Source organism: Vibrio bivalvicida (assembly GCF_001399455.2).
Classification (GTDB): Bacteria; Pseudomonadota; Gammaproteobacteria; order Enterobacterales; family Vibrionaceae; genus Vibrio; species Vibrio bivalvicida.
The window spans coordinates 57,672-101,812 of sequence record NZ_LLEI02000018.1 but is presented as its reverse complement, the minus strand read 5'-3'; the positions used below and the strand labels follow the sequence as shown (position 1 = coordinate 101,812).

The 44,141-nt window shown below is 44.7% G+C and carries 42 protein-coding genes, 1 tRNA gene and 1 riboswitch; of the genes, 34 read left to right on the top strand and 9 right to left on the bottom strand.

Annotated features, from left to right (window positions below; all coding sequences use genetic code 11):
• Positions 1-101: 101 nt before the first annotated feature.
• From APB76_RS04380 to thiH, 9 genes are all read left to right on the top strand, one after another.
• A tRNA-Trp gene (locus APB76_RS04380) sits at positions 102-178 on the top strand.
• Positions 179-328: 150 nt separating this feature from the next.
• Positions 329-1,711 (top strand): multicopper oxidase family protein, encoded by a 1,383-nt coding sequence (locus tag APB76_RS04375; protein WP_054963183.1) that lies wholly within the window; start codon positions 329-331, stop codon positions 1,709-1,711.
• Between the two features lie 108 nt (positions 1,712-1,819).
• Positions 1,820-2,203: a fluoride efflux transporter CrcB gene (gene crcB / locus APB76_RS04370; protein WP_049846331.1), complete on the top strand. Its 384-nt coding sequence runs from the start codon at positions 1,820-1,822 to the stop codon at positions 2,201-2,203.
• Positions 2,204-2,272: 69 nt separating this feature from the next.
• Positions 2,273-2,371, top strand: a riboswitch (TPP riboswitch).
• A gap of 163 nt (positions 2,372-2,534) precedes the next feature.
• Positions 2,535-4,475: a phosphomethylpyrimidine synthase ThiC gene (gene thiC / locus APB76_RS04365; protein ID WP_054963182.1), complete on the top strand. Its 1,941-nt coding sequence runs from the start codon at positions 2,535-2,537 to the stop codon at positions 4,473-4,475.
• On the top strand, positions 4,475-5,851 hold the full coding sequence (locus APB76_RS04360) for a thiamine phosphate synthase (RefSeq protein ID WP_054963181.1): 1,377 nt from the start codon (positions 4,475-4,477) through the stop codon (positions 5,849-5,851). The genes thiC and APB76_RS04360 overlap by 1 nt, the downstream gene beginning before the upstream one ends.
• Positions 5,841-6,617: a HesA/MoeB/ThiF family protein gene (locus tag APB76_RS04355; protein WP_054963180.1), complete on the top strand. Its 777-nt coding sequence runs from the start codon at positions 5,841-5,843 to the stop codon at positions 6,615-6,617. The genes APB76_RS04360 and APB76_RS04355 overlap by 11 nt, the downstream gene beginning before the upstream one ends.
• Before the next feature lie 74 nt (positions 6,618-6,691).
• Entirely contained in the window at positions 6,692-6,946 is a 255-nt protein-coding gene (gene thiS, locus APB76_RS04350; RefSeq protein ID WP_049846415.1) for a sulfur carrier protein ThiS, read from the top strand.
• Between the two features lie 5 nt (positions 6,947-6,951).
• Positions 6,952-7,719, top strand: coding sequence for a thiazole synthase (locus APB76_RS04345; protein WP_054963179.1), 768 nt, complete (start codon positions 6,952-6,954; stop codon positions 7,717-7,719).
• Positions 7,720-7,737: 18 nt separating this feature from the next.
• Complete coding sequence (gene thiH / locus APB76_RS04340) at positions 7,738-8,856, top strand: 2-iminoacetate synthase ThiH (RefSeq protein WP_054963178.1); 1,119 nt, start codon at positions 7,738-7,740, stop codon at positions 8,854-8,856.
• 122 nt (positions 8,857-8,978) lie between these two features.
• On the opposite strand, the gene APB76_RS04335 is transcribed toward thiH, so the two are convergent.
• Together APB76_RS04335 and APB76_RS04330 are read right to left on the bottom strand one after the other, a co-directional pair.
• Complete coding sequence (locus tag APB76_RS04335; protein WP_054963177.1) at positions 8,979-10,769, bottom strand: aminopeptidase P family protein; 1,791 nt, start codon at positions 10,767-10,769, stop codon at positions 8,979-8,981.
• Between the two features lie 87 nt (positions 10,770-10,856).
• Positions 10,857-11,810, bottom strand: a complete 954-nt coding sequence (locus tag APB76_RS04330; protein ID WP_049846338.1) for a LysR family transcriptional regulator — start codon at positions 11,808-11,810, stop codon at positions 10,857-10,859.
• 104 nt (positions 11,811-11,914) lie between these two features.
• Between APB76_RS04330 and APB76_RS04325 the strand changes: the two genes are divergently transcribed.
• Together APB76_RS04325 and tsrA are read left to right on the top strand one after the other, a co-directional pair.
• Positions 11,915-13,108: a multidrug effflux MFS transporter gene (locus APB76_RS04325; protein WP_049846339.1), complete on the top strand. Its 1,194-nt coding sequence runs from the start codon at positions 11,915-11,917 to the stop codon at positions 13,106-13,108.
• An 82-nt stretch (positions 13,109-13,190) separates the two neighbouring features.
• The gene (tsrA, locus tag APB76_RS04320) at positions 13,191-13,475 is read left to right on the top strand and encodes an H-NS-like global regulator TsrA (RefSeq protein WP_049846340.1); all 285 of its coding nucleotides are present in this window, start codon (positions 13,191-13,193) and stop codon (positions 13,473-13,475) included.
• A gap of 43 nt (positions 13,476-13,518) precedes the next feature.
• On the opposite strand, the gene asnC is transcribed toward tsrA, so the two are convergent.
• Entirely contained in the window at positions 13,519-13,983 is a 465-nt protein-coding gene (gene asnC, locus APB76_RS04315) for a transcriptional regulator AsnC (protein WP_045954511.1), read from the bottom strand.
• Positions 13,984-14,084: 101 nt separating this feature from the next.
• Between asnC and APB76_RS04310 the strand changes: the two genes are divergently transcribed.
• The 3 genes from APB76_RS04310 (at position 14,085) to APB76_RS04300 (ending at position 18,723) form a co-directional block, all read left to right on the top strand.
• Positions 14,085-17,222: an ABC transporter substrate binding protein gene (locus tag APB76_RS04310; protein WP_054963176.1), complete on the top strand. Its 3,138-nt coding sequence runs from the start codon at positions 14,085-14,087 to the stop codon at positions 17,220-17,222.
• A gap of 63 nt (positions 17,223-17,285) precedes the next feature.
• The gene (locus tag APB76_RS04305) at positions 17,286-18,065 is read left to right on the top strand and encodes a class I SAM-dependent methyltransferase (RefSeq protein WP_054963175.1); all 780 of its coding nucleotides are present in this window, start codon (positions 17,286-17,288) and stop codon (positions 18,063-18,065) included.
• Positions 18,066-18,165: 100 nt separating this feature from the next.
• Positions 18,166-18,723 (top strand): hypothetical protein, encoded by a 558-nt coding sequence (locus APB76_RS04300; protein ID WP_049846343.1) that lies wholly within the window; start codon positions 18,166-18,168, stop codon positions 18,721-18,723.
• A gap of 61 nt (positions 18,724-18,784) precedes the next feature.
• Here APB76_RS04300 and APB76_RS04295 read toward each other — a convergent pair whose 3' ends face one another.
• Together APB76_RS04295 and uspA are read right to left on the bottom strand one after the other, a co-directional pair.
• Positions 18,785-19,669 carry a carboxylate/amino acid/amine transporter gene (locus tag APB76_RS04295; protein ID WP_054963174.1) on the bottom strand — a complete coding sequence of 295 codons (885 nt, stop codon included), beginning with the start codon at positions 19,667-19,669 and terminating at the stop codon, positions 18,785-18,787.
• 44 nt (positions 19,670-19,713) lie between these two features.
• A complete protein-coding gene (gene uspA, locus APB76_RS04290) occupies positions 19,714-20,139 on the bottom strand; it encodes a universal stress protein UspA (protein WP_049846345.1) in 426 nt (141 codons plus the stop codon).
• 156 nt (positions 20,140-20,295) lie between these two features.
• On the opposite strand from uspA, the gene ftnA reads away from it, so the two are divergent.
• The 4 genes from ftnA to APB76_RS04270 all read left to right on the top strand — a co-directional run bounded on the left by ftnA (position 20,296) and on the right by APB76_RS04270 (position 23,430).
• Positions 20,296-20,823, top strand: coding sequence for a non-heme ferritin (gene ftnA / locus APB76_RS04285; RefSeq protein ID WP_049846346.1), 528 nt, complete (start codon positions 20,296-20,298; stop codon positions 20,821-20,823).
• Between the two features lie 71 nt (positions 20,824-20,894).
• On the top strand, positions 20,895-21,218 hold the full coding sequence (gene uspB, locus APB76_RS04280) for a universal stress protein UspB (protein ID WP_045954504.1): 324 nt from the start codon (positions 20,895-20,897) through the stop codon (positions 21,216-21,218).
• Between the two features lie 107 nt (positions 21,219-21,325).
• Positions 21,326-22,519 (top strand): BaiN/RdsA family NAD(P)/FAD-dependent oxidoreductase, encoded by a 1,194-nt coding sequence (locus APB76_RS04275; RefSeq protein ID WP_049846347.1) that lies wholly within the window; start codon positions 21,326-21,328, stop codon positions 22,517-22,519.
• A gap of 86 nt (positions 22,520-22,605) precedes the next feature.
• On the top strand, positions 22,606-23,430 hold the full coding sequence (locus tag APB76_RS04270; RefSeq protein ID WP_049846348.1) for an HDOD domain-containing protein: 825 nt from the start codon (positions 22,606-22,608) through the stop codon (positions 23,428-23,430).
• A gap of 27 nt (positions 23,431-23,457) precedes the next feature.
• Here APB76_RS04270 and APB76_RS04265 read toward each other — a convergent pair whose 3' ends face one another.
• Positions 23,458-24,363: a DMT family transporter gene (locus APB76_RS04265; protein ID WP_049846349.1), complete on the bottom strand. Its 906-nt coding sequence runs from the start codon at positions 24,361-24,363 to the stop codon at positions 23,458-23,460.
• A 167-nt stretch (positions 24,364-24,530) separates the two neighbouring features.
• Between APB76_RS04265 and rmuC the strand changes: the two genes are divergently transcribed.
• From rmuC to tatC, 7 genes are all read left to right on the top strand, one after another.
• Entirely contained in the window at positions 24,531-26,081 is a 1,551-nt protein-coding gene (gene rmuC / locus APB76_RS04260) for a DNA recombination protein RmuC (protein ID WP_054963173.1), read from the top strand.
• 56 nt (positions 26,082-26,137) lie between these two features.
• A complete protein-coding gene (ubiE, locus tag APB76_RS04255; protein WP_049846351.1) occupies positions 26,138-26,920 on the top strand; it encodes a bifunctional demethylmenaquinone methyltransferase/2-methoxy-6-polyprenyl-1,4-benzoquinol methylase UbiE in 783 nt (260 codons plus the stop codon).
• A gap of 11 nt (positions 26,921-26,931) precedes the next feature.
• Positions 26,932-27,537: a ubiquinone biosynthesis accessory factor UbiJ gene (locus APB76_RS04250; protein WP_054963172.1), complete on the top strand. Its 606-nt coding sequence runs from the start codon at positions 26,932-26,934 to the stop codon at positions 27,535-27,537.
• Positions 27,534-29,168 carry a ubiquinone biosynthesis regulatory protein kinase UbiB gene (gene ubiB / locus APB76_RS04245; RefSeq protein ID WP_054963171.1) on the top strand — a complete coding sequence of 545 codons (1,635 nt, stop codon included), beginning with the start codon at positions 27,534-27,536 and terminating at the stop codon, positions 29,166-29,168. Before APB76_RS04250 ends, ubiB begins: the two co-directional genes overlap by 4 nt.
• Before the next feature lie 51 nt (positions 29,169-29,219).
• Positions 29,220-29,480 (top strand): Sec-independent protein translocase subunit TatA, encoded by a 261-nt coding sequence (tatA, locus tag APB76_RS04240; protein WP_054963170.1) that lies wholly within the window; start codon positions 29,220-29,222, stop codon positions 29,478-29,480.
• Between the two features lie 3 nt (positions 29,481-29,483).
• Entirely contained in the window at positions 29,484-29,915 is a 432-nt protein-coding gene (tatB, locus tag APB76_RS04235) for a Sec-independent protein translocase protein TatB (protein WP_049846355.1), read from the top strand.
• A gap of 64 nt (positions 29,916-29,979) precedes the next feature.
• Positions 29,980-30,729, top strand: coding sequence for a twin-arginine translocase subunit TatC (gene tatC / locus APB76_RS04230; protein WP_049846356.1), 750 nt, complete (start codon positions 29,980-29,982; stop codon positions 30,727-30,729).
• A gap of 116 nt (positions 30,730-30,845) precedes the next feature.
• On the opposite strand, the gene APB76_RS04225 is transcribed toward tatC, so the two are convergent.
• Positions 30,846-31,607 carry a TatD family hydrolase gene (locus tag APB76_RS04225; protein ID WP_054963169.1) on the bottom strand — a complete coding sequence of 254 codons (762 nt, stop codon included), beginning with the start codon at positions 31,605-31,607 and terminating at the stop codon, positions 30,846-30,848.
• Between the two features lie 147 nt (positions 31,608-31,754).
• On the opposite strand from APB76_RS04225, the gene hemB reads away from it, so the two are divergent.
• The 4 genes from hemB to APB76_RS23550 all read left to right on the top strand — a co-directional run bounded on the left by hemB (position 31,755) and on the right by APB76_RS23550 (position 36,966).
• Positions 31,755-32,804, top strand: a complete 1,050-nt coding sequence (gene hemB / locus APB76_RS04220; RefSeq protein WP_054963168.1) for a porphobilinogen synthase — start codon at positions 31,755-31,757, stop codon at positions 32,802-32,804.
• Between the two features lie 65 nt (positions 32,805-32,869).
• Positions 32,870-33,325 carry a GNAT family N-acetyltransferase gene (locus tag APB76_RS04215; RefSeq protein WP_054963167.1) on the top strand — a complete coding sequence of 152 codons (456 nt, stop codon included), beginning with the start codon at positions 32,870-32,872 and terminating at the stop codon, positions 33,323-33,325.
• A 607-nt stretch (positions 33,326-33,932) separates the two neighbouring features.
• Positions 33,933-36,725, top strand: a complete 2,793-nt coding sequence (gene polA / locus APB76_RS04210) for a DNA polymerase I (protein WP_054963166.1) — start codon at positions 33,933-33,935, stop codon at positions 36,723-36,725.
• A gap of 193 nt (positions 36,726-36,918) precedes the next feature.
• Positions 36,919-36,966 (top strand): hypothetical protein, encoded by a 48-nt coding sequence (locus APB76_RS23550; protein WP_438356636.1) that lies wholly within the window; start codon positions 36,919-36,921, stop codon positions 36,964-36,966.
• A gap of 499 nt (positions 36,967-37,465) precedes the next feature.
• On the opposite strand, the gene yihA is transcribed toward APB76_RS23550, so the two are convergent.
• A complete protein-coding gene (gene yihA / locus APB76_RS04205; protein ID WP_049846361.1) occupies positions 37,466-38,131 on the bottom strand; it encodes a ribosome biogenesis GTP-binding protein YihA/YsxC in 666 nt (221 codons plus the stop codon).
• Positions 38,132-38,287: 156 nt separating this feature from the next.
• Here yihA and APB76_RS04200 point away from each other — a divergent pair, with 156 nt between their 5' ends.
• The 5 genes from APB76_RS04200 to hemN all read left to right on the top strand — a co-directional run bounded on the left by APB76_RS04200 (position 38,288) and on the right by hemN (position 42,904).
• Complete coding sequence (locus APB76_RS04200; protein WP_049846362.1) at positions 38,288-38,905, top strand: c-type cytochrome; 618 nt, start codon at positions 38,288-38,290, stop codon at positions 38,903-38,905.
• Positions 38,906-39,631: 726 nt separating this feature from the next.
• Positions 39,632-40,270 carry a class I SAM-dependent methyltransferase gene (locus APB76_RS04195; RefSeq protein WP_049846416.1) on the top strand — a complete coding sequence of 213 codons (639 nt, stop codon included), beginning with the start codon at positions 39,632-39,634 and terminating at the stop codon, positions 40,268-40,270.
• Entirely contained in the window at positions 40,270-40,833 is a 564-nt protein-coding gene (yihI, locus tag APB76_RS04190; protein WP_054963165.1) for a Der GTPase-activating protein YihI, read from the top strand. Before APB76_RS04195 ends, yihI begins: the two co-directional genes overlap by 1 nt.
• 9 nt (positions 40,834-40,842) lie before the next feature.
• Positions 40,843-41,331 carry a DUF2489 domain-containing protein gene (locus APB76_RS04185; RefSeq protein ID WP_054963164.1) on the top strand — a complete coding sequence of 163 codons (489 nt, stop codon included), beginning with the start codon at positions 40,843-40,845 and terminating at the stop codon, positions 41,329-41,331.
• A gap of 184 nt (positions 41,332-41,515) precedes the next feature.
• Positions 41,516-42,904, top strand: coding sequence for an oxygen-independent coproporphyrinogen III oxidase (hemN, locus tag APB76_RS04180; protein ID WP_049846365.1), 1,389 nt, complete (start codon positions 41,516-41,518; stop codon positions 42,902-42,904).
• A 214-nt stretch (positions 42,905-43,118) separates the two neighbouring features.
• Here the strand turns inward: hemN and ilvY are convergent, their stop codons facing one another.
• On the bottom strand, positions 43,119-44,009 hold the full coding sequence (gene ilvY / locus APB76_RS04175; RefSeq protein ID WP_054963163.1) for an HTH-type transcriptional activator IlvY: 891 nt from the start codon (positions 44,007-44,009) through the stop codon (positions 43,119-43,121).
• Positions 44,010-44,141: the final 132 nt, after the last annotated feature.

The following is a 44,141-nucleotide window of genomic DNA, read 5'->3' as shown; positions in this document are numbered from 1 at the left end:
CACGCCGGGGGTCGCGGGTTCGAGTCCCGTCCGCTCCGCCATTTATTTAGAAACCTCGCTAAGGCGAGGTTTTTTCGAATCTATAATTTGAAAGATTCTACAGGGGTGTAGCTCCAATTGGCAGAGCAGCGGATTCCAAATCCGCGTGTTGGGAGTTCGAATCTCTCCACCCCTGCCATATTTAAGGCTCTAGCAGCAATGCTGGAGCCTTTTTGTTTTCGAAGAGGCAATTACTCAACTCCCAGTTCTCAAACTACCTACGTTATTGAGAATTATTCCCACCAATTTGTTACTTTAGTTACTTATTCATTCAAAAGTCTAATAGATTATGGAATTCTCTCGTCGTCATTTTATCAAAACTGGATTAGCGTTTTCTGCGCTTAGTGTACTGCCTGCATGTACTTTAACCCGAGCTAACAATGATAAAGGTGAGTTTGTTTATGATCTCACTGCAGAGCCCGCAACGGCTGAACTTGTACCTGGTTATACAACGAATGTACTTGGATTTAATGGTGAGATTCCAGCCCCGACGATTCGTTGCCGTCAAGGGCAGGAAGTCACGATCAGATTTACCAACAAGCTTTCAGAGCCAACTACGATTCACTGGCACGGGCTAAGAATTCCAATTGAAATGGATGGCGTGCCATTCTTAAGCCAAGCGCCAATCATGCCAGGTGAAACTTTCGAGTATCGCTTTACCCCGCCTGATGCTGGTACATTCTGGTATCACCCGCATATGAATAGCGTCAAACAACTTGGTATGGGGTTAGTGGGGCTGATCATCGTCGAAGAAGCGGTTCCAGTAGAGTTTGATGAAGAACACGAGTTAATGCTTAAGCACTGGCACCTTGATAAGCAGGGGCAGTGGAAACAGTTAATGATCCCTCGTCTTAGCGCCAGAATGGGAACCCCCGGAGAGTGGAGTAGCGTTAACGGTGTACATGAGCCTAAGTATCAATTAAAGGAAAATGCCACTACTCGGCTGCGTATCGCAAACGTCGATAATACCATTACCTATCCGATTGCTATTGAAGGAGCCGAAGCATGGGTGGTAGCCATTGATGGTAACCCGATTAAAACACCCTATAAGCTCTCTCAACATAAAATTGGCCCAGGGATGAGGGTTGACCTTGCCTTAAGAGCTCCGAAGCAAGGAGAGTCCGTTTATGTCCGATATATGAAGGGTAGATTTCCCTTTCCTTTGTGTGAGTTTGAAGCGATCAGGTCTGATCTTTCCGATCACAAGCCGATCCCTCATCTTCCTCTTAATCCAGTGCCTGATCTTGATTTAGCCAATGCGGAGAAAATTGATTTCGTATTTGAATGGGAAGGGGCAATTTCACCGGTTGGGAAAGATGGTAAGTCTGTTCCTAAGTTTTGGTTAACCAATAAACGGGCTTGGGAAGGGATGTCGAAAGATAATATCCCCGCGCCACTAGCTTCATTACAACTGGGTAAAACTTATATTTTCTATCTCAAGAATGTCACTCAGTATCACCATCCAATTCATATCCATGGCCATACATTCACAGTATTAGATCTCAATGGTAAAAAGGTCGAGCAGCCTTTCCACACTGACACTGTTTTACTAGGCAAAAACGGTACGGCTATCGCAGCGTTTGTGGCGGATAATCCAGGGCGTTGGATGTATCACTGTCATGTGATAGAGCACATGAAAACCGGACTAATGGGGTATATTGAAGTAAAGTGACTCCTGTAACTTTTAAAAAGTTTGCAGTTAGCAATGGCTAAATCTTAATTTATGATCTTCCGCAAGCGTGTATTTTGGCTACAATACACCCAGTCAATCGGAGGAATTATGGGTCAGTTTTCAATTTTGGGTTTTATCGCACTCGGTGGTGCATTTGGAGCATGCTCTCGTTATCTTGTTTCGGAGTTTTGTGTTGCGCTTCTTGGGCGTGGCTTTCCATACGGTACGCTAACTGTTAACGTGGTCGGTTCTTTCATTATGGGTTTGCTTATTGCGGCTTTTGAAAATGAGATGCTAGCTACCGAACCATGGCGCCAAATTATCGGATTGGGCTTTCTTGGCGCGCTAACCACCTTCTCTACATTCTCTATGGATAATGTGCTTCTAATGCAGCAAGGAGCATTTTTTAAGATGGGTTTGAACGTGTTGCTGAATGTCTTTTTAAGCATTTCTGCTGCATGGATTGGTTTTCAAATACTCATTAAGAACTAATGTTGGTTAAAATTTAGCTAATTATTGTTCATCACGGCTTGGTTTACCTAAGCCGTTTTTATATACTGCAATTACTTGTCGGAGTGCCATAAGGCTGAGACCGTTTATTCGGGATCCGTTGAACCTGATCAGATTAGAATCTGCGAAGGGAACAAGAGAAGATATCTACACCAGAGTTTTGTCTGGTTACCTATCAAATAGTCGAATGTTGTTATATACCATTAGTGCACACTAATAAGGTCATAATTCGATTCCTCTTGTCGCATCTTTCCGCCAAGCATTTTTATCCCATTACTTTTTATCTAAGAATAACAAAGCAAGGAAAAATGCTATGTCGAGTCGCAAACAAGCGAGACTGGAAGCAAAACAGTTCATTGATACACTTTCGGTACAGCCGTACCCAAATTCAAGCAAAGTCTATGTAGAGGGTTCACGCCCAGATATTCGTGTACCTATGCGGGAAATCTCGCTCGCGGATAGTCTTATCGGAGGTACAAAAGAAGCGCCTATTTTCGAACCTAATGAGCCTGTACGTGTTTATGATACCTCTGGCGTCTACACTGACCCAGAACACGCTATTGACCTTTACAGCGGCCTACCAAAGCTAAGAGAAGGTTGGATAGAGGAACGCGCCGATACTGAATTACTCGAAGATGTTAGCTCGGTATACACCAAGGAGCGCTTAGAAGATGAGACACTTGATGAGCTACGTTATGGCAATTTGCCGCGAATTAGATGTGCTAAAGATGGTCAGTGTGTCACTCAGCTGCACTATGCGCGCAAAGGCATTGTTACCCCTGAGATGGAATACATCGCCCTGCGTGAAAACATGGGCCGTGCTCAATATCGCGATGAGGTGTTGAATCAACAGCATCCAGGGCAAAGCTTCGGGGCCAATTTACCCAAAGACATTACTGCAGAATTTGTTCGTAAAGAAGTAGCAGAAGGTCGTGCGATTATCCCTTCCAATATTAACCATCCAGAATCTGAACCAATGATTATTGGGCGTAACTTCTTAGTTAAAGTAAACGCTAATATCGGTAATTCATCAGTGACATCTTCAATTGAGGAAGAGGTTGAGAAACTAGTATGGGCGACTCGCTGGGGTGGCGATACTGTTATGGATCTGTCTACTGGTCGCAATATTCACGAAACTCGTGAGTGGATTCTACGTAACAGCCCCGTGCCGATCGGTACTGTGCCAATGTACCAAGCGCTTGAAAAAGTGAACGGTATTGCGGAAAACCTCAACTGGGAAGTGATGCGCGATACTTTGATTGAGCAAGCAGAGCAGGGCGTCGATTATTTCACTATTCACGCAGGTTTACTGCTTCGCTATGTGCCTATGACGGCAAAACGTGTTACTGGCATTGTTTCTCGTGGTGGTTCTATTATCGCGAAATGGTGTTTAGCGCATCATCAGGAAAGCTTCCTATATACTCACTTCCGCGAGATCTGTGAAATCTGTGCCAAGTATGACGTGGCTCTTTCTCTTGGCGATGGCTTACGTCCTGGCTCAGTAGCCGATGCGAACGATGAAGCGCAATTTGCTGAGCTTCGTACTCTTGGTGAGCTAACCAAGATTGCTTGGGAATATGACGTACAGGTCATTATCGAAGGTCCTGGCCATATACCAATGCACATGATCAAAGAGAACATGGAAGAGCAGTTAGAACACTGCCATGAAGCACCATTTTATACCCTTGGCCCACTGACAACCGACGTTGCACCTGGCTATGACCATATTACATCTGGCATTGGTGCCGCGATGATCGGTTGGTATGGCTGTGCGATGCTTTGTTACGTTACACCAAAAGAGCACCTTGGCTTACCGAATAAAGAAGACGTTAAGGTGGGTATGATTACCTATAAGCTCGCAGCACATGCGGCTGACTTAGCCAAAGGTCACCCTGGTGCTCAGGTTCGAGATAATGCGCTCTCTAAAGCGCGTTTTGAATTCCGCTGGGAAGACCAGTTCAACCTATCGCTAGACCCTGATACCGCTAGAGCTTATCACGATGAAACCCTGCCTCAAGAGTCTGGAAAGGTTGCACACTTCTGTTCAATGTGTGGACCTAAATTCTGCTCTATGAAGATTTCACAAGAAGTTCGTGAATACGCGAAAGATACTGATCAAGTAGCGGCTGACCAAGCTATCTCGATCAAAATGCTCGACGATCCACTAGAAGGCATGCGCCAAAAATCGCAAGAATTCCGAGAGACTGGTTCTGAGCTATACCACCCAGCAGCTCATGCAGAGGTAAGTGACTAATGAGCAAAATCCTAATTCCGTCATCATTGATTGAGCTAACAGGCTTAGTTCAGCAATGTTTGTTGTTGGCGAAAGAACAGGGTTTTTGCATCGAAGAGATTGAGTTGGGTGTCAGCCCAACTCAGTCTGTTCAGCTTGTTCGCGACCAACAGATTACGCATGTCGCTACCGATCTCATTGAGGGGTATGACTGTGAGTCAGATTGCTCATTTGCTATTTATTACCGCTCTGCTTTATCGGTAGAAGCCTGTGCGAAGCAGTCTTCCAACGCTATCTTTATTGGTATTGCTGATGGTTTGGCTTGTGATAAAAGGGATGAAGTGCTTCAGCTTGATGTCTGGCGTCATCCCATTAACGACGAAGTGAGAGCACTTTCCGTTAGGTCTAAACTCAATTCTGTATTTGAGCCTGAGTATCACTTTGCTTGGATAGTTGTATTGACCGTACTCGACTTTCCTGTCGAAGATACGTTAACACTCGCGCGAGGAATGACAACTCAACAAGCGAATGTTTCACGTGAAACAGCGTTGAATGAGAAATCTTTGACTCAGTGGGCTGAGCAATTCAATCAGTTCCCAACTCCAGTACTAGAAGATAGCCGACTTGGCATACAAGTCGGGTGGTCTGCGCAAGGGGAGAGTGTCTGCTTTCCTAGTTTAACTAAGCAGAGTTTAGGGCTCTACCCAGTAGTAGATGATGTTGCTTGGATTGAACGCTTACTGCCGTTAGGTATCAACACTATTCAACTGCGAATCAAGAACGCGCAGCAAGCCGATTTGGAACAACAGATCATTCGAGCGATTGAACTCGGTCGCCAATATCAAGCGCAAGTGTTTATTAATGACTACTGGCAGTTAGCGATCAAGCATAGTGCTTATGGTGTTCATCTTGGGCAAGAAGATATAGAAGAGTCAAACTTGGCTCAGCTAACCAAAGCTGGCATTCGTTTAGGCCTTTCTACCCATGGCTATTATGAGTTGCTTCGTATTGTGCAAATCCACCCTAGCTACATTGCGCTGGGACATATCTTCCCAACCACCACTAAGCAGATGCCATCGAAGCCACAAGGCTTAGTTCGCTTAGCTCTATATCAAAAATTGATTGATAGTATTCCTTATCCTTGCACGCAAGAGAGCACTAGTGGTTTGACTCTTGGTTATCCAACGGTAGCAATCGGCGGTATTGACCAATCGAACGCAGACCAAGTTTGGCAAACAGGCGTTTCGAGCTTGGCGGTCGTTAGAGCGATTACATTGGCACAGTCACCTGAGCCTGTGATTGAGTTTTTCAACCAGCTGATGAAGGAAAGGCAGTCAGCGTTTACTGATTCAATCTCGATAGCAACTAATGAAGAGAGAGAACAACATGCTCACTGATCAGCAATACCTCCGCTATCAGCGTCAAGTCGCTCTGCCAGAAATCGCTGAAAGTGGTCAGGAGAGGCTGAGCAAGTCGCATGTATTGATAATTGGCTGTGGCGGACTTGGAAGTGCTGCGAGTCTCTATTTGGCGTCGGCGGGGGTCGGTAAGTTAGTGGTCGTTGATGATGATGAGGTCAATAGTAGCAACTTACAACGTCAGATCATCTATCGTGAACGTGATCTCCAGCTTGCTAAAACGGAAGCGACAGTCAAACAGCTTTCTGAACTTAACTCCATGATCCAAGTTCGAGCACTTCACAAGCGGCTCGATAAGGCACAGTTGCAGCTTGAAGCTATGCTGGCGGATGTCGTGTTGGACTGCACTGACAATATGCCAACTCGTCAGCTAATAAACCAAGTTTGTTTTGAACAAGCAAAGCCACTGATATCTGCAGCCGCGATTGGCTGGCAAGGCCAATTTGTTGTCTTTGACTATCAAGCGAATAGTAGTGCTGACGGACAAGAAGGTAAGGCTTGTTATCGCTGTTTGTATCCATTCGATGAACTGCCACATACGCAGAAATGTAGTGACAGTGGTGTGGTTGGCCCTGTGGTGGGCACACTTGGTAATTACCAAGCATTGGCGGCGATACAAAAACTTGCTACCGGCCAGTTTCATGTCGAGGTCGCCAAGCTGCATCTTTTTGATGGTTTGAAAATGCAGTGGCGAACTATGGGGATAAGCAAAGACAAACAGTGCCAAGTTTGCGCTCAAGATTAGAGTGCAAGTTAACAGAGCAAAACATCCAATAGGTCTACTTAAAGTAACGATTGGAAATAAGAGAGATGGAAGCAATGGCGTTATCAGAACAACAAACAACACAAGCACTTGCCGAAGAACTCGATGTGATCACTATTGTCATCAATGACCAATCACATCAAGTTGCCAGTGCGTCAAATCTACAGCAAATCATTCGCCAGTTTGAGCTGCCTGAAATGGGGTGTGTTTTTGCAATTAATAACAATGTTGTGCCGCACAGTGAGTGGGCGAGTACAGTACTTTCGCAGGGAGATAGCATCTCTTTGTTTCAAGCTATCGCAGGGGGTTAAAGTCGATGCTTAAAATTGGTGATAAACTGTTCGAATCACGCCTGTTCACAGGAACCGGCAAGTTTGCTAATAGCCAATTAATGGCGCAAGCGATTCAAGCCTCAGGCTCTCAATTAGCGACCATGGCGTTAAAGCGCGTTGACGTAAACGATCAGCAAGATGATATTTTGAAGCCGCTAGTGCAATCGGGCGTAAACCTCCTACCGAACACTTCTGGTGCGAAGAATGCGAAAGACGCTGTTTTTGCCGCGCAACTAGCGCGTGAAGCGTTGGAGACAAACTGGTTAAAATTAGAAATTCACCCTGATCCTAAGTACTTGATGCCGGACCCAATTGAAACACTTGCTGCTGCCGAACAATTGGTTCGCGAAGGGTTTATTGTGCTTCCTTACTGCCATGCAGATCCTGTGTTGTGTAAGCGGTTGGAAGAAGTGGGCTGTGCAGCAGTAATGCCATTAGGCGCGCCGATAGGATCAAACAAAGGCATCGTCTCTCACGACTTCCTAGAGATTATCATCGACCAGGCTAATGTTCCTGTGGTTGTGGACGCAGGTATTGGAGCGCCTTCACATGCCGCGCGGGCAATGGAAATGGGCGCAGATGCGGTACTTGTTAACACAGCTATTGCTGCATCAAACGATCCAGTTGCGATGGCACAGGCATTTAATATGGCGGTCGAATCGGGGCGTATGGCCTATGAAGCGGGTCTCGCAGGTAAGGTGTCTCAAGCAGTCGCATCGAGTCCACTGACTTCATTTTTAGATGAGCTATAAGTTCTAAGCGAGAATAAAATGAGTTTCGTTGAACAATTTAAGCAGCTCAATTGGGACGACATTTCGATGTCGATCTATGCCAAGACGGCGCAAGAAGTCGAACGTGCATTGAATAAACCCAAGCGTAATTTAGAAGACTTCAAGGCATTAATTTCGCCTGCTGCCGAGCCCTATTTGGAGCAGATGGCTCAGTTGTCTTACACGGCAACTCGTAAACGGTTTGGCAATACTATGTCACTCTATATTCCCCTGTACCTGTCTAACTTGTGTGCCAATGCTTGTACTTATTGTGGCTTCTCGATGGAGAACCGTATTAAGCGTCGTACTCTAAACAAAGATGAAGTGTCTGCGGAAGTGGAAGCGATCAAACGAATGAAGTTTGATAGCGTTTTGCTAGTAACAGGCGAACACGAAACCAAAGTGGGCATGAACTATTTCCGTGAAATGGTGCCAATGATAAAGCAGCGCTTTAACTATTTGGCGATGGAAGTTCAGCCGCTCGATCAAGATCAGTATGCTGAACTAAAGACCTTAGGGTTGGACGCCGTGATGGTGTATCAAGAAACATATCATCCATCTACCTATGCTGAGCACCACTTGCGTGGTAACAAGATGGATTTTGAGTACCGACTAGATACTGCGGATCGATTGGCAAAAGCGGGCATAGATAAGATTGGTATCGGTGCCTTGATTGGCTTGGAAGAGTGGCGAACTGATTGCTTTTATGTTGCGGCGCATCTCGATTATCTAGAGCGCACCTATTGGCAAACTCGTTACTCGATTTCGTTCCCACGATTGCGTCCATGTGAGGGAGCGCTTCAGCCAAAGTCGGTGATGACAGATAAACAATTGGTCCAACTCATTTGTGCTTATCGCTTGTTGAATCCTGAAGTAGAGTTGTCTCTATCGACTCGTGAGTCACCAAAATTTAGAGATAATGTCTTACCCTTGGGGATCACAACCATGTCTGCAGCATCAAAAACTCAACCAGGTGGCTATGCGATGGATGACACTGAACTGGAGCAATTTGAAATTTGTGATGAGCGAAGTGCAGGTACAGTCGAAGATATGATTCGCGCTAAAGGGTTTGACCCCGTTTGGCGAGATTGGCACTCTGCTTATTCAGGTCTATCTTAAGAATTGGTGTTTCACGTGAAACACAACTAACAATAATAAAGAGGGTTGATGCATCACATCAACCCTCTATTCTTTCCAGTTATCCAGTTATCCAGTTATCCAGTTATCCAGTTATCCAGTTTCTAGCCATGAGTCAGTGGCAAGGTTGACTGACGAAGCCATTCTTTCACTTCACCTTCAACTAGTGGGCTGATTTCATCCCAGACTTTTTGGTGGTAGTCATTCAGCCAAGCCAACTCTGGTCGAGTCAGCATATCTACATTGATGTTACGCTTGTCGATCGGGCAGCGTGTTAGCGATTCAAAAGATAGAACAGGGAAGTCACCATTGGTAGGTGTTTCGACAACAAGCTCTAAGTTCTCGATACGGATACCAAATGCATCAGCGCGGTAGTAACCAGGCTCGTTCGATAGCACCATGCCTTCTGTAAGAGGAACATCGATTTGTCTCTTGGAAATACTAGCGGGCCCTTCATGAACACTTAGGAAGTGACCAACACCATGACCGGTACCATGATCGTAATCATAGCCTTCAGCCCATAGGTGCTGACGAGCGAGCGTATCAATTTGGTAACCACGAGTACCTTTAGGGAATCGAGCACGAGCAACACCGATATGACCTTTTAGAGCGAGGGTGAATTGCTTAATCATCTCGTGTGATGGTTGACCGATCGCGATTGTACGAGTGATGTCTGTTGTGCCATCTAGGTACTGGCCGCCTGAATCTACGAGGTAAAGTGTGTTTAATTCAATTTTACCAGGTTCCGGTTGGTTCTCATGATTGTAGTGACACATTGCCGCGTTTCCGCCTGCTGCTGAAATCGTGTCGAAGCTAAGGTCCATTAGAGTAGGGTCTTCGCTACGGAACGCTTCTAGCTTGTCAGATAGTGTCGCTTCGTCATGCAGGTTGCCGACTGCTACCTCCGCATCTAACCAACTTAGGAACTTGCTCATCGCCACACCATCACGAATGTGACACGCTTTCATTCCTGCAATTTCGACAGCGTTCTTAGCAGCTTTTGGCATTAGGCATGGATCCGCAGCGCTTAATACAGTCGCCCCAGTATTTTGTAGAACCAGCTTAAACCATGCGCTGCTTGTCGCTGGGTCAACCAACACTTTCTTACCTGACAAGCTTTCTAGTCTTGCTTGCAGTGCTTCTGGGTGATGTACACTTACACCATTACCTACATGAGCTTCAAATCCTTTCGGTAGGCGAGCAGGGTCGAGGAAGTATTCTACACTTGAGTCTGAATGAAGAATCGCGTGAGAAAGAAGAACCGGCAGGCGTGATACATCAAGACCGCGCACGTTAAGTAACCAACAAACAGAGTCTAGTGCAGTAATCACTGCGCTGTCTGCGCCTGTTGTTTTTATTAAATCAGCAATTTGTTGGCGTTTGCTTTGACTAGATTGACCAACTGCTTCTGTTGCCATCAGGCGAACGTCAGAAACCACAGGAGCAGGGCGATCAAGCCAAAGCTCATCAATTGGGTTGCCGTTAAGAGTCTTAAGCTCAAGTGATTCTGCTAGTTTTGCTTGTGCCATGTCTAACCAAGCTGAGTTGTGCATACGAGGATCGATTGCTACACAAGCTCCACTAGTTAGCTGGTCTTTAATCCAATCTAGCGCAGGTTCTTCAATTAAGTGACGGTACTCGAATAGATCGGCAGGAACTTGTTTGGTCACTTGCACCGTGTAGCGACCATCGACAAAGATCGCTGCCTTGTCTTGAGTTATAACGGCGACACCTGCTGAACCAGTAAAGCCAGTTAGCCAATGTAAGCGCTCATTATGTGCTGGTACGTATTCGCCTAGGTATTCGTCTTCATGTGGGACAAGCAAGGCATCAATGTTGTGCTGGGCTAGCCAGTCACGAATTGCGGATAGGCGTTGCTCTATTGTTGTAAGCATCTGTGTTAATCCTTCATATTAGTAAGGCGTCCATGTCGGCGTGAGTGACGTTAAGTGGACGATGCGAATAAGCTACTCTTTTTGCTGTCAGCCTGCAAATTGTCTAAGTGCTGTGGTTTTGTCACGAATAATTTGCCGTAGCCAAGACAAAGCTGGGTCATTTTCTCTGTCTCGGTGCCAAAACAACGTATAAGCCATAGGAGGAAATTCCATCGGTAGTGGCAAAACAGTTAAGCTGAGTTGCTTCGAAGCAAGTTTGACGAAATGGCTTGGTGCAGTAAACACGAAATCAGTATATGAGCAGAGGCTAGCTGCACTGTTGAAATCAGGCACAGTAATAGCGATATCACGCTCTTTACCTATATCCGCTAATCGATAGTCGAGTAGCCAGCGTTCGTTACCATCGCATCTAACTTGTACGTGGCGTTGAGAAAGGTAGTTTTCCAAGTTCCAATGTTGGCTAAGCGCTGGATGTTCTTTTCGTACTAAACACATCTGGTTGTCACGATAGATCTCTTGCTCGCAAATATCACTCGGTGGAAGCATGGTTAACTTAGCGTCGTTTATGTCAATATCCTTACCAGTAATCCCAAGGTCAATTTCTCCGCGTTGTAATTGTTTAAATGTTTCTTCGGCCCATGCGTGAGTACTAATGGTTACACCAGGTGCACGTTTAAAAATCTCGGGCAAAAAGTGGGGAAGAATTAACGGGTAAACGCTTTCTACTGCGGCAATTTGGTAGCGATAGTCACTCGAACTCGCTGAAAACTGTTCAGGCTGGGTAAGTTGTTCGAGTTGGTTAATAAGAATTTCAAGCTTGGGCTTGAGAAACAGGGCCTTAGGTGTTGGCTTTAGCCCATGAGCATGACGAACGAAAAGCGGGTCATCAAATTGGGTTCTTAGCTTGGCTAAGCTTTTGCTGACAGCTGATTGACTTAAACATAATCTATGTGCTGCACGTGTTACATTCAATTCTTCTATTAGCACCCGCAAGCAAACCAATAGATTAAGATCGATGCGAGCTAGCTTCTCAATATTCATAGAAATTCTCTATTGGAATAATATTGATGACTATATGTCATTGGTTGGCATATCTAGTTTAGCTTAGTATATGGACAAATTCATCAAGTGCATCGGAGTTCGTAGTGCAAGTGGCAAATGAAAGTTCCCCTCGTAAATTACAGTTAGTGTTGCTTACACTACTGGTTCTATTCAGCCCATTGGCGATAGATATCTACTTGCCTGCACTACCAATGATCTCAACTGCGTTCCACGTGGAACATGCTCTTGCTCAAGACACAATTACTTGGTTTTTGTTTGCTATGGGGGTAGGACAGTTGTTTGCAGGTCCTTTAGCAGACAAGTTAGGACGTCGAACTGTTGCATTGGGAGGTGTTAGTATCTACGCAGTGAGCGCTTTATTGGCGTGGAGTGCTCAAAATATAGAGTGGATGCTTATGTCTCGATTGCTACAAGGCTTAGGTGCGTGCGCGACATCGGTAGCAGCCTTTGCAACAGTTCGCGACATTTTTGGTCCGCAGAAAAGCGGTAAGATGATTAGCTACCTAAATGGTGCAATATGTTTTATTCCTGCACTTGCTCCAATCTTGGGGAGTTGGTTAACACAGCAGTTCGGTTGGCGAGCAAATTTTAGCTTTATGGCTGGTTTTGCTGTTGTAGTACTGGCCATGCTTTGGCTTGGTTTAAAGGAGACGAATCCACAGCTAAGCAAAGAGCCTGTGTTTAAGCTTAACCGTTATCTGGATGTGATCAAAACGCCTACATTCCTCTTCCATGCAACACTATGTATGTTAGCTATGGCAGTGATTCTTGGTTATGTGACGTCTGCGCCTGTTGTGTTGATGGAAAACCTCGGTCTGTCAATGAACCAATTTACTATGTGGTTCGGTATCAATGCAGCATTTAACATTGTTGCTTGTATGAGTGCACCTAAGTTTATGGACAAATTTGGCACTCACAAAACGCTGTCGGTCGGTATCATTACTCTAGCTATCGCGGGTGTCACTATGCTTGCTCTAATCGGACATTCTACTGCTTTTGCCTTTATGTTCCCTATCTTTATATCATCTGTAGGTTTTGCCTGGATACTTGGTGCATCAGCAGGAAAGGCACTCGCACCTTTTGGTGATAAAGCGGGTACAGCGGCGGCATTACTTGGACTATTTCAGATGAGTGGTTCCGGCTTAGTGGTTGGTAGCGTTCAGCGACTAGGTATGGAACCTCATGTCATGATCGCGACCTTAATGCTGATAGTTGCTCCTGCGCTGGCCATTCTATGGTCAAGGGTCGGGAAAACTTGGCACCATGCAACGGCTTAGCGAGTCTGACAAGCCTTGATAATCTAACCAAACGATGTATATTTGAGCTTCTTATATCGAGTTCTGTGGATAAATCACAACGATGTCAATGACAACATACGAGATGGCTCGTGTATTGGAGCAATTGGAAGATACTCCAGAAAAAATTATGTTTGGTAAACTTTTGAGTGAGCTAGGCAGTCAAAGTGGTGAACGCATTCGAAGTGCAGCAAAACAAGTACCACTGCCAGTCTTGCGTGATATGGTTTATCAGTTTCAGCAAGTGATTGATTCACGCAAAGGTGAACAGATTGAATCTTTAGCCAAAGAGATAGCTGAGCAAGGCATCTCTGTCGATGATCTAAAGCAATATTTAGAATCGAAGTAATTGCTCGATACTGAATAATAAAAACTCGCCTAGGCGAGTTTTTTTATGGATTGACGTTACGGTTGATTGGGTTTTGCAAAGATATTAAAGTTTCCGTCGATTGCACTTCATCAATCGCCTGTAACTTATCGATTAAAACGTACTGTAGCTCTTCTATAGAGCGACACATGAGCTTTACGAAAATATTATAGGCTCCTGTGGTGTAATAAGCTTCAACCACTTCTTCAAGCGCATTGAGCTTTTCTAGCGCAGAATGGTAATCACGTGCTGCATTAAGGTTAATGCCGATGAAGCAACAGACGTCGTATCCAAGCTTTTTGGTATCGACGATCACTTCTGTACCCTGAATTATATCCGCTGACTTCATTTTTTCGATTCGAACATGGATCGTTGCGGGGCTAACCTCGAATTGTTTAGCCATTTCGGCATAAGGAGTACGAGCGTCTTCCATTAAAGTCTTTAAGATGGCTTTATCTAAGTCATCAAGTTTAATACCGTGTGCTTGCATGTGAGTCCTTATTAATCAGCCTAACTTTGTGGAATTAGTACAATTTATCATCAGTGGTGATACAATTATATCCATACTCCTTTGATTTTGAGACTATTTTAGTGCGTTTGTGTCTAATCCTTCTAGCGCTAGTTACCACTTTTGCTACGCGAGCAAGTGAAAATGATGTGTTAGTGGTGCACTCCTACCATCAAGGTTTCTTTTGGACTGATACCTTTCAAAAGGGTTTAGAACAGCAACTGAAGAACGCTCATATCTCTACACGTGTTCTGTATCTCGATACCAAGCGAATACAGAGCGATGCCTACTTTGAACAATTGTACTCTCTCTATAAAACTAAATTTGAGCAAGAGCAGTTTAAAGCCGTTGTCGTCAGTGACAATAATGCTTTGCTGCTGATGAACAAACTGGCACCCATTTTAGGGGATACGCCAGTTATCTTCGGTGGGATCAATGGCTACGACCCCAACATGCATAAAGATCTTAACGCGACAGGTGTAACGGAAGATATTGATCTTTACAGCAATATCTCACTGATAGAGCGTATTCAACCTGAAGTTAAGTCAATCTATATCGTTACCGACTATTCGGTGACTGGCGCGGCTGCACGTTCACAAATTGACAAGTTTTTAACTCACTACCCGGAATATAATGATCGAGTGGTTTCACTTATTCCGGAAAAATTTGAACAGCTCATTGAGTTTGCTACAAAGCTAGAAAGTACAGCGAGTGTCATTTTTTGGATTTACTACCGAGAAATAGATGGCTCTATTGTGGCTCAGCAAGAGCATTGGCAGCAGTTGAATGAAGCCTCTAAGGCACCAATTTATATGGTGCATGACTTGGGCTTAGGTTACGGAGCTGTGGGCGGTGTAATTCAAAGTGGTCGGCAGCATGGTCAGCAGACGGCGAAACTATTGCAACGCGTGCTAGACAATCCAGAAGCTCAGCTACCAAAAGTTGAAGTGGGCATTCCAGAAATCAAACTCGACTATCAAGCTGTGTTGAAATGGGGGCTCGGCATAGAAGGAGAGGCGACATCTGTTATTTTCAATAAGCCTCAATCTTTTTCTGACCGTTATCAGCAGGAGCTAGAAATAGCAGGCAGTTTGGTACTTTTTCTGGCGGTTATCATTATGATTCTTATCTATTATCTCAGCCGGATAAAGCGTAGTGAGCAGCTTGCAAAAGAGAGCCAAACATTAATCGAAATGGTTTTTGATCAGAGCTATCATTTTATTGGGGTGATTGATGCCAGCGGCCACATTATGTCAAGCAATCGCAAGCTGCAGGATCTGCTCTATGACCAAAACTTTAGTGTTGAGCGTCCAATATGGCAGCATCGCCATTGGGAACAGCAAGCTAGAGATCAATTGAAGCAATTTTTTATCACTAAAGAGCACGACGCTATTGTTCAGTTTGAGGCTGAAATTTGGCATGCCGATCAAGGCTCGATGGTATTAGAACTTTCGCTTAAGCCAATACCTCTGCTGAATGAAGGTAGTCAGTACTTATTAGAGGCGCGTGACATTACTTCACGCAAAATTACAGAAGAGCGTCTCTATCAACGAGAGGCCAACTTAAGCCATTATTACGATCAGCAACCTGTAATGATGGTTACCCTAGATGAGCAAAATCGCATCCAACAAGTTAACCAGTTTGCTGAGCAACTATTGGGTTATCGCTCTGAGCAGGTTCTTGGCCATAGGTTGAAAGAATTCTATCACAACAATAATTCGCTAGTGCCAAGGCAAGTTCTGCTGCAACCTAAGCAGGCGATTAAAGGTGTATGGCGCCGAGAAATTGAATATCGCCATGCTGATGGACATATTGTTTGGGTGCGTGAAAACATTCGTCCTTTGGCTGAATCAGGGCACCTACTCATTGTTGGCGAAGATGTTACTGAGACCAAAGCGTTATCAGAGCAGCTTCAATATCAAGCGCAACATGATTTGCTGACAGGTACTTACAGTCGTAACTACTTCGAAAAGGAGTTGGAGAAGGCACTGCGTGAGGTCGAAAGCTATACCCGAACACATGCGATGCTCTATATCGACCTTGATCAGCTTAAAGTACTTAATGATACCGCGGGGCACGAGGCCGGAGATGCCGCCATCCAGTTTTGTGCCAGCATGCTGGAAGAAGTGTTGCCTTACAATACGATCCTGGCACGCTTAGGGGGCGATGAGTTTGCCATCCTATTGAAAGATTGTACGGAAATGGATGCCAAGAAACTTGCCACGACTATCATCAATACCTTGAGTGAACATGCGTTTATTTGGGAAGATATTAGTCTTACATTGAACTGTTCAATAGGTATACGTTTAATTGACCATACGGCTTCATCGCCACAAATGGTTCACGCTCAAGCCGACACCGCTTGTCATGTGGCTAAAGAAGAAGGGCGCAATCGCTTCAGCATGTATTGTCTTGATGACCAAGAATTACGTCGCCGAGAGCAAGAAATGGAAAGCGTCAACTTAGTGCACAACGCTCTGGCCAACAATAGAATAGAACTCTTTGCTCAGCAGATTCTTGACTTGACGGGTAATGAGCAGGGAATGCACTTTGAAATACTGATTCGAATTAAAAACGCCGATGGTGAATATATTTCCCCCGGTATTTTTATGCCAGCTTCTGAGCGTTACAACATTGCTCATTTGCTCGACAAACAAGTGGTCAACCAGACTCTTACTTGGTTTGAACAGCACCCTGAGGTACTAGAGCAATTGGCGCGCTGTTCGATAAACCTTTCAGGCCATTCAATGGGCAACAAAGAGTTCATCGCTTTCTTGCTAGAAAAACTTGCGCGCAGTTCAGTACCGTGTGGAAAAATTTGTCTTGAAATCACAGAGACCGCAGCAATGAGCAATATGAAGCAAGCGATTGAGTTTTTTAGTCAGCTTAAAGCGTTAGGCTGCTACATTGCACTCGATGATTTTGGTTCTGGTTTATCTTCATTTGGATACTTGAAGCAGCTTCCTGTCGATATCGTAAAAATAGACGGCATTTTTGTCCGTGATATGGACACCAATGATATGGACCACTTAATGGTGCGTTCAATTAACGATCTTGCTCGACAAATGGGTAAGCAAACCGTCGCCGAGTTTGTAGAAAACACTCAGATTATTGAACAATTGATGGAACTCGGGGTCGATTATGCACAGGGCTATGTCATCGGCAAACCTAAGCCGCTTGCTGAACTGGTATCAGAGCTAACACCACAACAGAATGCTTAGTGAAATGGCTAAAGATCCAGTAAACTGCGCCCGAGTTAGTGATTAAACCCTTAGGAATATTGCGTGCAACTACAGCTGTTATGTGAAGATCAAACACAAACTGAACGTTTTCAACAGATAACACAACGCTGGGGGCTAGCGTATAGCGATGAAAGCCCGTTTGCTCTGGTGCTTACAGAGCAGCATTTAGAGCTACGTAAGTTAGATGAGCCAAAACTAGGAGCCATTTTCGTTGATCTAGCCGGTGGCGCGGTTGCACATAGACGTAAATTTGGTGGCGGTAAAGGTCAGGCGATAGCTAAGGCGGCTGGTTTAAACAAGGGCGCGACACCGACGATACTTGATGGCACTGCCGGTCTCGGGCGTGATGCTTTCGTCTTGGCTTCGCTAGGATGCAAAGTTCAGATGGTTGAGCGCCATCCTGTCGTAGCGGCGTTATTGGATGATGGGCTAACCCGAGCTAAGAATGATCCTGAGATCGGAGCGTGGGTGAGTGAGCGTATGTCTTTGATTCATGCTTCTAGCCATAATGCGCTCAGTCAACTTGCTGAAGATCCAGAGTTTGTTAAACCTGATGTGGTTTATCTTGACCCTATGTACCCGCACCCTGACAACAAGAAAAAGAGCGCATTAGTGAAAAAAGAGATGCGTGTTTTCCAGTCTTTGGTTGGTGCCGATCATGATGCTGATGGCCTGTTGGAACCCGCTTTAGCCCTTGCTACTAAAAGGGTGGTGGTGAAACGGCCCGACTATGCAGATTGGCTCAACCAACAAAAACCTATGATGGCAATTGAGACGAAAAAAAATCGTTTCGATGTTTATGTTAATGCATCAATGACTTAGCGAACACTGTATCAATAGTGCGATTCTTGTCCTTGCTAATTCCTTATCAAGCAGGTATATCTTACTAAGAACTATTCGTATTCTTAGCTGGAGTTGTAGCGTGGCTAAACGTTTCTGTAAGATGAATCGCAAGCAAATTGCGGAAAATTTGGGTGATATTCATCGCTTGGTGGTTGAACCTAAATATCTTTGTCGCTCTTGTGCTCGCTCGTCTGCGTCTAAAGACTCCCTTTGTAAACCAGCCGCTATTCCTCCTCAAGCTTGCCAAAATAAGCCGTTAGAGCAACAACAGAGCTGTGCTTTACTAGCGGAAGCTTTGCCTAATACTCAAGCAAATCTACCCTCAGAGCAAAAAGCGCAAGCTGTCAGAAGAGTGGTTGAGAGGGTGAAAGAGAAAGCCTTGCTGCAAAAAACGCAACTTCAAACTAGCCAAGCAGAAACTGTAGCTAGTGAAGTGTTTGATTTAGAAGACAAAAAATCGCTTAAGAAGGCAAAGAAAGCGATAAAGAAACACTACAAGCAGCAGAAGAAACTGCTCAAGCTAGCGAATAAGCAACGTAAGCTGATTAAAAAACAGAAGAAATTGGAAGATAAGGTAAGTCTATCTAGCTTAGTCGCAGAGATACCAGAGACACAAACTAGCTCAAACCTTCATTAATCATACAGACAATAAAAAGCTCTCCGTCAATGGAGAGCTTTTTTGCATCTAATGATTTTATTTACTGTGGATTGGTTTGATAACTCTGTTCAACTTTACGCTTGACCCAAGTCTCGTTGACCCACAAAGAAAGCAGGATGATTGCGCCACCGATACTCAATTGAGTGATATCCACATCTCGATTCCAAATCACAATATTAACGACAAGACCTGCAGGAACCAAAGCATTGTTCATCACAGCTAGAGCACCAGCATTGACTAGAGTTGCGCCCTTGTTCCAGGCAAAGTACCCCAAACCTGAAGCAATAAGGCCAAGGTAAACCAATACTCCCCACTGTGTACTGGTAGTTGGCATTTTGTCTAGGTTACCCATTAAGGCGAACGCGACCGTCGCGACACACAAAGCGCCTAAATAGAAATAGCCAAAAATTGCGTGCTGTGGCAATTCTACATCGTATTTTTCCATCAAGTACTTGTAGCCGACCTGACCAATCGCGAAACAGACATTAGCACCCTGAACCACGAGGAAACCAACAATGAAGTTCTCGTTGATGCCTGCAAATTTAATAAAAGCGGCGCCAGCGACTGCGATAGCCGCTGTGACTAAGTACCAAGGCGAGAAGCGACGTTTGAGTAAATCGTAAATCAGTGTGACATAAATAGGCGTAAAGACAGTGAACAGCAGTACTTCAGGCACTGAGAGCAATAAGAAAGATTGGTAATAGAAGCAATACATTAAGCCAAGCTGAAAACCACCAACCACCATGAGTTTGGCTATTAGTCCTTTGTTGACCCCTTTGAATTTAAGAAAAGGCAAAAAAACCAAGCTTGCGAGTGCAACACGCATTAGCACTGAGAACCAAGAATCAACCTGACCAGCTAGATAAACGCCGATCAGGCTAAATGAAAACGCCCACAGCAAGGTGACCGCAGATAAATACCCCATAACTAAGACTCATTATCAAAAACTATCGGGCAGTGTATACCTATTTAGTCCTTGAGTGGTACTACCAACATATCAACGGGTGAACAATTGATGAGCTGGCGAGTAGAGGAGAGCAGTTTGCTCCAAAAATCTTGATGATGGCCACACACAACAAGATCGATATTGAATTCCTTGATGGTATCGCACAGTTCATTGCTCAGATCGCCGCTACCGACCAAAGTATGCTTGATAGGGAAATCTGCATGGTCAGCCAAGTTCTGTAGCTGCTTCTGAGATGCTTCAATGGCTTGGTGTTGGGTTTCGGCAAGGTTGATGTCAATCAGGCCGGTATAAAGCTCAGCGTAATTTACATCGATATGAACGAACGACACAGATGCGCCAAGCGGTTTTGCCAAGGATACGGCTCTTTCGACCAAGAGTTTGCTGTCTTCAGATAGGTCGATGGCAACCAAAATATGTTGATAACTCATAGTGCTATCTCCTTGTAAGGGTTCTGATTAAAGATTAGCACCTTGAATCAATAAATTTTGCTGAAGTGATCTCAGATCCACATTTGGCATACAAAGTGTTATGGTGACCAACATGATATAGTCAATTTAACTTCATAGACTTAGTAGGAGTGGTAGATGCTTTCTCAAGCAATGGTCGATCAATTGAATGAGCAAATTAATCTCGAATTTTTCTCATCCAATCTATACTTACAAATGAGTGCTTGGTGTGAAGACAAAGGATTCGAAGGTGCAGCTGAGTTTTTACGTGCACATGCCGTAGAAGAAATGGAGCACATGCAGCGTCTTTTCACTTACGTGAGTGAGACAGGTGCAATGCCTATTTTAGGTGTCATCGAAGCACCAAAGCACGAGTTTAATAGTCTGGGCGATGTCTTCCGTGAGACATTTGAACACGAGCAGATGATTACCGAAAAAATCAACAAACTTGCTCATGTGGCGTTTACATCACAAGACTATTCTACGTTCAACTTCTTACAGTGGTACGTTGCAGAGCAGCACGAGGAAGAGAAGTTATTTAAAGGGATCTTAGATAAGCTAGATCTAGTTGGCGAAGATGGCAAAGCGCTGTTCTTTATCGACAAAGATTTAGCAGCTTTGGCGAAAGAAGGTTCATCTTCAATCATGGATGCCCCCGCTGAATAAATTTCGGCGTAAGACACTCTAAGTAGGTCGTCTTTTTCTCTGGGCATTTTAGAAGATGTAGGGAGGAAAAGATGATCAATGCTGACACAATTCTATTTGCGCTAATGATGGTAACGCTCGTTAATATGGCGCGCTATCTTACCGCGCTGCGCTCTTTGATTTACATCATGCGTGAAGCCCACCCGTTACTTTATCAGCAAGTCGATGGCAATGGCTTCTTTACCACTCACGGTAATGTCACTAAGCAGGTTCGCTTGTTCCATTACATAAAGAGTAAAGAGTATCATCATCATCATGATGAAGTGTTCACGGGTAAGTGCGACAGAGTACGCGAGCTGTTTATTTTATCGACCTCGTTACTCGCGGTAACCTTGCTGGCGGCAATGATTCTCTAGCTAAATTGGCATTGGTTCAAAATGCCGCTAAAATAGCCGCGTAAATTGCGAAGGATGTGCATCAGGCACATCCTTTTTTATTGGTTTTAATTGTTGAGTAGTGGTTCATGACAGAAAAGTTTGATGTCGTCATCATAGGTGCGGGTGCTGCGGGGCTAATGTGTGCCGCTGAGGCGGGTAAGCGTGGTCGCAAAGTGTTGCTACTAGATCATGCAAAAAAGCCTGGACGCAAGATCCTTATAGCTGGTGGCGGTCGTTGTAACTTCACCAACTATGATGTGTCGGCAAATAACTTCTTGTGTCAAAACCCACATTTTGTCAAATCTGCCTTGTCTCAATATACCAACTGGGACTTTATCTCCATGGTGAGTAAACATGGGATTGAGTTTGAAGAGCGTGATCATGGGCAGTTATTCTGTGTTGGAGATTACGACTCAAAAGATATCGTCAAGATGCTTCTGGCAGAGTGTGATTTACCGTGTGTGAGTCAGCGCTACCAGCAAGATATCCACCAAATTGAAAAGACTGAGACTGGCTTTGCTCTGCGCACCAATACGAGTGTGATTGAATGTGACTCATTGGTTGTGGCGACAGGTGGCTTATCAATGCCAAAATTGGGCGCAACGCCATTTGGTTATAAGATTGCTGAGCAATTTGGTCTCGATATTATTTCGACCACTGCGGGACTTGTGCCATTTACCCTGCACAAAGAAGACAAAGAGTCATTTGCTGAACTGTCTGGTATTGCTATTCCAGCGGAGATTACCGCTCAAGACGGCACCATGTTTAAAGAGGCACTATTGTTTACCCACCGCGGTTTATCTGGGCCCTCAGTGTTGCAAATCTCTTCGTTCTGGAAAGCCGGGCAGAAAGTGACGATTAACTTAGTCCCTGAAGTGGATGTTGATGAACTACTGCAACGTTCCCTCGACAAGCACCCTAATCAGAGTCTTAAAAACACCCTAGCCAAGGTGCTACCAAAGCGACTTGTTGAAGTTTTGATCGAGCGAAAGGTTTTTGCAGACAAACCACTGAAACAGTTTAACGTTAAGCAACTTGAAGCCATCGCTAAGCAGCTAGAAAACTGGCAAATCGCACCTAACGGCACTGAAGGATATCGTACAGCCGAAGTAACTCTTGGTGGCGTTGATACTAATCATCTCTCTTCTAAGACGATGGAATGCAAGCAGATTAACGGTTTGTACTTTATCGGTGAGGTGATGGATGTAACTGGCTGGCTCGGGGGCTATAACTTCCAATGGTGCTGGAGTTCTGGTTTTGCCGCCGGACAGTGGGTGTGATTTTCATACGGGAAATTTGCTTAGAGTTCACACTTTAGTACTACACTTACTTATAAAAAAGTAAAGGGTATAAAGGAGTAAGCTCTATGAGTCAGGAAGCATTGATCTCTCGTATTAACGAGCTACCACGTATCGAAAGTGTTCTCCAAGAATTATTGGAAATGGTAAATCGTGAAACCATCGACTTTAGTGCGTTGTCCCAGAAAATGGCGATGGATCAGGTGTTACTGGCTAGGGTATTAAGAATGGCCAATTCTGCTGCTTATGGGGGAGTAAAAGGTATTACCAATATCAATGATGCTATCGTGCGTCTTGGGCTTGGGCCAATACGCAATCTGATTTCCTCTTCAATATTGGTTTCAACCTTTCCGCGTCTAGAAACGCTCAACATTAAAGATTACTGGGCTGAAACGTTCGAAGTCGCCACAATTGCAAGCACAGTAGCAAGAGAGATTAAGCTTGATCCGAGCGAGGCGTTTACTATTGGTGTCCTACACAATATTGGCGAGCTAATGATCCACACTCTGGAGCCCAAAAAGGCGGTGGATATTCAACAACGTGTGCAAAATGGTGAGAATGCAGCCAAAGTGCAGCAAGAAGTGATCGGTATTGATGCGCAGCAACTAGGCTCGCTGCTGGCGGAAACTTGGAAGTTTCCTCATGAGTTAGTTGATGCCATTGCAAACGTCAACCACCCTGGACAAGCTCTTGAATCAAAACGTTTTGCCTGCCTTATCTATTTCTCGCGTGATGTGAATAAACGTTGGGATATGATGTTGGACGAGCGAGAAAAACGCGAATATATTGCCAACTGCAAAGCGGCATCTGCGCTGCATATTTGCCACTCCGTAGTACCAAAAATTGATGAGGTTCGTGGCCAAGGAAGTGAATTGGCCTACCAACTATTCTAGGTAGGCCTATCTAGAATAGTCTTTTAGTTATCCAGGTTGTTTGGCAAAACTTTTTTTGCCAATATTAATCTGTTGGATCACCAAGCCGGTAATTATTAGTACTAATCCAACAAGTGTTGAAGGATGAATCTGCTCGCCAATAATGGTGGCTAAAAGCATCAGCGAGATAAAAGGAGAAGCAAAAATAAGGTTACTTAAGCGGGAAGTGTTTTGTGTGAGCTTCAAAGCACTTAGCCATAGAACAAAGGTAATTCCCATCTCAAACAATCCCACATAGCTGACCGCCAGCCAGCCTTGCATCGAAATCTGGCTAAAGCTCAGCCCCTCATAAAGAGTTAAACCAATCGCAAATGGAATCGCGACTAAAAAACCGAGTAAAACGCCGACAACAGGGTCTGCCTTGTTTTTGGTATTTAAAATCCAGTAACTTGCCCAAAGTAGAGTGGAAAACAGAGCCAAGCCAACCCCTAGCGGGCTCTCAAAGTTTAAGCCAAGCAAATCGCCTTGTGTGGCAATAACAATCACCCCCAAGTAGCTGAACGTACAAGCAATCCAATCTTGTTTACGTATTTTCTGGCCTAAAAATACTGCCGCCATCAGGGTGAGCGTAATTGCCCAGCTGTAATTGATCGCCTGTGCTTGGGAAGCAGGAAGTAAGTCATAAGCTTTAAACAAAATAACGTAGTAAGCGAGTGGGTTAATCAGCCCTAACAGTAGGTAATACCCGGGGTTGGAGAGAAATGTGCTAGGTAGTGTCTTAAGCTTACCTTGCACAGCACAAATAACCGTCAGTGCCAGTGCGGAAGTGATACTGGCGACAGTCAACATTTGAATAGGGGAAAACTCAGCCAAGGTGAGTTTGAATGCGGTGGCAACCGTTGACCAGAGTAATACTGCTGATAAACCTAAGCCTAAAGCACGGCGCTCGTTCATGATGTTCCTTCAATAAAACCAACCAGTTAAGACTCACTGGTGAAAAGTATGGGACAGGGTAGTGAGCGCCTAGTCTAGCTGTTCGATATCTAGCCGACAAACTGGACATTTATCCAGTGCTAAAATACCATTGAAAGTATCTAATTCAGAATAGTTAAATCTTTATTATGCAATGGATTCTTGAGCATCAAGCTATGTTGATCTGTGGCCTATCTGGTGCCGTAGCAAGTGGCATGGTTGTCGGCTGGTGGGTCAAACAGAAAATGCGCTTTGACAATCAGCTTCTTGAACAACAATTGGAATCGAATCAGCAGCTTGCTAGCAGCCAAATTGAGCAACTGCAAAAAGAACTCCGTGAGGCGCAGCAAGAACTCGACGAGTTTGATGGTGAACGTGATAAGTCTGCTTACGAGATAAAGCAGTCTCACGGTAAGTTGATGGCGGTGCTAGAGAAGCTACGTTACTTCGAAGCAGTAAAGCAGGAACGCCAGCAGTATGCCGATGACCTCAATCAGATTCGCGAGCAAAAATCGCAGTTAGAAGCGCAGTTACGTGAACAAGAAGCACGCCATGAGCAACAAAACAAAGCCAGCCAAGAGAAGCTGCAACTGTTAGAGCAGGCAGAAGAGCGTCTTAAGCAGCAATTTGAGCAGCTTGCAAACCAGTTGTTTGAATCTAAAACTGCCAAAGTGGATCAGCAAAACCGTCAGAGTTTGGATGGTTTGCTATCTCCCCTTAAAGAGCAACTTGAAGGATTTAAGAAGCAAGTCAACGACAGCTTTAATCAAGAAGCTAAAGAGCGCCATACCTTAGTTCATGAGTTGAAGAACTTACAGCGCTTGAATGAGCAGATGACCAAAGAAGCGCTTAATCTGACTCAAGCACTAAAGGGCGATAACAAGCAGCAGGGCAACTGGGGAGAAGTCGTACTCGCGCGCGTATTAGCGGAGTCTGGCTTACGTGAAGGGCATGAATATCAAACCCAGGTCAGTTTGCAAAATGAAGCGGGTAAACGCTACCAGCCCGATGTGATTGTTCACTTACCGCAAGATAAACAAGTGGTGGTGGACTCTAAAATGGCCTTGGTAGCATACGAAAGGTACTTTAATGCTGAAACAGATAACCAACGAGAACGAGCGTTAAGTGACCACTTACTTGCCTTGCGAGCCCATATTAAAGGGCTATCTCAAAAAGACTACCATCAGCTAAAAGGCATTCAGAGCCTAGACTATGTGCTGATGTTTATTCCTGTGGAGCCTGCATTTCAGGTGGCTATTCAAGCAGACCCTAGTTTGGTAAAAGATGCGATGGAGCAAAACATTATCTTGGTCAGCCCAACCACCTTGCTCGTGGCGCTGCGCACGATCGATAACCTATGGCGTAACGATCGGCAAAACCAGAATGCTCAGGTTATCGCCGAGCGCGCAAGCAAGCTTTACGACAAGCTGCGTCTGTTTGTAGATGACATGGAAAGCCTTGGCGGTGCATTAGATAGAGCCAACCAAAATTATCAAGGGGCGATGAACAAGCTCGCTACAGGGCGCGGGAATGTGATTCGCCAAGCGGAAAGCTTTAAACAGTTGGGCGTTGAAGTGAAAAAACCAATATCCAATGATTTGGCACAACTCGCTCAACATGACCATTTCACAGAAAATGCTGCCTTGGATAAAAATGACTCTTCCGTACAAAGACATCCGGATGAGGATAAAGTAAACTAATCGCCCGCAGTGCTTAGGTCGTATTTATTCAATGCGCTGCTCGAAGAGGAATCATCATGACGGATACAAGCGTGCAATCGAATACAGCTTTAGAATCAAATGAAACCACGCACTTTGGTTTCAGTACCGTAGCAAAAGACGAGAAAGTGACGAAAGTTGCTGAAGTTTTCCACTCTGTGGCGGCTAAGTACGACATTATGAATGACTTAATGTCGGGTGGTATTCACCGCCTCTGGAAGCGTTTCACTATCGATTGTAGTGGTGTTCGTCCTGGTCAACGTGTTTTAGACCTAGGTGGTGGTACTGGGGATCTTACTGCTAAGTTTTCACGTATCGTGGGTGAAAAAGGTCATGTGGTTTTGGCTGACATTAACAACTCGATGCTGAATGTTGGTCGTGACAAACTGCGTGACAACGGTATTGTCGGTAACGTTCACTACGTGCAAGCAAACGCCGAAGAACTACCGTTTCCTGACGATTATTTTGATGCAATTACGATTAGTTTCTGTCTACGTAATGTCACCGACAAAGACAAAGCATTGCGATCTATGTACCGCGTGCTTAAGCCAGGTGGCCGTTTATTGGTGCTTGAGTTTTCAAAACCAGTTCTAGAGCCATTATCAAAAATTTATGATACCTACTCATTCCATCTACTACCTAAAATGGGCGAGTTGGTGGCAAATGATGCGGAAAGCTACCGTTACCTAGCGGAATCTATCCGTATGCACCCAAATCAAGAGACCTTGAAGGGCATGATGAATGAAGCTGGCTTCGATCAAACCAGTTACTACAACCTGACGGGGGGGATCGTTGCCCTTCACCGTGGTTATAAGTTCTAAGGTCGGTTGTTATGCCATTTGAGCCTCTTGTTACTGCAGTGATTGAAACGTCACTCAACACTCTTATTAACGACGACCCTGAGCTCGGTCGTCGTCTTGCTCGCTTAAAAGGGCAAGTGATTCAAGTTCACCTTAAAGAACTGAACAAGACATTGACCTTTATCTTTAGCCAGCAAATTGATGTTTTGGCGAATTATGAAGGTGAACCGGATTGCTATTTATCATTGAACCTCTCGGTACTGCCAGAACTGCGTGAGCAGTCCAATATCACTAAGCTTATCAAGCAAGATAAATTGGTATTGGAAGGCGATATTCAGCTGGCACAAAAGTTTTCGCAGCTGATGACGGATTGCAAACCAGATATTGAAGAGTGGTTATCGCGCGTGACGGGGGATGTTGTTGCGCATACTGTGGTTCAGGGTGCTGCCAATGTCGGTCAATTCTTCAAGTCGCAAGCCGAAAAACATCAAGACCACCTTGCTCAAGTCCTGACAGAAGAGTGGAAAATTGCGCCAGCACCACTAGAGGTGGCGCATTTCTGTGACCAAGTGGATGAAGTGAAAAGCCAAGCTTCACGTGTCGAGGCTAAATTGAATCAACTGCTGGAGCGCGCATGACCCCAACAGAGATGCGTCGTTTATACCAGATCATCCGTGTTCAGCTTGAGTATGGGTTAGATGAGCTACTGCCAACACACCAGTTGACTAAAGCGCCACTGCTAGCAAGAAAAAGTCTGTTTTGGATTAAAAACAAACACCCAGAGAAACCACTTGGTGACAGACTGCGTTTAGCATTGCAAGAGCTCGGTCCTGTATGGATTAAGTTTGGTCAGATGATGTCGACTCGTCGAGATCTTTTCCCGCCGCAAATTGCTGATCCACTGGCCTTGCTGCAAGACCAGGTTTCACCATTTGATGGTCAGCTTGCCAAGCAGCAAATCGAACAAGCACTCGGTGGTTCACTAGAGACATGGTTTGATGATTTCGCGATTGAACCGCTTGCGTCTGCCTCGATCGCTCAGGTGCATACCGCCAAGCTGAAATCGACTAACCAAGAAGTGGTATTGAAGGTTATTCGACCAGATATTCGCCCGGTCATTGATGCAGATCTAAAACTGATGTACCGCATGGCGCGTATAGTCGCCAAAGCACTTCCTGAAGCACGTCGTTTGAAACCTGTCGAAGTAGTGCGCGAATATGAGAAGACCTTGCTTGATGAATTGGACTTGCGCCGGGAAGCTGCTAACGCGATTCAACTCCGACGCAACTTTGAAGCCAGTGAAGAACTATATGTTCCTGAAGTTATCACCGACTTTAGTAATGAAACTGTCATGGTTTCTGAGCGAATATACGGCTTCCAAGTTTCTGATATTGAAGGGTTGAAAGCTAACGGTACCAATATGAAACTGTTGGCAGAGCGCGGAGTAAGCGTGTTCTTCACTCAGGTATTCAGAGACAGCTTCTTCCATGCGGATATGCATCCAGGCAACGTGTTTGTTGAACCGGATCATCCAGAAAACCCGCGTTGGATAGGTTTAGATTGTGGCATCGTCGGTACATTAAACAGCGAAGATAAGCGCTATCTGGCAGAGAACTTCTTAGCCTTCTTTAACCGAGATTACCGACGTGTCGCCGAGTTGCACGTTGAGTCGGGTTGGGTTCCACGTGAAACCAACATCGATGAGTTCGAGTTTGCCATACGTATTGTATGTGAACCGATTTTTGCTAAGCCACTGTGTGAAATTTCGTTCGGTCATGTACTACTGAATCTATTTAACACCGCGCGTCGTTTTAATATGGAAGTCCAGCCGCAGTTAGTGTTACTACAAAAAACGCTGCTTTATGTGGAAGGTTTAGGACGACAGTTATATCCGCAGCTTGACTTGTGGGAAACGGCTAAACCATTTTTAGAACAGTGGATGATGAACCAAGTTGGTCCTCAGGCAGTGATCAATGCGGTTAAAGACCGCGCCCCTTTTTGGGCAGAGAAATTACCTGAACTGCCAGAGCTTCTGTATGACAGCTTGCGTCAGGGTAAAATGATGAACCAGAGAATGGACCAGCTTTACCAAGGTTATCGTTCTAGCAAAAGGCAGCAGGCAACAGGTAAATTTTTATTTGGTGTTGGAGCCACATTAGTCGTATGCTCGGCAATATTGGTCAACAGCACATATGAGCAACTTTCGCTGGCCAGCGCCCTAGGTGGGGTCACATTTTGGTTGCTTAGTTGGCGAGCTTATCGTCAATAGACGTTAAACTCTTGAAATTAATTTTGTTTAATAAGACCCGAGGTAAAAAGAATGGGTGGTATTAGTATTTGGCAACTTTTGATTATTGCTGTCATCGTGGTTCTACTATTTGGTACTAAGAAGCTACGTGGTATCGGTGGCGACCTAGGCGGTGCAGTAAAAGGCTTTAAGAAAGCAATGAGCGAAGATGAGTCCGACAAAGATAAGAAAGACGCAGACTTTGAGCAGAAAGCCGTTGATCAGCAAAAGAGCGTAGAGCAGCAGAAAACAGACGCGACGGCTGAAACTAAGAAAGACAAAGAGCAGGCGTAGATCGTGTTTGATATCGGTTTTTGGGAACTGGTATTAATATCTGTCGTTGGGCTGGTGGTTCTTGGGCCTGAGCGTTTGCCTCATGCCATTCGTAGTGTTTCCAAGTTTGTTGGTGCGGCGAAAAACATGGCAAACAGTGTGAAAGATGAACTTTCACATGAGCTTAAGGTTCAAGAGCTACAAGAAAACTTGCGCAAAGCCGAGCAGATGGGAATGGAAGATTTATCTCCAGAGCTCAAGTCTTCGGTGGAGCAATTAAAGCAAGCTGCGCAAGATGTTCAACGCCCATACGCGAGCAAAAGCGAATCAGCGACGAACATTGCTGAAGCGGCCAACGAAACCGTTGAGCCTGCTCAGAACGCCAATGACTCAGTAGGGGCGGTTGAGAGTCTAAACACTCAATCAGCGCCACAGGCAGATAAAAAAGCCGAATAGTCTCGCATACAGGAGGAGCTGCTATGGAGTAGCTCCTTTTCGATCTTTATGAGTAGAGGTTTCCATGTCTTCTGTTGAGCAGACACAACCTTTGATCAGCCATTTACTAGAGCTGAGAAATCGCCTGCTACGAGCAATTGTAGCGGTATTGGTGGTTTTCATCGGGCTGATCTATTTTGCCAATGACATCTATGAGTTTGTCTCAGCACCTTTGGTAGAGCGTCTACCTGAAGGGGCAACCATGATTGCTACCGATGTGGCATCTCCTTTCTTTACGCCACTAAAGTTGACTTTAATCGCGTCTATTTTTGTCGCGGTTCCGTTTATTCTTTATCAGGTGTGGGCGTTTGTTGCTCCTGGCTTATACAAACATGAACGTCGTTTAATCATGCCACTAATGTTCTCTAGCTCGTTGCTGTTCTACTGCGGTGTTGCTTTTGCTTATTTTGTGGTATTTCCGTTAGTGTTTGGCTTCTTTACTGCTATTTCACTCGGTGGAGTAGAGTTTGCGACGGATATTTCTAGCTATCTCGATTTTGTCTTGGCGTTATTCCTAGCATTTGGTATTGCCTTTGAAGTGCCTGTAGCCATTATCTTGCTTTGCTGGACTGGTGCCACTGATCCTAAAAGCTTAAGTCAGAAGCGTCCGTATATTATTGTTGGTGCCTTTGTGGTCGGGATGATGCTGACGCCGCCAGATATGATCTCGCAAACACTACTGGCGATTCCTATGTGCCTACTGTTTGAGGTTGGTTTGTTCTTTGCGCGCTTTTATGTGCGTAAAGGTGACAGTGAGGACCAAGTGGAAGAGTAATCCACTTAGAACGCGATACATCAAGGGGTTGATAGTTAACTATCAACCCCTTTCTATTTTCTGGAGAGCTGGAGAGCTGGAGAGCTGGAGAGCTGGAGAGCTGGAGAGCTGGAGAGCTAAAGACTAAACAGCGTTTTGGCATTGTGAGTGGTGAGGCTATCCACTTGTTCGACACTGATTTCTCTTAGGTCAGCGACGCGTTGAGCAACAAGTGAGGTATACGCAGGTTCATTGCGTTTACCACGATGCGGAACAGGAGCGAGATAAGGGCAGTCAGTTTCTAAGATAACGTAATCCATATCTAGATGTGGAATCACTTTATCCATGCCACCATTTTTAAACGTCGAAACGCCACCAAGCCCAAGGTGAAAGCCGAGATCATTGATCGCTTTGGCTTCTTCAACACTGCCACCAAAACAGTGGAATACACCGCTTAAAGAACCATCTTGCTCTTGACGAAGTAATGTGAGGGTCTCTTCTATTGAGTCGCGTGTATGAATGACCACTGGCAGCTTCATCTCTTTTGCCCAATTGAGCTGAGTAATAAACGCCATCTCTTGTTCGGATTTAAAGGTTTTGTCCCAATAGAGATCAATACCAATTTCACCGACGGCAATAAAGTTGTGCTTATCAAACCAAGAATGAATGATGTCTAGGCTCTGTTTAACATCGGCGTTGACGTAACAAGGGTGCAATCCCATCATCGAGCGGCAAACGTCTGGGTACTCGGCCTCGGTGCGCAACATCGGCTCGATAGAGTCTAAATCAATGTTTGGCAGTAGTATCTTATCAATGCCTTGTGCCAACGCACGCTGGACGACTTGGTCGCGATCAGTATCAAATTCAGTGGCGTAAATATGTGCGTGGGTATCAATCATTGCTTATCTCACTCTCTATCAGAGCTGAGAGTATACGGCAGTGTGAGCATTTGGTCATTTTTTGCATTTTTCTCGACTCTCTCTGGTGTCGTCGGCTTGGAGTGATATTATGCAATTCAAGCACTTTCACCACACAAGGAGAATAGAGTGTCAGTTTCGATTCAAGGTCAATTCCCTGGCCGTCGTATGCGCCGCCTGCGCAAGCATGACTTTAGCCGCCGCTTGATGGCTGAAAACCAATTGTCTGTTAACGATCTGATTTATCCAATGTTTATTCTTATGGGTAAAGATCGCCGCGAAACCGTGGAGTCAATGCCGGGTATCGAACGTTTGTCGATTGATCTAATGCTAGAAGAGGCGCAGTACTTAGCTCAGTTAGGTGTTCCTGCGATCGCTCTATTCCCTGTGGTCAACCAAGATGCCAAAAGCCTATGTGCTGCTGAAGCTTACAACCCTGAAGGATTAGTGCAGCGTGCGGTTCGTTCTCTGAAAGAGCATGTTCCAGAAATCGGCGTGATCACGGATGTCGCGCTTGACCCATTCACTACTCATGGTCAAGACGGCATCATTGATGAAGAAGGTTACGTGCTAAACGATGAGACAACCAAAGTCTTAGTTAAACAGGCTCTATCTCATGCAGAAGCCGGCGCCGATGTCGTTGCCCCTTCAGACATGATGGATGGACGTATTGGTGAGATTCGTAAAGCGCTTGAGCAAGCAGGCCACATCAATACCCAGATCATGGCTTATTCTGCCAAATACGCTTCTTGTTACTATGGACCTTTCCGCGATGCGGTCGGTAGTGCAAGCAACCTTAAGGGTGGCAATAAGAAAAACTACCAAATGGATCCTGCTAATAGCGATGAAGCGATTCATGAAGTGGCGATGGACGTGAATGAAGGCGCTGACATGGTCATGGTTAAGCCTGGTATGCCTTATCTTGATATTGTTCGCCGCGTTAAATCTGAACTTGAAGTACCAACCTTTGCTTATCAAGTCTCTGGTGAGTATGCGATGCACAAAGCGGCATTTGCCAATGGTTGGTTAAAAGAGCGTGATACCGTGATGGAATCTCTACTGTGCTTTAAGCGAGCAGGGGCGGATGGCATCCTCACCTATTTTGCTAAAGATGTCGCTGAGTGGCTAGCGGAAGAAAATGCGCAAGCGGCGACGTTCTTAAAAGACGACCAAGCGTAGCGCAAATTAAGCAAAAAATATCAAAGGCTGGCGTTTGTCAGCCTTTTTTAGTTTGGAGAGTAGTAGTGAGTATTGAATATCGCCTAGGTACATTGGAAGAGTGTGTTCAGGTCGTTGAGCAGATCGCGGAATTTGCCCATAAAGAGACCGTTGAGAGCTTGTCTGCACGTTTAGAAGGAAAGCAGCGCTTTTTGATTCAGGTGGCGCAACAAGGTGACGACATCCTAGGGTTCAAGATTGGTTACCAGATCGACGAAACGACGTTCTACAGCTGGTTTGGTGGCGTGTCTTGTTTAGCGAGAAACAAAGGGGTGGCGCAAAAATTACTAGATATTCAGGAGCAATGGGTAACAGAGCAGGGCTATAAACAGCTTAAAGTGAAATCACGTAACCAATTTCCTGCCATGCTCAGACTGCTGATTAAAAATGGCTATCTTATTGAAAATTATGAACAAAGAGGACTATTGTTAGAGAGCCGAATTCATTTTGTAAAGCAATTGGGCGAGTGTCATAAAAATTAAATGAGATTTTTTCTCATTTAGGTGTTGACGCATTAAATGAGAATGGTTATTATTTGTCTCGTCTTAGGGAATGAGAGAAGTTCACAAGGACGTTGAGTTACCAGATTCACAATTGGAGACGGTGATGACACTGAACTTAATCGAACTTGCACGAGTTCTTTTTGACACGACATTGCTCACATTGCTTCCAGTGTAATTTATAGCTTTATGGCAAAGCACCTCATTCACCTGAATTGCTTTGACCCCTTTTTGCTAGGCGACATCGAAAGATGTCGCTTTTTTTATGCCTGCTATTTCGCTTCGAACAAAAGGACACCAGTAGTCTTTTCCACAACGCAAGATCATTTTAGGATCGATCTTCAAACGATCGATCTGATAATTTGTTTTTTATTTACAATGGCTTGAGGTCTGTTTTGAGTTTTTTGCGCACTGTTTTATATCCTGTGGGTAAATAATATAAACAGAGTTATCCACAAGAAGGTGAGTGAGGTGATAAAGGAATAACCAAATGTGTGAGTAGAGTTCAAAGAGTTAAAATGGATTCGCTGAACCAGTCATGGCATCCTAAGCAGATCTTTTTTGCATTTTCTTTGGATACGTAAAGACTATGGCCAACATTCCTGATAATCCGTTGATTTTAATTGACGGTTCTTCTTATTTATACCGCGCATTCCACGCTTATCCAGAAACGATGAGTAATGGCGAAATTCCAACCAATGCCGTTTATGGTGTGGTCAACATGCTGCGTAGCATGATGCGTCAGTTCTCTTCAGATCGTATAGCGGTTGTCTTTGATGCAAAAGGAAAAACCTTCCGTGATGATATGTATCCAGAGTACAAGGCAAATCGTCCTCCAATGCCCGATGATCTGCGCTGTCAGATTGAGCCTTTGCACAACGTGATCCGCGCGATGGGTTTGCCATTGATCTGTACTCCGGGCGTAGAAGCCGATGATGTTATTGGTACGCTGGCTTACCAAGCATCCCAAGCTGGTATGCCTGTGTTAATCAGTACCGGTGATAAAGATATGGCGCAATTAGTAGATGACAATGTTACCTTGATCAACACCATGACCAATGTGGTGATGGATCGTGAAGGTGTGGTTGAGAAGTTTGGTATTCCACCTGAATTGATCATCGACTACCTTGCCTTGATGGGGGATAAGGTCGATAACATTCCTGGTGTGCCGGGTGTTGGTGATAAAACCGCGACGGCTTTGCTGCAAGGTATTGGCGGCATTAACAAACTGTATGAAAGCCTCGGCGATATCGCTCCATTAGGTTTCCGCGGTTCGAAAACCATGGCGAAAAAGCTACTAGACAATGAAGAAAATGCACGTCTGTCTTATGACCTTGCGACGATCAAACTGGATGTAGAGTTAGAAGATACGCCTGAGTCTCTGCTTAAAACTGAGCCTAACAAAGATGAGTTGATCAAACTGTATGGTCAGTTGGTGTTTAAATCTTGGCTAAACGAACTTCTTGATGGTGGCACCGGTGTGGTTGAGGCTGATGAGAAGTCGGGTGCTCGGAGCGCTGCCTCTTCTGATTCTGCAGCAGATATCGACACATCGGCAGTGACTATCGACCGTAGTCAGTATGAAACCATCCTAGATGAGTCTTCATTCAATGCTTGGCTAGAGAAGCTAAAAGCAGCCGAGGTGTTTGCTTTCGATACGGAAACCGATAGCTTGGATTACATGGTTGCTAACCTTGTTGGTCTATCATTTGCGACCGAAGAAGGTGTTGCAGCGTATGTGCCTGTTGCCCACGATTACCTAGATGCACCTGCGCAGCTAGAGCGTGATTGGGTTCTGGCGCAACTAAAACAAATCTTAGAAGATGATGCTCACGCGAAGGTGGGTCAGAACCTTAAGTACGATGCGAGCGTGTTAGCGCGTTACGGCATTGAGATGAAAGGCATTAAGCATGACACCATGTTAGCGTCTTACGTTTATAACAGTGTTGGTGGCAAACATGATATGGACAGCTTGGCGCTGCGTTTCCTTCAGCACAGTTGTATTTCTTTCGAGCAAATTGCCGGTAAAGGTAAAAAACAACTGACGTTCAATCAAATCGAGCTCGATCAAGCATCGCCTTACGCGGCAGAAGATGCTGATGTTACGCTACGCCTTCATAACCGACTTATGACTAACATTGAGCAGGATGAGAAGCTGAAAGATATCTACCAAGATATTGAGGTTCCTCTGGTGCCTGTGCTTTCTCGTATTGAACGTACTGGGGTTCTGATTGATGACATGAAGTTATCTGCTCAGTCGCAAGAGATAGCTCAACGTCTTGATGAATTAGAACAGAAAGCATTTGAGATTGCTGAGCAGGAATTCAACATGAATTCGCCAAAGCAGCTTCAAGTAATTCTGTTCGAGAAGATGGGTTTGCCGGTGACCAAGAAGACACCTTCAGGTACGCCTTCGACTAACGAAGAAGTGCTACAAGAGCTGGCATTGGATTACCCATTACCTAAGCTGATTCTCGAGTACCGTGGTTTGGCCAAGCTAAAGTCGACTTATACCGACAAGCTGCCGAAGATGATTAACCCAGAAACAGGGCGTGTGCATACCTCTTATCATCAAGCGGTAACCGCAACCGGTCGTCTTTCTTCTACCGATCCTAACTTACAGAATATTCCAATCCGTAATGAAGAAGGTCGCCGCATCCGTCAGGCATTTATTGCACCGCACGGCTATAAGATCATGGCGGTCGATTACTCGCAAATTGAGCTGCGTATCATGGCGCACTTGTCGGGTGATAAAGCGCTGTTAGAAGCGTTCCAGCAAGGGAAAGATATCCATGCAGCCACTGCTGCAGAGATCATGGGTACGACTATTGAACAAGTCAGCTCAGAACAACGTCGCCGCGCGAAAGCAGTTAACTTCGGCCTTATCTACGGTATGAGTGCGTTTGGTTTAGCTAAGCAGCTCGGTATTCCTCGTGGGGAAGCACAAGACTACATGAACAAGTATTTCGAGCGTTACCCTGGTGTGATGCAGTATATGGAAGATACTCGCAGTGCGGCTGCAGAGCAGGGTTATGTTGAAACTATCTTTGGTCGCCGTTTGCACCTTCCTGAGATCAAGTCACGTAATGGTATGCGTCGTAAAGCAGCAGAACGAGCAGCGATCAACGCGCCAATGCAAGGAACAGCCGCCGACATTATCAAGAAAGCTATGCTATTAGTTGATGAGTGGATTCAAGCTGAAGGTGATGGACGCGTTAAACTGCTAATGCAAGTTCATGATGAATTGGTATTTGAAGTACAAGAGTCAGCTTTAGCCGAAATTGAAAGTAAAGTACAACAATTGATGGAATCCGCAGTACAGCTTGATGTCCCTTTGGTCGCAGATGCTGGTCATGGAGATAACTGGGATCAGGCGCACTAAGCAAAAAATCGCCTAAAATGTCACTTTTGCATGAGCCAGCGCACAAACGTTGGCTTTTTTTTGGTTCTAAAAAAGTTAAATGGATTTGAGCCCAAATGTTGCTTAACAAAATTTTAATGAAAAAAACTTACAAAAATAGTTTTCATTTCTGACCAATTGTTGTACATTAATCTGCGTAGGGTACAGAGGTAAGATGTTCTATCTTTCAGACCTTTTGTTTCACGTTATTGGATTAGGCTGATTCAGCCGCCCCAGTCAGCTTTTGACTGGGGCGTTTTTTATTGTGCTAAAGAAAAATCCATAAATATCAATACGATACCTATGAAAGCCAACAACCTTCTAATTTAATCCTAATTTGCGTTGAAAAGTCCTGATTAACATTAGTTCAATTAGGTTGAATGTAATTTACCGAAAGTTTGTAAATTAATACCAGTCACAGTTTGGTTATTTTGGCTGGGAAACTAAAGCGGCTAGATAGCAATAAAATAGACTTTTTGTAGACTAATTACGTTTACTTTCAAGTGTTTATTTTTTTATGGAGAGGCGTGCATAGCAAATTATACCGCCTTTCAGCATATTGATTTAAGTACCGAGATACATAATCCTAAACGTATAATAACTAATAACGACTATTTCTCTCCCGTTGCCCCGCCAGGATGGTGGGGCTTTTATTTTTCTAGGCAGACAAAAAAGCCCTGCTTGTTAGGGCAGGGCTAATCAATAAAGTCGCTGTTGAATAGTTACTCTTGTTCGTTATCGAGATTTTCTTCTTCGATGATTTCTTCGACAACCGATTCAGTGAGCGCTGGAGCAAACCACTGATCGAGTTTGCTGCGTAGTGTGTCGACTCCAAGTCCCTTCAGTGAAGAAAACGCTGCGACACTGACATCACCGCCAAAACCAACTGCATCTTTCTTGATCTTCAAAACTTGGGCTTTGCGTGCTCCGCTCTTCAGTTTGTCTGCTTTCGTCAGTAGTACTTGAACTGGAATACCACTGTCCACCGCCCAAAAGATAAGCTGTTGATCGAGATCTTTCATTGGATGACGGATATCCATTAATACGACTAAGCCTTTTAGACATTGGCGCTTTTGCAAGTACTCACCTAAAGACTTTTGCCACTTTTTCTTCATTTCTAGGGGGACTTGAGCAAAGCCATAACCTGGTAAATCGACGATATGACAACCATCGGTAACCTTAAAAAGGTTAATGAGTTGTGTACGACCAGGTGTTTTACTGGTTTTTGCAAGGCTGCGTTGGTTCGTTAGGCGGTTTAAAGAACTAGACTTACCCGCATTGGAGCGTCCTGCAAACGCAACTTCGATACCTTCATCTTCTGGCAAGTGACGAATATCAGGTGCACTCGTGATGAAATGGGTGTTTTGATAATGAATTTTTACGCTCACTGTTAACTCCATCTCGACTTTGTGTAGTCGATTGATTACTTTTTTGTGAAATTGTGTAAAATAACCGTGCTCGGCATAAGGTCGCCTATTGTACCATGAAAAGGTCAACACGCCCTGCAAGTGGTACCGGAAGCTTGATAATTATAATGGAATGTCATGAAGAAATTAGCGCTAATCTTGAGTCTTTTAGCCAGCTGCTCCGTGTGGGCCCAAGGTAACATTGAAGCTGGTAAAGCAAAATCCCAAACCTGTGTTGCCTGCCATGGTGCTGATGGCAACAGTCAACTCGCTATGTACCCGAAAATTGCAGGTCAGCATGCTAAGTATATTGAAAAGCAGCTGAAAGAGTTCAAGTTGGGTATGACTAGTAATGGTAAGCAAGGTCGTATGGATCCTGTGATGAGTGGTATGGCTATGCCACTATCTGAGGAAGATATGAAAGACCTGGCGGCTTATTACGCATCTCTACCTATTTCTCACAATACTACACCAGAGAATGTGGTCGATACGGGTAAAGTACTTTATACCTCTGGTGATGCCGAGCGTGGACTAACAGCATGTATTGCCTGTCATGGCCCCCGTGGTGATGGTACAGAGCTGTCTGGCTTCCCGAAAATTTCTGGCCAGCATGCTGACTACATCAAAGCTCAGCTAGTAAAATTCCGTGATGGTTCTCGTGGAAACGATATGAACGAGATGATGCGTGATATCGCGAAAAAACTCACGGATGAAGATATCGATACTCTTTCTAAATATGTTGGTGGCCTACACTAAGCCCTACTTATTCGTTCGAGCATAAAGTTGTAATGAAAAAGCCCAAGCAGTTTGCTTGGGCTTTTTCGTTTGAGAACGATCACATTCTCTCTATGGTTGGGGTGAGTGATCTTTCCTTATCTCTTGTAAGAGATCGTCCATACTTGGTTGTGTAAATTGCCTCTGCTATTTTGTAACTTATTGAAAAATAGGGCTGTGAAAATTTGGTCATAAAAAAGTGAGTTTTTTTGCTCTCAATGGATTGTTCAATTTTACCAAGTAGCTAAAGTGTACTCATCGGCAGGGTGCTGATAACGGAATTAAGACTAGGAAGTCTCCACGGACGCAAGTAATGGAAACTTGGTAGTTATAGAAAGGATACAGGGTAGGTAGGAAACCTACTTGATAGGGATGGTCGACTTGTCTAATGGTTTAAGACAGTGAAACGGATCAGGCTAAGGACTAGCCCAGGCATCAGGAAGTTAATGGAAGGCCAAAATTCACCAGGATGGTGGCAAACAACACTTTTGGCAGGGAAAGCACTAAAAACAAATGGAATATTGGTGCACTGAAATCAGTGCAACACAGTTTGGCCGCAAGGCATTTAGAAAGCGATAGGTAACTCTATCGCTTTTTTTATTGCTATTTTTTATGAAGTGATGATTATTTGCACAATAGTGCTCCACTCTAACGCCAGTTTCTGGTATGTTTCGCATCCCGTTTGAGGATATGTTAAACGCACCCAATATGCATAGTTGCCCCCTTTGTCAAAGCTTGGAGACTCAGCGCTACTACCAAGACAAACGTCGAGAGTATTTACAGTGCCTGCAATGTGAGCTTGTGTTTGTTAATCCAGATCAGCGATTGGATGCAAAACAAGAGAAAGCCCACTACGATTTGCATGAGAATGACCCAAATGATCAAGGGTATCGACGCTTTTTATCTCGGGTGGTTGACCCCATATTAGAGCGTATTGAACCAAACTCTCATGGGTTAGATTTTGGTTGTGGACCTGGTCCAACATTGTCATTGATGTTGCAAGAGCAAGGACACACCATGAAATTATACGATATCTATTATCACCCTGAAGTTTCGGTGTTAGAAAAATCGTATGACTTTATAACTGCCACAGAGGTGATAGAGCACCTCTATGAACCGAATAAGGTGTGGCAGCAATGGTTGAATTTAGTTAAGCCAGGTGGCTGGATTGGTCTTATGACCAAGATGGTCATTGATGTTGAAGCGTTTGCCTCATGGCATTATAAAAACGATCAGACCCATGTGGTGTTCTTTAGTCGTAAAACGTTTCACTATTTGGCAGAGCGGGATCAGCTCAAGCTTGAATTTATTGGTAATGATGTAATTTTACTGAGGAAAGCCCAGTAATGAGCCGTAGTAAGAAAGCAAGATCCGGTGGCAATAGCGACGTTATCGTTGTTCGCAACCGCACTCAATCAGACGTTGAAGGACGTCTACGTAAGAAAGACAAAAAGCGCAAAGGTCTGAAGACTGGTGGTCGTCACTCTGAAGCAAAAGATCAGAAGCAACAGACGGCAGGCCAAAAGCGTGATCCGCGTTTAGGCAGCAAAAAGAAGATCCCTCTAGTGGCTGAAGCAGTGAAGAAGTCAACTAAGGCTGAGCGCCGTATCAATGCAGAGAAAGAGCTAGCGATGCTAGAAAGTGATGCGCAACTTAACGTATTGCTTGATCGTCTTGATAATGGCGATAACTTAGGCGATGGTTTGCAGAAATACGTAGATGAGAAACTAGCGCGTATCGAAGCACTAATGAAACAGCTAGGTATCTACGAAGAAGAGCCTGAAGAAGAACTTGAAGAGCAAGTTGTCGAGCAACCAGTAGCAAAGAAAAAACCGAGCAAGAAAGCTGATTCAGATGATGAGCTACTCTCTCAATTCGAAGACTTAGACTTGAACCAATTTAAAGGATAATCGAGCCTCATGAATGTAACCTTGTTAGCCATTTTAGGTGGAGCCATTATTCTCGGCCTAGCATCATACGCAGGTTACCTTCTGCTCCAGCTCAAGAAGCAAAAGGAATTGCAATTGCAGCACCAAAAGCTGGCAATTGAAAAGCGCAATGCCAATATCTTTGAAAGCGTCAATGTTCTTTGCTTAGCGGGTATCCAAGAGCAGTGTGACTTGTCGGAAATTAGCATCCGCCTCTACAACATCATGGATTATGTCCAAGGTGAAGAGCGTGTTGATTTTGAAAAGGAGTTTCCGGCGACTTCAGAGCTGTTCCATATTGTCAAAGATATGGCTCGTGGTGAAGAGCGTCAAACGCTAGCGAAAAAAGAGCGCATGAAGCAAAACCTTGAGCGCCATAAAGCAGAGTCTCGCCTTCAGGAAGCCATCGTTGAAGAGCTGAAACGCCTGCAGAAAAAGGTTCAACCTCTCAACAATCAGATCAACATCCAAATGGTCTAGATTGGTTTTATAGCTCCTTCGACTACCCTTTAGAGGGAGTGATCGAGTTATCAATTCTGAGTATTGCTACTCAAAAAGCAGCCTGTCCCACAACCAGTGATATCGAGGTGTGGCAAAATAGCCTGCTAACAATAATGGCTCGTGTAGCCAAACGAAGCATTATAGCCCAAACGGAAATACCATCATGTCGCAGCATGTCGTCGCAAGCCAGCAAATAGTCTGGGATCAAGCCATCCTGGATAAATACAACTATTCGGGTCCTCGGTATACCTCATACCCAACCGCTTTGGAGTTTCATGAAGCATTCACGGTAGCGGACTACGATATGGCGTGCACTCAGTACCCAGACAGACCGCTTTCTCTTTATATCCATATCCCTTTCTGCCACAAGCTTTGTTACTACTGTGGCTGCAATAAGGTTATTACACGTCATGCCCATAAGGCTGATGAGTACTTGGATGTATTAGAGCTAGAGGTTCGTACTCGAGCGGCATTGCTTCAAGGGCGTAAAGTGACACAGCTGCATTTCGGTGGCGGTACGCCGACATTCCTGACCAAGGCACAAATAAGCCGAGTGATGAATATTCTGCGTGATGAGTTTAATTTCGAAGGTGACGCTGAAATTAGTATCGAAGTTGACCCGCGCGAAATCGAACTCGATGTGCTCGACCACTTGCGAAGTGAAGGATTTAATCGCCTAAGTATTGGTGTGCAAGACTTCAATAAAGAAGTTCAAAAGCTGGTTAACCGTGAGCAGGATGAAGAATTCATCTTTGCGATGGTTGAGCGTGCCAAACAACTTGGCTTCCGTTCGACTAACTTAGATCTGATCTACGGCTTGCCGAAACAGACTCAAGCACGTTTTGCCGAAACCTTAGCTCAGGTTTTACAAATGCAGCCAGGCCGCTTGTCTATCTTTAACTATGCGCACATGCCACAGCTATTTGCAGCGCAGCGCAAGATTAAAGATGAAGACCTACCCGTAGCAGAAGAGAAGATGGCGATCCTGCAAGATACTATCTCGACACTGACTGGTGCAGGGTATCAGTTTATCGGTATGGATCACTTTGCTCAGCCAGATGATGAGCTTGCGGTTGCTCAGCGTAATGGTGTGCTTCACCGAAACTTCCAAGGTTACACCACTCAAGGCGAAGCGGACTTAGTGGGCTTCGGTGTGTCAGCGATCTCTATGATTGGCGATGCTTACGCGCAAAACCAAAAAGAGCTGAAGAAGTACTACGCGCAAGTGAACGACCTGCGTCATGCTCTATGGAAGGGGGTAGCCCTTGATAGTGATGACTTACTTCGTCGTGAAGTTATTAAACAGCTTATCTGTAACTTTAAACTTGATAAGACCATGATTGAGTCTGAGTTTAAGGTGACTTTTAATGACTACTTTAAAGAAGACTTGCAGCTACTACAGACGTTTATCAATGATGAACTGGTGGAAGTGGATGACAAAGAAATTCGCGTCACACTGCGTGGTCGCCTACTGATCCGTAACATCTGCATGTGTTTCGATAAGTATTTAAGGGCTAAGGCGCGTCAGCAGCAGTTTTCCCGAGTCATTTAAGTTTTCGTCATATTTGAAGCCACAGCGTCGTTGTCTTCACAACCTCCCCGGAGCGCCGGCCGTCCCAATCACATCGCGGACTATGCTCATGGGAATAAGGTTATTCGACGCCTAGCTGTGACTCCAACTATCTAGAAAACTACTTTAAATGCAAAAGCCACCGTTATTCTTTCGATCTGAAAAAGCGGTGGCTTTGTTGTATCTGCGTTTATAGTTAGGGCGCGATATAGGTATCGTGAGCCATTTCCCACAGTGCTTTGACCAGTGGGTTATCAAGCTGCGAGCGTTTGCAGCACACGCCGAGTTTAAAGGGTTTTATTGAAGCGACTTTTAAGCGCTCGATTTTTTCTTTAACTGGGCTATTATTGATCACCACATCTGGGGCGATTCCCACGCCGCAGCCAAGTGCAACCATACTGACAATCGCTTCGTGACCTGACACTTGCGCGTAGATATTAGGCTTAATCTTCATCGCCTTGAACCAAGCATTGGCACGGTCTCGGGCGGTACCTGATTCAGGAACAATAAACGGAATTGTTGACCAATCCGGCTTCTCTTTTTGCAGCTCCATGGCAAAATTACTTACCCCGATGGGGGCAATTACAGAGAGAGGAATTTCACTAATCGTTTCAAACTCGATTCGAGCGGGCAGTTGCTCGGGTTGGGCAGAAATCGCGATATCCGCTTCATCACTCAGCACCTTGTTAATTGCCTGAGCTGGGTCTCCAGTTGAAAGCTTAAACTCAATAAAAGGGTGTTGAAGTCTAAATTCAGACAGTAGTTCGGGTAGATGGCTGTAGCTGGCCGTTACCGAGCAAAAGAGACGAATTTCACCTTTCAGTTCTTCTTCATGGCCCTTGAGTTGGGCGTTGTAGTTTTGCCACTCACCAAGAATGTTCAATGCTACAGGCAGAAGTTTCTTTGCTGCTGGGGTAAGTTCAACGCTGCGATTGTCTCGCACAAACAGTGCCTGACCAGTATCGCTTTCGAGTTTTTGTATTTGTCGACTCAGTGCTGATGGGCTGATATGCATCGCTGAAGCTGTCTTAGCGAAGCTCTTACTATCACACAGATGAATGAACAACTGTAGACACTTAATGTTCATGAAATGGTCACATCCTTGTTGCATTAATTGCAATTACTAATTGTGAATATATCACTTTAAGCAATTAAATACCTGTTTTAGTATGAACTCATTCGGTACAAAATCGACCGACCTCAACGGAAAAATTCTATA

Excerpts from the sequence above, each read along its gene's own strand:
- polA (WP_054963166.1), top strand. The coding sequence starts at position 33,933 with ATGGCCAACATTCCTGATAATCCGTTGATTTTAATTGACGGTTCTTCT.
- ftnA (WP_049846346.1), top strand. The coding sequence starts at position 20,296 with ATGCTTTCTCAAGCAATGGTCGATCAATTGAATGAGCAAATTAATCTC.
- APB76_RS04200 (WP_049846362.1), top strand. The coding sequence starts at position 38,288 with ATGAAGAAATTAGCGCTAATCTTGAGTCTTTTAGCCAGCTGCTCCGTG.
- APB76_RS04375 (WP_054963183.1), top strand. The coding sequence starts at position 329 with ATGGAATTCTCTCGTCGTCATTTTATCAAAACTGGATTAGCGTTTTCT.
- APB76_RS04355 (WP_054963180.1), top strand. The coding sequence starts at position 5,841 with ATGCTCACTGATCAGCAATACCTCCGCTATCAGCGTCAAGTCGCTCTG.
- crcB (WP_049846331.1), top strand. The coding sequence starts at position 1,820 with ATGGGTCAGTTTTCAATTTTGGGTTTTATCGCACTCGGTGGTGCATTT.
- tatC (WP_049846356.1), top strand. The coding sequence starts at position 29,980 with ATGTCTTCTGTTGAGCAGACACAACCTTTGATCAGCCATTTACTAGAG.
- APB76_RS04250 (WP_054963172.1), top strand. The coding sequence starts at position 26,932 with ATGCCATTTGAGCCTCTTGTTACTGCAGTGATTGAAACGTCACTCAAC.
- APB76_RS04345 (WP_054963179.1), top strand. The coding sequence starts at position 6,952 with ATGCTTAAAATTGGTGATAAACTGTTCGAATCACGCCTGTTCACAGGA.
- thiS (WP_049846415.1), top strand. The coding sequence starts at position 6,692 with ATGGCGTTATCAGAACAACAAACAACACAAGCACTTGCCGAAGAACTC.
- APB76_RS04295 (WP_054963174.1), bottom strand. The coding sequence starts at position 19,669 with ATGGGGTATTTATCTGCGGTCACCTTGCTGTGGGCGTTTTCATTTAGC.
- ilvY (WP_054963163.1), bottom strand. The coding sequence starts at position 44,009 with ATGAACATTAAGTGTCTACAGTTGTTCATTCATCTGTGTGATAGTAAG.
- tsrA (WP_049846340.1), top strand. The coding sequence starts at position 13,191 with ATGTCAATGACAACATACGAGATGGCTCGTGTATTGGAGCAATTGGAA.
- APB76_RS04270 (WP_049846348.1), top strand. The coding sequence starts at position 22,606 with ATGAGTCAGGAAGCATTGATCTCTCGTATTAACGAGCTACCACGTATC.
- uspB (WP_045954504.1), top strand. The coding sequence starts at position 20,895 with ATGATCAATGCTGACACAATTCTATTTGCGCTAATGATGGTAACGCTC.
- APB76_RS04360 (WP_054963181.1), top strand. The coding sequence starts at position 4,475 with ATGAGCAAAATCCTAATTCCGTCATCATTGATTGAGCTAACAGGCTTA.
- asnC (WP_045954511.1), bottom strand. The coding sequence starts at position 13,983 with ATGCAAGCACACGGTATTAAACTTGATGACTTAGATAAAGCCATCTTA.
- uspA (WP_049846345.1), bottom strand. The coding sequence starts at position 20,139 with ATGAGTTATCAACATATTTTGGTTGCCATCGACCTATCTGAAGACAGC.
- tatA (WP_054963170.1), top strand. The coding sequence starts at position 29,220 with ATGGGTGGTATTAGTATTTGGCAACTTTTGATTATTGCTGTCATCGTG.
- APB76_RS04335 (WP_054963177.1), bottom strand. The coding sequence starts at position 10,769 with ATGCTTACAACAATAGAGCAACGCCTATCCGCAATTCGTGACTGGCTA.
- thiH (WP_054963178.1), top strand. The coding sequence starts at position 7,738 with ATGAGTTTCGTTGAACAATTTAAGCAGCTCAATTGGGACGACATTTCG.
- thiC (WP_054963182.1), top strand. The coding sequence starts at position 2,535 with ATGTCGAGTCGCAAACAAGCGAGACTGGAAGCAAAACAGTTCATTGAT.
- hemN (WP_049846365.1), top strand. The coding sequence starts at position 41,516 with ATGTCGCAGCATGTCGTCGCAAGCCAGCAAATAGTCTGGGATCAAGCC.
- APB76_RS04265 (WP_049846349.1), bottom strand. The coding sequence starts at position 24,363 with ATGAACGAGCGCCGTGCTTTAGGCTTAGGTTTATCAGCAGTATTACTC.
- APB76_RS04275 (WP_049846347.1), top strand. The coding sequence starts at position 21,326 with ATGACAGAAAAGTTTGATGTCGTCATCATAGGTGCGGGTGCTGCGGGG.
- yihI (WP_054963165.1), top strand. The coding sequence starts at position 40,270 with ATGAGCCGTAGTAAGAAAGCAAGATCCGGTGGCAATAGCGACGTTATC.
- APB76_RS04225 (WP_054963169.1), bottom strand. The coding sequence starts at position 31,607 with ATGATTGATACCCACGCACATATTTACGCCACTGAATTTGATACTGAT.
- APB76_RS04330 (WP_049846338.1), bottom strand. The coding sequence starts at position 11,810 with ATGAATATTGAGAAGCTAGCTCGCATCGATCTTAATCTATTGGTTTGC.
- APB76_RS04195 (WP_049846416.1), top strand. The coding sequence starts at position 39,632 with ATGCATAGTTGCCCCCTTTGTCAAAGCTTGGAGACTCAGCGCTACTAC.
- APB76_RS04185 (WP_054963164.1), top strand. The coding sequence starts at position 40,843 with ATGAATGTAACCTTGTTAGCCATTTTAGGTGGAGCCATTATTCTCGGC.
- rmuC (WP_054963173.1), top strand. The coding sequence starts at position 24,531 with ATGCAATGGATTCTTGAGCATCAAGCTATGTTGATCTGTGGCCTATCT.
- ubiB (WP_054963171.1), top strand. The coding sequence starts at position 27,534 with ATGACCCCAACAGAGATGCGTCGTTTATACCAGATCATCCGTGTTCAG.
- ubiE (WP_049846351.1), top strand. The coding sequence starts at position 26,138 with ATGACGGATACAAGCGTGCAATCGAATACAGCTTTAGAATCAAATGAA.